The sequence below is a fragment of the Rahnella victoriana genome (assembly GCF_004330295.1).
Taxonomy (GTDB): Bacteria; Pseudomonadota; Gammaproteobacteria; order Enterobacterales; family Enterobacteriaceae; genus Rahnella; species Rahnella victoriana.
In genome coordinates this window covers 1-57,671 of record NZ_SJOJ01000004.1, presented here as the reverse complement: position 1 = coordinate 57,671, position 57,671 = coordinate 1, and the positions used below count along the sequence as shown (strand labels likewise).

The window sequence follows — 57,671 nt, the reverse complement described above, 5'->3', positions numbered from 1 at the left end:
CGTAATGCCAGACCGTGACGCGTCGCAGTGTAACGAATGGTTAATCCGCTGGTGCCGGATGGCGTATGCAGCGCCAGACTCAATTCCTCACCAGACAGCGCCCCGACGGCCAGCGCCAGTTGTGCGCCGGTAGTTTCTGCCAGATTTTGCGCGCGTGCCAGCAGGCATTCGAGGGATTTCTCTGGTGAGGCTTCGTCGCCCTGTGGCAATAACTCGCCGTTGACCAGCGGAACCCCGGCGCTTTGCAGACGCCAGTTCAGCAGGCCGCCGGTGAAACTTTCACTGACCGCCAGACGCAAATCCTGCGCCAGCAGGCGTTCAGCCAGACGATCCGGCAGGCTGCCCAGCCCTTCAAAAATAGTGCTCTCCCCCGCCACTTCCCGCACGCGTTCGAAGGCTTTGTGCATCGCCGCTTCCTGAGAACGCGGGCCGGTGACTTTCAGTTCGATAATCGGTGAGGAAGAGCGGTAACCCATCACCACGCCTTCCGGCAGTTCGAGTTTATCCAGCTCGGTGGCGAGATCACTTTCGCCGCGTCCGAAGGTGGTCAGGCGCAGACATAACGGGGCTTCCAGCGCCGGAAACTGTTTATGCAGACGCGGAACGATTTGCTGCTCCACCATCACTTTGAATTCAGAAGGTACGCCCGGCGTGAAGAAGATCTGACAGCGGTTAAGTTTCACGCTGAAGCCGCAGGCGGTGCCGACCGGATTATCCAGCAGTTCGGCATTGGCCGGGATCTGCGCCTGCTTGCGGTTGGAATCGGCCATCGGACGGCCACGCTCATTGAAGAACGCCTGCATGGTGGCAATCCAGCCCGCGTCTTCCACTAGTTCGACGCCGCAGGCTTTTGCCGCCGCCAGCGCGCTGAGATCATCCGTCGTTGGCCCTAAACCACCGTTGACGATCAGCACATCGGCGATATGGCTGCGTTCTTTAAGCACAGCCACCAGCGCGTCCAGACTGTCGCCCACGGTTTCGCGGCTGGTCATCGGTAAACCTTGCTCAAATAGATAATTCGCCAGCCATGCCGAATTGGTATCCACAATCTGGCCGTGCAGCACTTCATCACCCGTACTCAGCATCTCAACCCTAAGCATCCCGTTCTCCTTCTGTTTTTTTGTCATTCCACTGTAGAAAGCCTGAAGCAGAAACACAATCTCCCTATGGCAGAAAACAAAAAGGCCCGCACGAATGCGAGCCTCCAGATTTTGCTTCAGACAAAATCAGAAATTAATCGCGCCACCGAGGTATGCGCCGTCTGCCACCACGTTGTCGCGGTTGCCGTCTTTGCCATCCATCGCCATGTAGCGGTAACCCACGCTCACGGTAACCAGTGGGATCGCCGTCAGACGAATACCGGCGTTGGCTTCTTCATAGTTAGCAATGCCGCTGGACAGGGAATCCGGGGAATAGTAGTAGTCACCGTACAGGGTGAACATTTTGGCGATAGGCAGTTGCAGACCACCGCCAACAGCAACCGCATAACCTTCGTCGCCGTCTTTCGGATTGGTGTACAGGCCTTTACCGCCCACGGTCGCCATAAACGGACCCAGCGGAATGTTATAGCCTAATCCTAAACCTGCCACATCACCGTCGTCATCGTTATGGGTGTAATCACCGCTCAATGCCAGCCCCGGAGAAGTGGTACCGAAGCCCACGCCCAGATGAGTGTAATGTTCACCAACTTCACCGTTAACACTGATCGCGTTCGCAGAGGCAGCAGCGAACATCAGGCTGGCGGCAGCGCCAGCGACAAGGATCTTTTTCATTATTTTTCCCAAATAATAGCTAAACGACATTAAATCTTCCGCACGAAGTCTAAAGCAATTCACTCTGTCGTAACAACTTTTTGGAACTTTAAGCATTCATCTGAGCAGTGAAAATTGTAAGAAACATCGATTTCATTGATGAAATGAAGTATTCCCATCGAAATGATAACTCCCACCTATTTGCCCCTGATCAACATATGGTTTATTTCTAATGGGTAGAGTTAATTTGGCTTAGGGACACACCCCGCAAACAGGGAAGGCTAAAAAACCCCTCAGAGTCTCTCTTTATACCTACACCCGTTTTCACTGGAAGGAATTTGTTATGACCAAGAAAGGTTTAACCACCGCAGCCGGCGCACCGGTTGTCGATAATAATAATGTGATAACTGCGGGACGCCGTGGACCGCTGCTTTTGCAGGATGTCTGGTTTCTTGAAAAATTAGCGCATTTTGACCGGGAAGTGATCCCTGAACGCCGTATGCACGCCAAAGGTTCCGGCGCTCACGGTACTTTCACCGTCACCCATGATATTACCGCCTACACCCGCGCGAAGATTTTCGCCGAAATCGGCAAGCAAACTGACATGTTTGTTCGTTTCTCTACCGTCGCGGGCGAGCGCGGCGCGGCGGATGCGGAACGTGATATTCGCGGCTTCTCAATGAAGTTTTATACCGAAGAAGGTAACTGGGATTTAGTCGGGAATAATACGCCGGTGTTTTATCTGCGTGATCCGCTGAAATTCCCGGACCTGAACCATGTGGTAAAACGCGACCCGCGCACTAACTTGCGTAATCCGGCCTACAAATGGGATTTCTTCTCCCACCTGCCGGAAGCCCTGCATCAGCTGACCATCGACGTCAGTGACCGCGGTCTGCCAACGTCTTACCGTCATATCCACGGTTTCGGCAGCCATACCTTCAGCTTTATCAATGCAGAAAACGAACGTTTCTGGGTGAAATTCCACTTCCGCTGCCAGCAGGGTATTGAAAACCTGATGGATGACGAAGCAGAAAAACTGATCGGCACCGACCGCGAAAGTTCGCAGCGTGATTTGTACGATGCCATTGAACGCGGCGATTTCCCGCGCTGGAAACTTTTCGTGCAGATCATGCCGGAAGCCGACGCCTCAAAACTGCCGTACAACCCGTTTGACCTGACCAAAGTCTGGCTGCATGCGGATTACCCGCTGATTGAAGTGGGTGAATTCGAACTGAACCGCAATCCGGAAAACTACTTTGCCGAAGTGGAACAGGTCGCCATGAGCCCGGCCAACGTGGTGCCGGGCATCGGCTTCTCTCCGGACCGCATGCTACAGGGGCGTCTGTTCTCCTACGGCGATGCGCACCGCTACCGTCTGGGTGTGAACCATCATCAGATCCCGGTGAACGCGCCGAAATGCCCGTTCCATAACTATCACCGTGACGGCGCAATGCGGGTGGACGGTAACAGCGGCAACGGCGTGACCTACGAGCCAAACAGCGCCGGTCTGTTCCAGGAGCAACCGGATTTCAGCGAACCGCCACTGAGCATTGAAGGTGCCGCCGATCACTGGAATCATCGCGAGGATGAGGATTACTTCACTCAGCCGGGATTGCTGTTCAATTTGCTGTCGGCAGAAGAACATCAGCGTATGTTTGCCCGTATCGCCGGCGAACTGAAACATGCCTCGCAGGAAACACAGACACGCCAGCTGGCGCTGTTTTATAAAGTGGATCCGGCCTACGGTGCCGGTGTCGAGAAAGCACTGAAAGACTGATTTTTTTTCAGAAATGATCAGGGCCGCGATGTGCGGCCCTTTTTGTTTGTTTCAACGGCTTGTTTTACGAAAGCCTCTCTATCCATTTCCGGACGCTGACACGCGAGATTTTAATCCCTCCCTGCGCCAGTTTTCCCGGCAGCGGATGATAGGCTACCGGCAACTGAAAGCGCGGGATCTTATCACTCAGCCAGAGATTGAGTTCCTCGTACAACAATCCGGCCTGTGCCTCGAGCACCGCGACCGGACGCTGACCAAATTGCGGATCATTCACAGGCACGACAAATGCCTGTGAAATCAGCGGATGGCGGACCAGCACTTTCTCGATATCTTCCGGCTGGATCCCTTCCCCGCCGCTGAAAAACAGATTATCCAGACGTCCCGAAACCAGCAACTCATCGTCCGCCCACAAACCACGGTCACGGGTATGTAACCAGCCATCAGCATCAGCGACCGGCGACAGCCGACCGTTTTTCCAGTAACCGCTCGCCAGACTGTCAGCGCGGATCTGGATCTCCTGATCGACAATCCTGACTTCTTTGCCGGTCAGCGCCTTTCCGACACCGGCACTGCCATCAGCCCGTTTTGCTGTTACGGTCGAGGCGGTTTCCGTCAGCCCGTATCCGCACCAGCAACGGATCCCTGCCCGCTCAGCCTGCTCTGTCAGCTCCGGCGGGATTTGCGCCCCGCCAAGTAACACGTCCTGCAACTTTTCAGGCACGGCGCCGCTTTGCAGCAAACGCCAGAGCTGCGTCGGCACCAGCGACGCATGGCTGCATTCTGCCAGCGCCGTCTCCAGCGGTTGCCCTTCCGCCAGCACCAGCGTGGCCCCTGCCGTCAGCCAGCGCCAGAGGATGCCCTGCCCGGACACATGGAACAGCGGCAGCGAGAGCAGCCAGCTGTCGCGACGGGTGAACGGGATCAGATCCAGCACACCGGCGGCGCTGGCAAGGTGCGCGGCCAGGGTATGCGCGGCGGCTTTCGGCAGACCGCTGGAGCCGGACGTCAGGGTCAGCGTGGCGATACGCTGTGGCTGCCATCCGGCACAACTGAGCCAGCAGGCATTTTGCATCGTTAACGCGGGAATATTCAGCGGCAGAGCCGGTTCCGTCAGATCCAGCACAAAAGCGATATCAAGCTGTGAAAGCAGTTCTGCGCACAATGCCTGTGGCAGTTGCGGATTGAGCGGCAACAGGCGTGCGCCGGTTTGCAGCAACGCCAGATAACTGAGTAATGCATCCAGTGTGTTTTTGCTGCGCAACACCACGCCGGTGCCTTCGCCCACGCCCTGCGAAATAAATCCGGCCGCCAGCGAATCCACGCGATGCTGTAAATCACGCCAGCACCAGGTGATATCTCCGGCTTTCAGCGCCACGGCAAAAGGCGACAAATGTGCCCGTTCACGCCACGGCCAGTCGCTGATCATTTGCTCTGCCACACAACCTCCAGTTCAGACACGTCAGTCAGCGGTAATTCCGACCCCGGCCAGCGGCGGATAAGCTGCGCCTGCATAAGATCCAGCGTATCCAGCCCAGGAATGGCATCCGGCGTCAGCCACTGCGCGATACGCGCCAGTTGCGTCAGCCCGAGGCTTGATTCAATGGAGGAGCTGATCACCGCTTCCAGCCCGGCGGCATGCGCCTGCGCGATCAGCTGACGACAACGCATCAGGCTGCCGGTCAGCGTCGGTTTGATGATGATCGCCGCCAGTCCCGGCTCAGCCTGTACGGTAAAACCGGCTTCGCGCACACTTTCATCCCAGGCAATCGCGATGCCAGTCTGACGGGCAAAATCGCGCGACTGTTCGCGGGTCAGACAGGGTTCTTCGATAAAGCTGATGCGCGAACGCAGTTCAGGGGCAACGTGGCGGGCGAAACCTTCGGCTTTGACCGGCGTCCAGCTGCGGTTGGCGTCGAGACGTAAATGCAGTTCCGGCAAGGCTTCCAGCAACATGCTGACATTCAGCCCGTCGCCGACGGATTCGTACAACCCCACTTTCACCTTCGCCACTTTTCGCCCGCGAAAATCGCCCGGCAGCGCGCCGAGGCGGGCATAAAGCTCATTCGGATCGCCATGACACAACGGCGCACAGCGCGTACTCAGCACGTGGGGCAGTTCACCGCGCAGTTCGGCATCCGCACAACTCAGCCCGAACGCCACGGAGGGCAACGCGCTGAAGGCCGAGGCCACGGCAGCCAGCGAGGCGCCCTGCACCCACTGGCTCAAACCGTGCTGCACCGCGTCCTGCGCCTGAGGCACATCTTCCTGACTAAACCCCGGCAGCGGCGCCACTTCGCCCCAGCCGGTTTTGTCGTCCTGCCACAGTGACACTAAAAAACCGTCGCGGGTTTTCAGGCGCTGATTGCGCAGCACCACGCCAGCCTCCATCGGCACGCTGTACCGGTACACCGTGGCGCGGCGCATCAGGGATTACGCTTAAATTTGCTGAAGTCCGGCTGGCGTTTTTCATTAAACGCGTTGCGGCCTTCCTGACCTTCATCGGTCATGTAGAACAACATGGTGGCATTCCCCGCCAGCTCCTGCAGCCCGGCCTGACCGTCGCAGTCGGCGTTCAGTGCGGCTTTCAGACAACGCAGCGCCATCGGGCTGTTTTCCAGCATTTCACGGCACCAGCGCACGGTTTCTTTTTCCAGATCCGCCAGCGGCACCACGGTGTTGACCAGCCCCATGTCGAGTGCGGCTTTGGCATCGTACTGACGGCAGAGGAACCAGATTTCGCGCGCTTTTTTCTGACCGACGATGCGCGCCATATAGGATGCGCCCCAGCCGCCGTCGAAGGAGCCGACTTTCGGGCCGGTCTGGCCGAAGATGGCGTTATCCGCCGCAATGGTCAGATCGCACATCATGTGCAGAACGTGGCCGCCGCCGATGGAATACCCGGCCACCATCGCCACCACCGGTTTCGGGCAGGTGCGGATCTGGCGCTGGAAATCCAGCACATTCAGATGATGTACGCCGCTGGCATCCTGATAGCCGCCGTAATCGCCACGCACTTTCTGGTCGCCACCGGCACAGAAGGCTTTTTCGCCTTCACCGGTCAGCACGATCACACCAATCCCTTCGTCGTTACGGGCGTCGTCAAGCGCGCGGATCATTTCCTTAACCGTCAGCGGACGAAACGCATTGCGAACCTGCGGGCGGTTGATGGTGATTTTCGCGATACCGTCCGTGGATTTGTGGTAACGGATATCTTCAAACTCACCCGTGCAATCACGCCATTCGACAGGTGCATACAGTTGTTTTTCATCAGGATAAATCATGTGCAACGTCCTTTAAGACAGGTGAAGAAATACATGCCAGCGCCTGACGGGTAAATTCCGCCGGATTGTCGCGGTGGGCGTTATGCCCGGCATTGGCGATAGTGCGCAGCGCAAAACCTGACTGCTGCGCGAGATGAATAAATTTGGCATCCTGACTGCCGCACAACCAGACCACCGGCAGGGACAACTGCTGCAAATCCCCGCGCAAATCCGGTTGTACCGCCAGCGACGTGGCCGCCAGCATCGCCGCCACGGTGCGGGGATTATTGTCCGCACGCAGGGCGATCAGTTGCTGACGCTGGCTGTCGGTCAGGCTGGAAAACACCGGCTGGCGATACCAGTTATCCAGCGCCTGTTGCCACGGCAATTGCAAAAAACGGGTCGCCCATTGCTGATCATGATGGCGGCGCTGCGCGCGTTCCGCCTGACAGGTCAGCCCCGGATGCGCGCCTTCGACCAGTACGCCCTGCAAACCGCTGCGGTCGCCCTGACAGGCGTGATACAGACTGATGCGCCCGCCCAGCGAATAGCCGATCAGCCAGTAGGTGGTAATGTTTTTTTCGCGCAAGGTGTCGGTTAACAGCTGGCTGACATCCGCAAATCCGGCAGCGGTTAACGACGCTGAGCGGCCATGCCCCGGCAAATCCACAAACAAACAGGGCCAGTCTGTCAGGGCGGAAAGCAGCGGTTGCCAGTCTTCCGCGCTGCCCAGCAGACCGTGCAGAAACACCAGCCACGGGCGGTGCTTCACCCCGGCGTTGAGTGTCTGGCAGGCCAGCGTCATGATGCGTTCATCTCCTGCACCAGCGCGCGCAGGCATTCCGCCCCTTCCGTCTCGCTGACTTTCAGCTCAATCAGTTTCACGCCGCCATGCTGCCAGCACTGACTGACCGCCTGATGCAGCGCGGGCATGGAGGTCGGGCAGGCATAGTCGAGGCCAAACATCGCCGCCGCATGACTGAAACTGACGTTCTGCGGCATGCAGTAAAACCGCTGGCGTTCCGCTTCCGGCGTCGGCAGCAGGGAGAAAATCTGCCCGCCGTTATTGTTGACGATAATAATGACAGTTGGCGCTGAGCACTGACGCATCAGCGCCAGCGCATTGAGATCATAGAGCGCGGAGATATCGCCCAGCAGCACCAGCGTCGGTTTGCAGGTTGCGCGCTGCACACCGGCGGCGGTCGACAGCAGACCATCGATACCGCTCGCGCCACGATTGGCGAACACCGGGTAACCGGCGGGCAACCGGGCAAAGGCATCCACCAGACGAACAATCAGGCTGTTGCCGAGGAATAACTGACCGTGCTCGGGTAATAACGCCGGAAGCTGCCACGCGGCGGTGGCTTCACCAAATACGCCTTCGAGACGGGTTTCCACCGCATACAGCGCGCGCTGTGCGCAATGGTCAAGGGCTTCCGCCCAGTCAGGCTGCGGTTGTGCCGGATGCGACTGCAACCAGCCGGCAACGTCCGCCTGGATACGGCGACCGCGATGCTGCGCCGGATCCTGACGGCCTGGCAGCGGATCAATCAGCCAGTATTCTTCGGGTTCACACGCCGCCTGCCATTGCAGCAGACGCTTACCGGTCAGCCCTGCGCCGAACTGGATCACCAGCTGCGTGCGCGCCAGCACTGTCTGCGCCTGCGGCGACGCCAGCCATAAATCGGCACAAGGCAGCGGATTGCCGGTGGACGCCTGAACATCACTGATCAGCGGCCAGCCCAGTTGTTCTGCCCAATGAGCGACGAATTCGCTCTCCTGTGCTGAAATCCGCCCCGCGATGATCACGCCGCGCTTTTGACGCCATGAAAACCAGTCCGGCTGCGCGGTCACAGGCAGAACCTGAGAGTAATTCAGCCACGGCAGATGCCCCTGCCACCAGTCGCCCAGCGCCTGCAGCCAGTCCTGATGCTCGCCATTATCTTCGCCATACAGCGGTTCGGCGAACGGACAGTTGATATGCACCGCCCCGTGCGTTTGTTGCGCCAGCGTGTTATCCAGCGCCGAGACCAGCCAGCGCGCGCTGATTTCCGGCGTCGGACGGGGTAAATCCAGCGACTGAACCGGGTGGCTGGCAAACATACCCGTCTGGCGGATCGCCTGATTGGCGCCGCAGTCGATCAGTTCCGGCGGGCGGTCAGCCGTCAGCAACACCAGCTTTTCGCCGGTCAACCCGGCTTCGATCAGTGCCGGATACAGATTTGCCACTGCCGTGCCGGACGTAACGATGATCGCCACGCGTTGTCCGCTGGCTTTTGCCAGCCCGAGCGCCAGATGGCCAAGACCACGTTCATCAAAATGGGTGTGACAAATAAGGTGCGGATGCGCGGCAGCGGCGAGAGTCAGCGGCGTGGAGCGGGAACCGGGCGCGATGCAAACGTGCTGCACCTGATGGCGGGTTAACGCTTCGAGGATAAGCGTCGCCCAGCGGCGGTTAAAGACGGCAACAGACATGTTCAACTCACTCCGGCAAAGGGTTATCCGGCCTGAACGGCAGGCGTGTAGTGCTCTTCCAACAAAGTACGCAAACCGGCGGCTTTGTTTTCGATTTCCTGCCATTCCTGTGCAGCGTCAGAACCGGCGACAATCCCCGCGCCAGCGTAGAGTTCAAGATGATGTCCTTTCACCGCCGCAGAACGCAGCGCAACGGTGAATTCACTTTGTTCGGCACTGAGATACCCGGCGGAACCGGCATACCATTCGCGATCAAAAGGTTCGAATTCGGCGATAAATTCACGCGCCGCCTGTCGCGGCAATCCGGCAACCGCCGCCGTCGGTTGCAGACGTTGCAGGCAACCGGCGTCATCAGGTTCAGCCAGTTCGCCGTGAATATTGCGGCGTAAATGCTGCACCTTGCGCAGACGTAAAATCTCGGCAGGCGTCACATCCAGCGAGTGCGCCCCGCCCTGCAAACGCTGACAGATATCGTCGACCACCAGTAAATTTTCGCGCTGGTTTTTACCGTCGCCGAGCAGCCACGCCCCCAGTTTCTGCGCTTCGTGATCATCGGGATGATTGGCGACGGTGCCCGCCAGCGCTTCGGTATAGAGTTCGCCGTGATCGCGCAGAAACAGACGCTCCGGGCTGGAACCCAGAAAAGCGCGTTGTGGCGTAAACGCCAGCATGAAGTGATAACAGTGATGATTGACATCGCGGCTGGCGGCGAGAAAGGCGCAGGCATTCAGCGGCTGGCTGAGCGTTAAGGTGGTTTTCCGCGCCAGCACCACTTTGTCGAACTGATGCTGTTCGATGCCGGTGAGCGCCCGGTCAATCAGCTGATTCCACTGCGGCTCCGCCGGTAAATGCTGATGCTGCAATACGCGGGAGGCGATCGGCGGCAACGCGCGACTGGCGACCAGAGAATGCAGGAATAAGCGCGTGCGGCGGGCTTCATCACGTAAAGAATGCGGACTGAAAAGCGTACAGCGCAGCCAGTAAGTATTGGCCTGGCGGCAAAGTTCGATGCGGGGAAGGAAAAGTGCGTTAGCGGCGAAATTGGAACCTTCCGCGCCATTAAAGGCATTCAGCCCCCAGATATGTAAATCGGGAACCTCAGGATACTGACGGATAAACGCCTGTGCCTGAGCGGTATCACCAAAGGCGTAGGCATCACCGCAGACAGCCGCCTCTTCTTTTCCGTCACGTTGTTGCCAGTAGAATTTCGGGTAGCAGGGTTGCGCAGCCAGCCATTCCAGCAGGCCGGGGTCAGGCTGTTTTTGCAGGGAATAACTGAACTGCCGGATCCCCGCAGTATCAGGCCATTCGCCTGCCAGCGTGGTATCAAGCTGCTCAATGATTGCTGATATTTGTTTCACCGCTACCTCGGGCCATACCGGATGTTTAGTGACGGGTAGAAATACCCTTCTGGATCAAAAAACGGGTTGGATCAATTACGGATGAATTATGCGGCGATACGAAAAATGAAAATATGCGACAGATCAAGCTGAAGTGAGTGCCGTTAGCTAAGAAGGAGTATAGGAGGGGAGAAAGGAGTAAGCAAACTCAGGAATAACAGGAGCAGCAGGTGCCGCCCCTGTTCAGGCAGGTTAGCGGCGCAGAAGCAGACCGACAACCAGACCGACGGCAGCACCGACACCGACGCCATGCCATGGGTTTTCATGCACATAGTCGTCCGTTCTTTCCGCTACCTGACGGGCTTTTTTGCAGTAAGAACGCGCGGCCGGATCAATACGTGATTTGATGTCTTTCAGTGCATTTTCAGCACGCGCTTTAATCTGGATGTATTTCTCATCCGCTTTATCGCCGGAGGATTTCAGCACTTCTTCCAGCGTTTCAGTCAACATGCGTAAATCGTCATCCAACGAATTCTGCTGTGTCTCAAATTGGTCAGCCATGGTTATCTCCTTATGATGTGTTCTGGGAAAAGCTAAGACTGCCTTTAACCCTAGCGCATATCGGGATCAATTGCCTGACTGATCTCGCTAAACTGCCGAAAACTCGGGGTTTTAAGAACCTTCTGACCCTTTGATGTCGCTAAACACGGCGGCTTTTTTAGCGTCGCGTTGCTGCTTTTCACGCTGTTTCGCCAGCCATAATCCGCTGTTTTTCATCGCGTAACCGAAGACCAGTCCGACCAGCAAGGACACCACCACCTGACGCCAGTCGCCCTGCGCGGCAAAGGTGGCACACGCGCCGATAAAGGTGCCCGGCACAAAAGCCAGCCATTGCTGGCGCGCCTGAATACACATCAGGAAGGCCACCACACCCGTCAGCAGATAGCCCAGAATGCTCCACTCGGGGCGCATGGCACTGCCCGCGATGATCACAACCGCCCAGAATACGCCGCTGAGGCAGGTCAGCGTGCTGATCAGCAATCCGCGTAATCCGCCCTGCGGACAGGCGAAATAGGCCGTGCATCCGAGGAAACCGGCCCAGCTAATCAGGCCAAAGCTGATAGCCACCCAACCCCAGATACCGGAGAGGATGCCGGTGGTGATGGCGATCATCACTAAAACATTCATGGTGTAAACCTGTACGAATCGGAACAAGCGCGCAGTGTACGCATTGGCAGGAATAATGGAATGGGAGAGATCACAAAACCAATGTAATATTTTGCTGAACGTACATATAAACGTGATGTGAATCACATTTATTAAGCAATGTGATGAAAAAAGCCGCTCATACGAGCGGCTTCGTCAGATCTGACTGTCTTTATCAGAGCAGAGGTTGTGCCATCTGCACCAGCGAAATCAGCGGTTGCGGGAAGATACCCAGCAACAGCACCAGAATCGCGGAAATCAGTACCACCACACCACCCGCCGTGAGCGCCCAGTTGTTTGGCGTATCACGAACCAGCGTTTCCGGTGCGCTCAGATACAGGCTCACGGTAACACGCAGATAGTAGTAGAGACCAATCGCAGAACCGACAACCACAGCACCGGTCAGCCACCACAGATGCGCGGTCACACCGGTAGCAATCACGTAGAACTTACCGATAAAGCCAAGCGTCATCGGGATACCGGCCAGTGACAGCATCATCACGGTCATTACCGCAGACAGGATTGGCTTATGCCAGAACAGGCCACGGTAGGAGAACAGTGATTCTGCGTCCGGGCCTTTGTACGGGCTGGACATCAGGCTGACCACACCGAACGCGCCGAGGCTGCTGAACAGATAACCCGCCAGATACACACCCACGGTTTCCATCGACAGCTGATGGGTTTGCACCGCAATCAGTGCCACCAGCAGATAACCGAGGTGGGCGATAGAAGAATAACCAAGCAGACGTTTGATGTTGCTCTGGCTGATCGCCATCAGGTTACCGACCAGAATCGAACAGAAGGCAATAATGCCCAGTACGATGCGGATCGATTCGCTGTCAGCCACCGGCGCATACAGGAACAAACGCATGACCACAGCAAAGATAGCGATTTTGCTGGCGGTCGCCAGGAAAGTCGATACCGGTGCCGGCGCGCCCTGATACACATCTGGCGTCCACAGATGGAACGGAACCAGTGACAGTTTAAAGCCCAGACCGACAATCATCATGCCCAGACCGGCCATCAGCAGCGGCTGGTGCAGGATCACGCCATCGCCCAGATTTTTGCCCAGTGACGCGAAGGACAGATCACCAGACTGTGCGTACAGCAACGCCATACCGAACAGCAGGAAGGAGGACGCAGCGGCAGACAGCAGCATGTATTTGATACTGGCTTCCAGCGAGCGTTTCTGACGGTAGGCGTAACCAATCAGGCCGAACAAAGGCAGCGAAATCAGTTCGATCCCCAGGAACATGGAAGCCAGATGGTTAGAGCATGCCAGCAGAATGCCGCCCATGGCCGCGATGAGTACCAACAGGTAGAACTCTTCGCGGTTGTCCGGATAACCGGCCAGCCACGGATAGGCAAAGGTGCTGGTAGCCAGACTCGCCAGCAACACCAGCCCGATGTAGAACATCGAGTAGCCGTCAACACGCAGCAGCGGCGTGACATCCTGCGGGCCGACCTGCCCGACGTAGTAAAGGGAAAGTAAGGCAACGTTCAGCCCGATGACTGTCAGTGTGGCATTGAGAAAATGGTCGCGTCGCCACGCAATGGACAGCATCACCACCACCACCGTCAATCCGACGATCATCAGCGGTAATAGTGCGATCAGATTTTGAAGTGTAAATGTCATGGCGAGTTACGGCCTTGTCGTTGAAATAGTGGAAACTGAAGACCCGAACCAGTGCTGAATGTTGCTCATCGCTGCACCCGAAGTATCCAGAATTGGCTGCGGGAACACGCCCAGCGCCACCAGTAATACCACCAGCAACAGGATGATCGACAGTTCACGTGAGGTCATGCCTTGCAGCGGCTGGTCTGATTTTGCTTTGCCGTAATACGCGCGCTGCATCATCACCAGGGAGTACACCGAAGCGAACACCAGGCCGAAGGTCGAGATGACAGTGATCACCGGCACAACCGGGAAGCTGCCAAACAAGATCATGAATTCACCCACGAAGTTACCGGTACCTGGCATCCCTAAGGTCGCCACCGCAAAGAACAGGGACAACGCTGGCAGGTATTTAATCCGTCCCCACAATCCGCCCATCTGGCGCATATCGCGGGTATGCAGACGTTCGTACAACTGACCACAAATGATGAACATACCGGCCGCAGACAGACCGTGCGCAATCATCTGGATCACCGCACCCTGGTACGCCAGCTGGCTGCCGGTGTAGATGGCAATCAGGACGAAGCCCATGTGCGACACCGAGGTGTAAGCAATCAGTCGTTTGATGTCGGTCTGGCAGAAGGCCATCCACGCGCCGTAGAAGATACCAATCACCCCCAGCCACATCGCAATCGGAGCGAACTGGTGTGACGCTTCCGGGAACAGCGGCAGACAGAAACGCAACATCCCGTAAGCCGCGGTTTTCAGCAAGATACCGGCTAAGTCGACGGAACCTGCGGTCGGTGCCTGACTGTGTGCATCCGGCAACCAGCCGTGCAGTGGCACAACCGGCATTTTCACCGCAAAGGCGATGAAGAAGCCCAGCATCAGCAGATATTCAACACCGTGCGACATTGGCGTTTTCAGCAGGTCAGCGTAGTTGAATGTCCACACACCGGTGGCGTTGTAATGCACAAACACCAGACCGAGGATGGCAATCAACATCACCAGACCACTGGACTGCGTATAGATGAAGAATTTGGTCGCTGCGCTGATACGCGTTTTACCGTCTGACGCTTTGTGACCCCACAAGGCAATCAGGAAGTACATCGGCACCAGCATCATTTCCCAGAAGAAGAAGAACAGGAACATGTCGATGGCGAGGAACACGCCGATAACGCCGCCGAGGATCCACAGTAAGTTCAGGTGGAAGAAACCCTGATACTTCTGGATTTCACGCCACGAACAGAGGATCGCCAGAACACCCAGCAGACCGGTCAGCACCACCATCAGCAGGGACAAACCGTCCAGCGCCAGATGGAAGCTGATGCCAAAACGAGGGATCCACGGTACCGAAAACTCGGATTGCCACTGTGGAATACCCGCAGGCGTCGTTAATGAATATCCTCCCTGCAACCACAATTGCACGGAAAGAGCCAGCGTCAGCCCCATCGCAATTAACGCGATCCAGCGCGGTACTTTGCTCCCAAAGCGTTCAGTCTGCCAGCACAGCAGCCCGCCGATAAAGGGGATAAATATTAGCCAAGGTAATAGCATGGCGTGTCGTTCCCTTCTTTTATGCCCGAAGGCTATTTCACTTGCCGGTCTGTCACGGGAACAGACCGGCATTGATAATTACACCCGTAATGCAGGCTTAAATCACCAGCAGCAGCGCCAGAACCACCACTGCACCCAGCCCCATTGACGCGACGTACCAACGTACTTGCCCGTTTTCGCTGACGGTCAGACCGCGGTTACCCAGACGGGCAAACAGCGCAGGCAGATTCATCATTGCGTTCAGCGGGTCACGTTGCAGGAGTTTCGCGACCAGCAGATACGGTTTCACGAAAATCATGTCGTACAGCCAGTCGAAGCCCCAGGCGTGGAACCACCAGGTCGTGAAGAAACGGCCCGGTGCGCTTTTCGCAATGCTGTTAACCAGCGAGCGTTTGCCCAGATACAGGGCCGCCGCCAGCAGAATGCCGGCAATTGCAATCACGCCTGATGTGATTTCCAGCGTCAGCACGCTGCCGTGCGCCAGCTCAGTGGTTTCCGGCAGAACGCCTTTCAGTGGCGGAACAATCATTGCGCCAATGAAGGTGGACAGAACCAGTAACACCAGCAGCGGCAGGTGGTGAGTGATGCCTTTACCTGCATGTGCTTTGATTTTCTCTTCGCCGTGGAAGACGATGAAGATCATGCGGAAGGTGTACAGCGAGGTCATAAACGCACCGACCAGACCGGCAACCATCAGATTCAGGTGGCCGTTAGCCAGCGCACCCGCGAGGATTTCATCTTTACTGAAGAAGCCCGCAGTGATGATTGGCAAGGCAGACAGCGCCGCGCCACCGACCAGGAAACAGATGTACACCAGCGGAATGGATTTACGTAACCCACCCATTTTGAAGATGTTCTGCTCGTGGTGGCAGGCCAAAATGACCGAACCGGAAGAAAGGAACAACAGTGCTTTGAAGAACGCGTGCGTCATCAGGTGGAAGATAGCGGCATCCCACGCCTGAACGCCCAGCGCCAGGAACATGTAACCAATCTGGCTCATGGTCGAGTACGCGAGAACACGTTTGATGTCGGTTTGCACCAGCGCAGCAAAGCCCGCCAGCACCAGCGTCACCGCACCGATAATGCCTACCAGATGCAGAATTTCCGGCGCCATCAGGAACAGGCCGTGCGTACGTGCAATCAGGTAAACACCGGCGGTGACCATGGTCGCGGCGTGGATCAGCGCAGAAACCGGTGTCGGACCGGCCATGGCGTCTGCCAGCCAGGTCTGCAACGGAAGCTGGGCCGATTTACCCACTGCCCCACCGAGTAACATCAGCGTCGCCCAGGTGATCGCCGTGTCGCCCACAGCCAGTTTCTGCGGTGCCAGCACCATCAGTTCGCGGAAGTTCAGCGTACCCAGTTCGCGGTACAGGATGAACAGCGCGAAAGCCAGGAACACGTCACCGACACGGGTCACGATGAAGGCTTTCATCGCTGCCGCGCCGTTCGCCGGATTGGTGTAATAGAAACCGATCAGCAGATAGCTGCACAGGCCCACGCCTTCCCAACCGAGGTACATCAGCAACAGGTTGTCTGCCAGTACCAGAATCACCATGCTGGCGATAAACAGGTTGGTGTAAGCAAAGAAGCGTGAGTAGCCTTCTTCACCGCGCATGTACCAGGAAGCAAACATGTGGATAAAGAAACCGACGCCGGTCACCACAGACAGCATGGTCATCGACAAACCGTCGAGGGTCAGCGTCGCGGAGATATTGAAATCGCCGACCTGCATCCAGTTCCATAATGTCTGATTAAAGATTTCAACGCCCGCCGCTTTCTGGCTGAGGAAGTTGATACCGACGTAAATCGTGGTCAGTGCTGCCAGACCAATCGAACCCACACCAATAGTTGCGGACGTATTTTCAGACCAGCGACCGCGTGAAAAGGCCAGTAATACAAAGCCGATCAGCGGGAACAGAATTGTTAAATAGAGTAGGTTCATCCGCGCATCTCACTGACAGTATCAATATTCAGAGTGTGGCGACGGCGATACAGTTGCAGCAGCAACGCCAGACCAATACTGGCCTCCGCCGCAGCCAGGCTGATAGCCAGAATGTACATCACCTGCCCGTCTGCCTGACCCCAGTAGCTTCCCGCCACGATGAACGCCAGTGCTGCCGCGTTGATCATCACCTCGAGACTGATCAGCATAAACAGCAGGTTACGACGAACCAGCAGCCCGGTCAGCCCCAGCACAAAGAGAATGGCGGCCAGAATAAGACCATGTTGTAGAGGGATCATGCTCTCTCCTCCGTTTTTCTTTTTGCCATTTCCGTCGTGGCCGGTGCGTCACCAAAGACTTCACCCGGTTTGTGTTCACGACCGATATGGAACGCCACGACCAGACCGGCCAGCAGCAACATTGACGCCAGTTCAACCGCCAGAACATACGGCCCGAACAGCGCGATCCCCACCGCTTTCGCGTCAATCATGTCGCCTTTGATGCCGTGATCGTGCAATCCGAGGATTGACATGATCATCACCACCAGCAGGATGACAGACAGAACCGACGGTCCGATCCAGGTGGCAGGCTTGAGCCATGCGCGCTCCTGCTCCTCGACGTTGCCGAGGTTAAGCATCATCACCACGAAGACGAACAGCACCATGATGGCACCGGCGTAGACGATGATCTCCAGCGCACCGGCGAAATAGGCACCGAGCGAGAAGAAGACCGCAGCAATCGCCAGTAAAGAGACGATCAGGTACAGCAATGCGTGCACCGGGTTGGTATGCGTGATCACACGCAATGTCGCCAACACGGCCACCAGGGCTGCAATATAAAATGCAAATTCCATGCTTGCGGCTCCTTAAGGCATCAGACCTTTGACGTTGATCGGTTTGGCTTCATTTTCAGCTTCGCCTTTCGACTTGCCGTCAATCGCCATACCGGCCATCCGGTAGAAATTGTATTCCGGATATTTACCCGGCCCAGAAATCAACAGATCTTCTTTCTCATACACCAGATCCTGGCGTTTGAACTCGCCCAGTTCGAAGTCCGGCGTCAGCTGAATGGCTGTTGTCGGGCACGCTTCTTCACACAGGCCGCAGAAAATGCAGCGTGAGAAGTTGATACGGAAGAATTCCGGATACCAGCGACCGTCTTTCATTTCTGCTTTTTGCAGAGAAATACAGCCGACCGGACAGGCTACCGCACACAGGTTACAGGCAACGCAGCGCTCTTCACCGTCCGGATCGCGCGTCAGCACGATACGGCCACGGTAACGCGGAGGTGGATTGACCGGTACTTCCGGGTACATCTGGGTTTCGCGCTTGGCGAAGGCATGCATGCCTATCATCCACAAGCTGCGAACCTGGGTACCGAACCCGACCACTATGTCTTTCAATGTCATGGTTTCATCACCCCTTATTGCGCGTTGTACAAGATGACCGCAGCGGTCGCCAGCAGATTAAGCAAGGTCAGTGGCAGGCAAACTTTCCAGCCAAATGACATCACCTGGTCGTAGCGGGGACGCGGCAAAGCAGCACGGATCAAAATGAACATCACCATGAAGAAAGCGGTTTTCAGCGCAAACCAGATAAACGGCGGCAGGAACGGACCCTGCCAGCCACCGAAGAACAAGGTGACGATCAGCGCAGAGACCGTCACGATACCGATGTATTCCCCCACGAAGAACAGACCGAATTTCATACCGGAATATTCAATGTGGTAACCATCGGCCAGTTCCTGCTCGGCTTCCGGCTGGTCAAACGGGTGACGGTGGCAAACAGCAACGCCGGCAATCGCAAAGGTCACGAAGCCAAAGAACTGCGGAATGATGTTCCACACATGCGCCTGAGAATTGACGATGTCTTGCAGGTTGAAAGAACCCGCCTGCGCCACGACGCCCATCAGCGATAAACCGAGGAACACTTCGTAGCTCAGCGTCTGGGCCGATGCACGCATCGCCCCCAGCAGCGAGTATTTGTTGTTACTGGACCAGCCAGCAAACAACACCGCATAGACGGTCAGACCGGCCATCATCAGGAAGAACAAAATACCGATGTTCAGGTCTGCGGCGAACCAGGTCGGGCTGACCGGAACGATCGCAAAGGAGATCAGCAGGGACGTAAACGCAATCATCGGAGCCAGCGTAAAGATGGCTTTGTCAGTGAATTTAGGGACCCAGTCTTCCTTGAAGAACATCTTGATCATGTCAGCAACCAGCTGCAGGGAACCGCCCCAGCCGACACGGTTTGGTCCGTAACGGTTCTGGAACAGGCCCAGCAAGCGGCGCTCGCCGAAGCTCATGAAGGCCCCGCAGGTCACGACGACCAGCAGGATCACCACGGCTTTCAGAATGGCGATCAACGAATCAATCACGACAGGTGTAAACCAGCTCATTGTGCTGCCTCCCGCAGATTTTCAACCGTTGCGCCAACCAGCACCGGCGGAATACCCGGCAAGCCCAGCGGCAGGCCAACCTGGCCCTGACTCAATGTTTCACTCAGACGAACCGGCAATCTGAGGGTCTGACCGGCACAGGTGAATTCCACCTGAGAACCTGCATTCACCCCTAATTGCGCAGCATCTGCCGGGTTAACCATCACATACGCCTGTGGCATACGTTGCTGGATCACCTTAGAGCGCTGTGTCATTTCTTCGCTGCCGAACAGGTGATAATAAGGCGCAACACGCCAGTTATCGCTCTGCGCAGTAAAGGCAGCCGGAATAGTGGTGAAGTAATCGAGTGTCCCCGCACCTGCTTCAATCAAACGCACACCGGGATCACCATGGCGCAGACTGCCGCCGACTTCACTCTGGAATTTGTTCCAGGCTTGTGGTGAGTTCCAGCCCGGCGCCCAGGCGAATGGCACCTGATTGCGGTTGGCTGTCGGGCTGTTGTTCCCTTCCATTGAGAAGGCAAACATGGTGTCTTTATCTTGCGGCTGACGCGGTTCATGAACGCTGATGTTCGCGCGCATGGCGGTACGACCACTGGAACGTGCCGGAGAACGCGCCAGTTTCTGACCACGGATACGGAAGCTGGCGTTTGGCGCAGCTTCTACCATTCCTTTCAGCTGTGGCAGTGCTTCAACGCAGGCTTCAATGACGTGATCCAGCTGCGTCCAGTCAACATGGCGGCTGTTGATGGTGGAATGCAGCGAGTGCATCCAGCGCCAGCTTTCCAGCATGGTCACAGTAGTGTCGTAGTATGCCGGATCGTAAACCTGGAAGAAGCGCTGGGCGCGGCCTTCCTGATTGACCAGCGTACCGTCGCTTTCTGCGAAGCTTGCCGCAGGCAGGATCAGGCTGGCTTTATCCATAATGCGCGTACGCTGATGGTCAACGACCAGCAGGTTCTGCACATTCGCTAATGCCGCATCAACTTTCGCTTCAGGCGCCTGACGATAAAGGTCATTTTCCATCACGATCGCGCTGTCGGCTTCGCCACGGGTCAGCAATTCCAGTGCTTCGTCCAGCGAGCCGCCACCAATCATCGAAAGACCGATGCTGTTTGCCGCAGAAGCCACGAAGGTAATGCCGACATCACTGCCTGCGCCTTTCAGCGCTTTGGCGATATTCGCGGCTGCTTCGATAATCGCGTCAGAACCGGCACTGGTTCCGGTTATGATCAACGGCTTGCGGGCACCGGTCAGCGCCTGCACGATCACGTCGATTTTCTTGTTCAGACCCTCAGACAGATCGCTGACGGCTGGCGCAGAATTATCCAGCGCATGGGCGATAGCAAAGCCGAAACGCGCCTGCTCATCGACCGGTGCGCGGTAATTGTATGCCGCGATATCGTCGAGTTTGGTGTTATCCACGTTAGTGATAAACAGCGGATGTTTGGCATGCTGGCCGATGTTCTGTACAGCGGCGATTTGCCAGTCAGCAACACGCTGAGCCGCCGCCATCGCGCGCGCTTTGCCTTTTACGGCCTGACGCACAGACAGCGCGATACGTGCACCGGTCTGGGTTAAATCTTCACCCAGCACCAGAACCGCATCGTAATCTTCAATTTCGCGCAGCGCCGGTGTACGTACACCGCTGTTACGCAGAATGTTCAGCATCAGTTGCAGACGTCCCTGCTCTGCCGCGTTAATCCCGGTGTAGAAGTTTTCGGCTCCCACCAGTTCGCGCAGGGCAAAGTTGCTTTCCAGGCTGGCACGCGGAGAACCGATACCGATGGTTTTCTTCGCCTGACGGATAATGTCTGCCGCGCCCTGCATCGCCTGTTCAGCGTTAAGTTCGATCCAGTCGTTACCACGCAGTTGCAGGGGTTTCTTCGGACGATCTTTCAGGTTCACGTAGCCATAGCCGAAACGGCCACGGTCACACAGGAAGTAGTGGTTTACGGTACCGTTATAACGGTTTTCGATACGACGCAGTTCGCCGTAACGCTCGCCCGGGCTGGTGTTACAGCCCACAGAACATTGCTGACAGATGCTTGGCGCAAACTGCATGTCCCATTTACGGTTATAGCGTTCGGAGTGCGTTTTATCGGTGAATACGCCGGTCGGACACACTTCTACCAGGTTGCCGGAGAACTCGCTTTCCAGCGGGCCATCTTCCGGACGACCGAAATAGACGTTGTCGTGTGCGCCATAAACGCCCAGATCGGTGCCGTCCGCGTAATCCTTGTAGTAACGGACACAGCGGTAACAGGCGATACAGCGGTTCATTTCATGAGAGATGAACGGGCCGAGATCCTGGTTGTTATGGGTACGTTTGGTGAAGCGGTAACGGCGCATACTGTGGCCGGTCATCACTGTCATATCCTGCAGGTGACAGTTACCGCCTTCCTCACACACCGGACAGTCGTGCGGATGGTTGGTCATCAGCCATTCCACGACGCTTTCACGGAATTCTTTCGCTTCGCCGTCGTCGATGGAAATGAAGGTGCCATCAGACGCAGGTGTCATACAAGACATCACCAGACGACCGCGCGTGTCTTCCGCGTTTTGGTATTGCTTAACCGCACATTGGCGGCAAGCGCCGACGCTTCCCAGCGCCGGATGCCAGCAAAAATAAGGAATATCGAGGCCGAGAGAGAGGCAAGCCTGTAACAGGTTGTCCGCTCCGTCTACGTCGTATTCTTTGCCGTCTACATGAATCGTAGCCATAGTCAGCATGCTTCCACGTGGCCCACCTGACGGCGGGCGTTAATCAAAAATTCTTGCCGGGTTGGCGTATATCATTCGACAGCGCGTCCCTTGTTCCGGGAATTCGCGCACAGCGGGCTCACGTCCGCTGCCTGTTGCCTTCACTACCAACGCTCTTTCAGCAGATTGTTTGGCTGAATGCCTGCAATCGCACGCGCGTTGTTGTAATGCTGCTTGGCGATACCCGCCTCAAACTCTTCCCGGAAATATTTAATCGCACTCTGCAATGGCTCCACGGCACCCGGCGCGTGTGCGCAGAAGGTTTTGCCAGGGCCAAGCTGGCGGCAAAGCTGTTCGAGCGTTTCGATATCACCCGGCTGGCCTTCACCACGTTCCAGCGCGCGCAGGATCTTCACACTCCACGGCAAACCATCGCGGCACGGTGTACACCAGCCACAAGATTCGCGGGAGAAGAACTCTTCCAGGTTACGCACCAGCGGAACCATACCGATTTCATGGTCGACGGCCATCGCCAGTGCGGTCCCCAGACGGCTGCCGGCTTTACCAATGCTGGCAAAGTCCATCGGCAGATCCAGATGATCGGCGGTCAGGAAGTCAGTCCCTGCCCCGCCCGGCTGCCAGGCTTTAAATTTCAGGCCATCGCGCATGCCACCGGCATAGTCTTCAAGAATTTCACGTGCGGTAGTCCCAAACGGCAGCTCCCAGACGCCCGGATTTTTTACCCGGCCGGAGAAGCCCATCAGTTTGGTGCCGGCATCTTCACTTTTGCCTGCAGACATGCCTTTGTACCAGTCCACACCATGCTCAAGGATCGCGGGCACGTTACACAGGGTTTCGACGTTGTTAACACAGGTCGGTTTACCCCAGGCACCGGCGGAGGCCGGGAACGGTGGCTTGGAACGCGGGTTAGCACGGCGGCCTTCCAGCGAGTTGATCAGGGCGGTTTCTTCACCACAGATGTAACGCCCTGCGCCGGTGTGAACAATCAGTTCAAAATCAAACCCGGTGCCGAGAATATTTTTACCCAGCAGACCCGCTTCCGTGGCTTCCGCAATCGCACGACGCAGGTTCACCGCAGCTTCGATGTACTCACCACGCAGGAAGATGTAGCCACGGTAAGATTTCAGCGCAAACGCGGAGATCAGCATGCCTTCCACCAGCAGGTGCGGCATCTGTTCCATCAGCATGCGGTCTTTATAGGTACCCGGTTCCATTTCATCGGCATTACACAGCAGATAGCGGATATTCATGCTTTCGTCTTTCGGCATCAGGCTCCACTTCAGACCGGTGGAGAAACCTGCGCCGCCGCGCCCTTTCAGGCCCGCGTCTTTCACCAGATTGACGATTTCTTCCTGAGCCATGCTTTTCAGGGCTTTCTCTGCACCGACGTAACCGTTTTTGCTGCGGTATTCGTCGAACCAGACAGGTTGTTTGTCGTCACGCATACGCCAGGTCAGCGGATGCATTTCCGGTGTACGTTCGATGTGTCGAGGGGTGTATGTCATGCGTAGCGCTCCAGTAGCTGGCCGATCGCTTCTGGCGTCAGGTGGCTGTGCGTGTCCTCGTCAATCATCATTGACGGGCCTTTGTCACAGTTACCGAGGCAGCAGGTCGGCAGCAGGGTAAAACGTCCGTCTTCGGTCGTCTGGCCCGGCTTGATGTGCAACTGTTGTTCCAGCGCGGCCTGGATCCCCTGATAACCGGTGATGTGACACACCACGCTGTCACAGTAACGGATCACATGGCGGCCCACCGGCTGACGGAAGATCTGGCTGTAGAATGTCGCCACACCTTCAACGTCGCTGGCAGGAATGCCCAGAACATCGGAGATCGCGTAGATAGCGCCGTCCGGCACCCAGCCACGCGCTTTTTGCACGATTTTCAACGCTTCGATAGAGGCCGCACGGGCATCCTCGTAGTGATGTTTTTCGTGCTCAATCGCTTCACGTTCAGCGTCGCTCAGCACGAACACCGGCGGCGCAACAGGCTCGCTGACGTTGATGTACTGAACTTCTGAGTCTTTATTGATATCTGTCATCGTTAGCGGTCCACATCTGACATTACAAAATCGATACTGCCCAGATACACGATCAGGTCGGATACCAGGCTGCCACGGATTACGGACGGGATCTGCTGCAAATGCGGGAAGCTCGGCGTACGGACACGGGTGCGGTAGCTCATGGTGCTGCCGTCACTGGTCAGGTAGTAGCTGTTGATCCCTTTGGTTGCTTCAACCATCTGGAAAGATTCTTGTGCAGGCATGACCGGCCCCCACGACACTTGCAGGAAGTGCGTGATCAGGGTCTCGATGTGTTGCAGCGTGCGCTCTTTCGGTGGCGGCGTGGTCAGCGGGTGATCCGCCTTGAACGGGCCTTCCGGCATGTTTTTGTAGCACTGTTCCAGAATGCGCAGGCTCTGACGAAGTTCTTCCACTTTCAGCATGACGCGGGAATAGCAGTCACTGACGCCATCACCGGTCGGCACTTCAAAGTCAAAGTTTTCATAACCTGAATACGGACGCCATTTACGCACATCGAACGGGATACCCGTCGCGCGCAGGCCAGCACCGGTGGTGCCCCAGGCCAGTGCGTCGTCGGCGTTATACGCGGCCACGCCTTTGGAACGGCCAATCAGAATGGTGTTTTTCAGCGCCGCTTTGACGTAGGAATCCAGACGGGCTGGCATCCAGTCAAGGAACTCGCGCAGCAGACGATCCCAGCCCTTCGGCAGGTCATGCGCTACGCCACCGATACGGAACCAGGCCGGGTGCATACGGAAACCGGTGATCGCTTCCACCAGATCGTAAATTTTCTGACGATCGGTAAAGGCGAAGAATACCGGCGTCATCGCACCCACGTCCTGAATAAACGTAGAGATGTACAGCAGATGGCTGTTGATACGGAACAGTTCAGACAGCATCACACGGATGGTGTTAACGCGATCCGGCGTCACGATACCGGCGAGTTTTTCAACAGCCAGCACGTAAGGCATTTCGTTAACACAACCGCCGAGATATTCGATACGGTCGGTATACGGAATGTAGCTGTGCCATGACTGGCGCTCGCCCATTTTCTCCGCACCACGGTGGTGGTAACCGACGTCAGGCACGCAGTCGACAATCTCTTCGCCATCCAGCTGCAGGATAATACGGAATGCACCATGCGCTGACGGGTGGTTAGGACCGAGGTTGAGGAACATAAAGTCCTCGTTATCGGTACCGCGCTTCATGCCCCAGTCTTCCGGCTTGAAGGTCAGCGATTCCATCTCGAGTTCTTCTTTTTGCTTAGTCAGCTCATAAGGATCGAACTCGGTGGCGCGCGCCGGATAGTCTTTACGCAGCGGATGCCCTTCCCAGGTCTGCGGCATCATGATGCGCGTCAGGTGCGGATGGCCGTCGAAGGTAATACCGAACATTTCCCATGTTTCGCGTTCGTACCAGTTAGCGTTCGGGAACACTTTGGTGATCGTCGGAACATGAAGATCGTTTTCTGACAACGCCACTTTGATCATGATGTCGCGGTTACGCTCGACGGAGATCAGGTGGTAGAAAACGGAAAAATCCGCAGCCGGTAAACCGTCGCGGTGTGTACGTAAACGCTCATCAAAGCCATGCAAATCGAAAAGCATGACGTAAGGTTTTGGCTGTTTTCGTAAAAAGGTAATCGCTTCCAGTAACTGTTCACGCTTGAACCACACCACGGGAATTCCGGTGCGGGTTGCCTGGACAGTAAAGGCCTCTGGCCCAAAACGGTTACGCAATTCGCCGATAACCGGATCATCGAGATGATCACGGGTATGCCATGCTGGCAGGGCGGAATCTTGCGTCGTCAAATCTGTCATATTTTTTTCACCACACTAAATGGTCATTTATGCCGTAAGGGGGAACACTCACCCCTCAGGGTTGACTCTCAGACCGCAGTGTTAAATCTCGTCCGGCGAACGCAGATTTGTCACGGCAATACGCTCAGCACGTTTACGCTCTTTTTCAGACTGCATATTCGCGCGGTAAACACCCTGATCGCCAACAACCCATGACAATGGGCGACGTTCTTTACCAATGGATTCCTGCAACAGCAGCAGAGCCTGCATATAGGCTTCCGGACGCGGCGGACATCCCGGGATGTACACATCGACAGGCAGGAATTTATCCACGCCCTGCACCACAGAATAAATATCGTACATGCCGCCGGAATTCGCACAGGCACCCATCGAAATCACCCATTTAGGTTCCAGCATCTGATCGTATAAACGCTGAATAACCGGCGCCATTTTGGTGAAGCAGGTTCCCGCCACCACCATGAAGTCAGCCTGACGTGGGGAAGCACGCAGAACTTCTGCGCCAAAACGCGCAACGTCATGCACCGCAGTGAATGACGTCACCATTTCGACATAACAGCAGGAAAGACCGAAGTTGTACGGCCAAAGGGAGTTTTTACGACCCCAGTTCACCATGCCATGCAGTGACTCCTGGAGATTTCCCATAAAGACGCTGCGCTTAACCTGTTCCTGAAGGGGATCACCGACGACCTCCTGGGATTGCAGGGGGTAACGGTCGTTCTCACCGTCCGGGTCTATGCGGGTGAGCGTATAGTCCATCTTATTGCCTCGCTATGACTGCTTACTGAGGGTGACTGTTGGTATTAATTGCCGGGCTTGGTTTAACAGGTCCTTTCGAACGTGTTGGTGTCCAGTCGAGCGCGCCAATACGCACCAGATAGAACAAACCAGCCAGCAGTACCAAAATGAAAATGGTGGCTTCTACAAATCCGGTCCAGCCGCTTTCGCGAATAGACGTTGACCATGCATAGAGATACAAGGCTTCAACGTCAAAAATGACGAAGAACATGGCGACCAGATAGAACTTAGCGGAAAGACGCAGCCGGGCGGTGCCGACGGAGGCGATGCCGGATTCAAAAGGCGTGTTTTTGTAGCGCGCTCTGGCTCTCCCGCCGAGGAACGCGGCGCCCAGTAACATCAGGCAGCAAAGGCCCATTGCGACGATAAGAAAAACGGCGAACGCCCAGTGTTGAGCGATGACTTCAGTGGCTGTTGACATACTCATTGCTTACTCATCAAAAGTGGCACTTTGGCATCTGCTCTGTAAGGTCGGCAGCTTGCGCACCACATCGATTCAAGGGAAGGATTAAAAACCACACAGTTCACGGCTCAACAAGGGATTAAGCCAGTGATTTGTTGTGGGCTTTTTACCCTTTTCTATAACCTTTTGTCAACTTTGACAAAAGTATCTCCACATTAGTTTACATGCTTAGCATTTAATTAACATATCATGCGACGGTACTTAAGCTAAATCGTGTCAGTTAAATACTGTGATAAAGCATGAGCCTGTGATGGGAGTTATGGCATCTTTCGAGCTTTCCTATTGTCGCAGGAATAGACAGCGCTTCCACTCTCTTAATGGGGGTATTTTTTTGATCCACGTCAGAGTTCTGTCAATTTTGATAGAAAAAAGACACACATTTAACAAGTTTTATTGATTTTCAAAAAACGACAAGCGAATTGCGGAAAAAATTGATGGTTTTTTTTAACCTGAAAAAAGGCTGATATTTACGTGATTTAGTGAAGTGATAATTGACGAAGATGACAGTGATGGCGGGGAACGAGAAGCGTTAACATCAGAAAAAAATGGTTTTAGGAAGAATAGTAAACAGAACCTTTAAAAACAGCACTTATTCACCCCTAAAGAGGTAGGAACCTTTACCCCCGCCCCGTGATACGCAGGCGGAAGGTAAAGCCGGGGGATTGCCTTAACTTTGTGTATCCGTCAGGAACTCTTGATCGTCATCCACGGCAGGACGCGGACCGTAAGCACTGAGAGAATACGGATCATTCCCTTGCTCCACAGCATTGAAAATCGCCATGGCCAGTTCGTTTTCGCTACGGGCATTTTTGTACAGCACATATTGTGTATCCGGCAGGCGCGGTAAACCGTCCTGTTCGCCCAGCACACGCAACTCCGGACTCATCATTTCGATAGGTCGCGCAGTCACCCCCAGCCCGGCACGGACTGCCGCACGGATCGCCGATAACGTCGAGGCGACGTAGGCAATACGCCACGGGATCCCCGCCTGATTCAGATGCTCTATCGCCATTAAACGATATGGGCTTGGCTCATCAAGTACGACGAGCGGCACACTGTCGCCGGAGGGATACGCAAAATCAGCCGAGCAATACCACAATGTTGGCGAAGTGCGCAGAACGATGTGCGGATGATCGGTGTTAGTCATCGTGGTGATGGCCAGATCCACTTCCTCACTTTCCAGCATCGACAACATGAAAGGACTGCGTTTTACGCGGACATCGATAGACAACTTGGGATAGACCGAGGTCACACGGCTGAGCAGGAAAGGCAAGATGGTGTCAGCCGTATCGTCTGACGCACCAATCGTGATCCCACCCTGGACATTGCTGTACATCAAAGAGGTGCAGGCTTCATCATTAAAACGAAGGATCTTGCGTGCATACCCCAATAACTGAATACCATGTTCAGTTAATAATTTATTGCGTCCATGTCTGGCAAACAGTTCTTTTCCAACGAGTTGTTCTAGACGTTGCATTTGTTGACTGACCGCCGACTGAGTACGGCACACCGCAGCCGCAGCCGCAGCGAACGTATTTAAATCAGCAACAGCTACAAATGTCCTCAACAGGTCAAGATCGAGATTGAGGATTGGACGATTTGCAATTGTCATAGTTTTTCTTCACTTTATAGAATCTAATAACAAGCTACCCTGATGGTGCGTCAAAGTACCCGCAAAAAGCAGAATACCAGATATGGCGGATACTCACTCATTTGATAACCGAAATTGAGAAATATTTGTGCACAAAAGTTTTCGTCATTGTGAGCGTCCGGGCATTAAAAACGCGCACAATAATTCCACATGAAGACTAAATGATTAGTACACCTTATTTAATATAGTCTCCCTCATCAAACCGTTCCACCCGCGGCCCCTTCCCGCTCAGAGCGCCAGCATGCCCCTGCATTCCCTGACGCACGCCTATAAAAACATAAGCTAAATTAATTAATAATGCGGGCAAGTAAAAATATAATCCAGTAAATTCATTGAGTCACAAGAATAACCAATTCCACGGAGATCTTTTAGTTAAAGGGACATTAAGATTTTTCTCGTTTCTTCAAATTTTGTTTATAACAGTTACGTGAAATATAGGCTGGAAAAGCATTTACTTAATCTTAAACGAATACCTTTCAGATAACGCCTGCTGTATGATCATTTATCCAGCACTCATACTCACTCATTAGATAAATAAAACTAATTCTTGTTACCCATTTTTATCGGAAAAACATCTTAGCCGATTTTTTTTTCAGAATTTGTCGAGCTTTGGTAAGTTTTCATGATGTTCCGGGTAAAAGCGCCTGACAAAGCGTCAGCCGGGGATCCCGGTAGGACAGCAAAAACAGTGAATTTTTTGATTGCAAAGCGCGCAATCACAAAATAAAAAAACACGAAAACGGCATTAACCGGAATTAAACACCACCAGTGAATAACGTGACTGAGGTAAAACCCCACCACATCTTCCTTTACTGCTGTTTTTCACCAAAACGGTGCAAGGCACTTCTCATGCCCTCTGTGGGGGAGTAAATTGAGCCCTTCGCACTGTTCTACGGTCACTCGGCACCAGGGAAGAACAGGCTTTACTGCAAAAGGCTCCCATTTACATGTCCCCGATTGAGAAATCCCACAAACTGGACAACGTCTGTTACGACATTCGCGGCCCGGTGCTCAAAGAAGCAAAACGTCTGGAAGAAGAAGGAAACAAAGTCCTCAAGCTGAACATCGGCAACCCCGCCCCGTTCGGTTTTGATGCGCCTGATGAAATTCTGGTCGATGTCATCCGCAACCTTCCTACTGCCCAGGGCTACTGTGATTCAAAAGGCCTGTTTTCTGCACGTAAAGCGATCATGCAGCACTATCAGGCGCGCGAGATGCGCGACATCACGGTAGAAGATATTTATATCGGCAACGGTGTCTCCGAACTGATCGTTCAGTCTATGCAGGCGCTGCTCAACACCGGCGACGAAATGTTAGTCCCGGCGCCTGACTATCCGTTGTGGACTGCGGCAGTGTCTCTGTCGGGCGGCAATGCGGTGCATTATCTGTGTGATGAAGGGGCAGACTGGTTCCCCGACATCGCCGATATTCGTGACAAAATCACGCCACGCACCCGCGGCATTGTGATCATCAACCCGAACAACCCGACCGGCGCGGTCTACAGCAAAGAACTGCTGATGCAGATCGTGGACATCGCCCGCGAACACAATCTGATCATTTTTGCCGACGAAATTTACGACAAAATCCTGTACGACGAAGCCCAGCATATTTCCATCGCCTCGCTGGCACCGGATTTGCTGACCGTGACCTTTAACGGTCTGTCCAAAACCTACCGCGTGGCGGGTTTCCGTCAGGGCTGGATGGTGCTGAACGGGCCGAAGAAACACGCGAAAGGCTATATCGAAGGTCTGGAGATGTTGGCGTCCATGCGCCTGTGCGCCAACGTGCCGATGCAGCACGCGATTCAGACTGCGCTGGGCGGCTATCAGAGCATCAGCGAGTTTATTCAGCCGGGCGGACGTCTGGTGGAACAGCGTGACCGCGCATGGGAACTGATTAACGAGATCCCCGGCGTGTCCTGTGTGAAACCGAAAGGTGCGCTGTATATGTTCCCGCGTATCGACGCGAAACGCTTCAACATCCATGACGATCAGAAAATGGTACTCGATCTGCTGTTACAGCAGAAAGTACTGCTGGTTCAGGGTTCAGCCTTTAACTGGCCGTATCCGGATCATGTGCGTATCGTGACGCTGCCACGCGTTGATGAGCTGGAAATGGCCGTCAACAAACTGGGCCGCTTCCTGGAAACCTACCGCCAGTAATCTTCAGGGCGCAGCATAAACGGCTGCGCCCTTTTCTCTTTCACCTATTTACATCACTGCCCCGCACTGCTCACAATGGACGCTCATTCACCGTTGTTATTGAGAGTGCTATGAATCAGAGTCATTTTTTCGCCCACCTTTCCCGTCTCAAGCTGATCAGCCGCTGGCCGCTGATGCGCAATGTCCGCACCGAGAATGTCTCGGAACACAGCCTGCAGGTCGCTTTTGTCGCGCATGCTTTAGCCGTGATCAAAAACCGCAAATTTAACGGTAACCTGAGTGCTGAACGTGTTGCCCTGCTCGCCATGTATCACGATGCCAGCGAAGTGCTGACCGGCGATATGCCGACGCCGATCAAGTATTACAATCCGCAAATTGCGCATGAATATAAGAAGATCGAAAAAATTGCTCAGCAGAAGCTGATTGAAATGCTGCCGAAAGAATTGCAGGAAGATTTCCGCCCGCTGATCGATGAGCACTATTACAGCGAAGATGAAAAACTGACGGTCAAACAGGCCGATGCGCTCTGCGCTTACCTGAAGTGTCTCGAGGAGTTATCGGCTGGCAACAATGAATTTACGCTGGCAAAAGCCCGTCTTGAGAAAACGCTGGCAGACAGAAAAAGCCCGGAAATGGATTATTTTATGGAAGTGTTCATTCCCAGCTTCAGCCTGTCTCTGGATGAAATCAGTCTTGATTCCCCGCTCTGATTTGCCAATCAGAACGGGAACAGGACCGGCACCAGAAATACGCTGACCACCATCACCAGCAGCGTAAATGGGACACCGATGCGCAGAAAGTCGCCAAATTTGTAATTGCCCGGCACCATGACCAGCGTGTTGACCGGTGAAGACACCGGCGTCATAAATGCAGCAGACGCAGCAATCGCGATAATCATGGTGAACGGGTAAGGTGAAACGCCCATCTGGTGTGCTGCCGCGATGGCGATCGGTGCCATCAGCACGGCGGTGGCGGTATTGGAAATAAACAGCCCGATGCCTGCGCAGAGAATAAATAAACTCAGCAGCATCATGTACGGACCATAACCGCCACTGACCTCCATTAATCCCTTCACAATCAGCGCCACACCGCCGGTTTTTTGCAACGCCAGCGCAAAAGGCATCATGCCGACAATCAGCAACAAACTCGGCCAGTGAATGGCTTTGTAAGCGCCTTCCATCGTGATACAGCGGAATTTGCCCATCAGCATACAAGCGATAATGGCGGCAATGGCATTGGGCACGTCATCGGTGAGCATCAGCGCAACCATCAGCGCCAGACAAAACAGCGCATGGGGCGCCTGACTTAATGCCGGTGCCACTTCGTCTACTTCGGCAGGAAGGTTAAGCACGATGAAATCATGCATTTGTTGCTGAAGCTGGCGGATCAGTTTCCAGTCGCCGATCACCAGCAGCATGTCGCCAAGCTGCAACTCTTCGTCCACCAGTTTGCCGTCCAGCGCCTCGCCCTGACGGCGGATCCCCACCACATTCAGGCCGTAGGTCGAACGGAAAGCAACATCACGCAGCGTTTTGCCCAGTAATTCGGAATCGGGAATTAACGATACTTCGGCCATGCCGACATCCCGCGACTGTTCGGAGAAATACTCGCCGCGCAGCACCATAGGTTCAAGCATTTCATCGGTACAAAACTGTCTGATGGAGACCTCAGGGTCAGACATATCGAGCAGCAGCACATCGCGGGCAAACAGTTCGGTATTCCCGGTGGCGCTGACCATTACACGACGAAATTTACGCCAGCGCTCAATGCCGACGACATTCGCGCCATAACGGGAACGCAGATGTACATCATCCAGTGTGCGACCGACCAGCGGCGAGCCAGGACGGATAGTGACGCGACGCGCCCTGCCGGTCAGGTGATAATCGCGGATCAGATCCCGGAAAGTCCGGCGCTTCCAGCGTTGCTGACCCGGTGACGTATCCTCGGAAGAGAGCCAGCGGCGGGCAAGTAACATGTAGCCGATGCCCATGATCAGCACCACCAGCCCCACCGGCGTCACGCCGAAGAAGCCAAAACCGTCGAACCCTTCACGCAACAGTTCGCTGTTCACCACCATATTGGGCGGCGTCGCGACCAGTGTCATCATGCCGCTGATAAGCCCGGCGAAACTCAGTGGCATCATCAGACGTGCGGGAGAGGTTTTCATCCGTGCAGAAACGCTGATCACCACCGGAATAAAGATCGCGACCACGCCGGTGGAACTCATAAAAGCACCGAGACCGGCAACCGTCAGCATCAGTAAAACCAGCATTCGCGTTTCGCTGTTGCCCGCCACTTTCATCAGCCAGTCGCCTACCTGATACGCCACGCCGGTTCTCACCAGACCATGGCCGACGACAAACAATGCCGCGATCAGAATGACGTTAGGATCGCTGAATCCGGCCAGCGCTTCATTGATGGTCAGCGTGCCACTGAGCACGAAAGCAATGATCACCAGCAATGCGACAATATCCATCCGCAGCGTATTGCGTGCGAACAACACCATTGCCACCACCAGCAGCATCACCACCCAAAGTAATTCACCGGTCAAAACACACTCCGTTTGCGTTGAGAAGGGACGTTAACTCACCGGATACCCTAAATAATTCAATCAGAATGGCATAAAAAAACCCCGCATAAGCGAGGTTTATATCAATTAATACAAGGAAACTGTATTTTTTCTGTACTTAGCGCAGGCTGACTTTCACACCTTCATCGGTATGACTGATCAACAGTACTTCCAGCGTCGTCAGGTCAAAATCAACGTTTTCAATGCCGGGTGTATCGTCCGGTGCGTTAACCGCGATGACTTTACAGCCTGCGGCCAGTCCGGCCATCACGCCGGCAGCGGCATCTTCCACCACCACGCACTCTTCCGGTGCCAGACCTAAACGTTCGGCACCCAGCAAATAAGCATCAGGTTGCGGTTTGCCGTGTTTAACCTGTTCTGCGGTGATAAACACTTCAGGCTCCGGCAACAGTGCAGCTTTGTGCCGGGCGCTGGCCACCGGCATCGAACCGGAGGTCACAATCGCCCAGGGAATGTTCTGCCGGTTGAGTTCACTGAGCAGCAGATGGGCACCGGGTAGCGCGGTCACGCCTTCGGTATCTGTGGCTTCAATTTGCTCCAGCTTGAGAAACTCCTGTTGGATCGTTTCTTCGCTTTCGCCCGCCATAAAATGGCGTAAAGAGGTGATCGCCTGCTTGCCGTGAATAAACGCCAGCACTTCCTGCGGGCTGACACCCCGGCTTAGCGCCCAGTTAATCCATGCGCGCTCAACTGCGGGTAATGAATCCACTAACGTTCCATCAAGGTCGAACAAAAAACCCTTACAAAGCACAGGCGACTCCTTTAAGTGTTTACATCAGGCATTGATAATTTGCGCGATCTCTACCGCGCTCAGATGGTACTGACGCGGGCACGATTGCCACACCGCCAGCATCCGCTGGTATTTATCCCACATTTTGGTCTGTGAGTTAAAGCCATGCGTTCCCGCATCAAAGTCAGTGTAACGTCCTTCGGTGTTCACCATAAAGCGGACATAGCTTAAATAACGGGATTCCGTGGCGGCATCAAAGCCAAGGAAATCAATACGGCGGCGATCGAGATCCTGGGTGTCTTTCAGGTTGGTCCATGACACCTGCATGGCATGGTGCATTTCCATAATGTTAATGACGGTGCGACAGGTTTCTTCCGGCAACTCGCCGAAATCCCGGTCCAGCTCGCGCATTTGCAAACCAAAACCTCGTTCGATCACGGTTTGTAACCGGCGATAACGTTCCGCGTTATCAGGATCGAGCATGGTCATCATTTTGTATTGATTGGACAAAATCAGGCGTTGAGCGTTAGTCATTTCCATCGTGAAAATCCTCATGTCTGCATAATGAGCAAAGCATGGCATAGCGCAAAGTTCCGCGAAATCGCAAGCACACCATTCTTTGATTTGGGTCGGGATCTCATCTGAAATAATCACCGGAGGAGACTTTCCTCCGGCGAAATGCGACTTATGAAAGACTATAGATGATGAAGGACGTGGCAAGCGGGGAAATCAGGCTTACAGATCGTCTAAAAAGGTTTTATCCAGTTGTTTGAACGCACGCCTGAGGACATCGGCTAATGACTGATAGGTCGGCGTGCCGTCAATCGGTGCCAATGCCTGACCTGCCTCGGCCAGTTTATTGCGCACATTGTGGAACCAGCCGAGTAATCCCGGCGGCAGCGGCGTCAGGGAACGGCGGCCCAGCCACCATAAACCCTGCATCGGCAGGCTGCAGGCAAAGATCGCGGTCGCGACCGCCAGCCCGAGCTGGCCGCCCAGTGCGATTTGCCAGGTCAGCGTAAAGACGGCAACCGGGGGCATGATGCGCACGGCAAAGCGTGTCGCGGTGGAAATCCGGTTCTCCGGGAACATCGGAGCCAGGCGCTTATCTGACGGCCATGTCTTCATGTAATGCTGTCCGCGCTGGAATATCTGGAACCAGCCTACGGAGCCTGTTGGCTTACTCGTCATCTTTGCACCTCAACTTCGCGTATAAAATTTAAAAAATAGTTGTAAAACACAAACTGGAGTTTACCACGATAAAATATATTTTGTTTTTGCTGGCACCTGTCGGTATTCTATCGCAGCCTCGCAACCCTCTCAGGCAACGATATCAATATAAAGTTGGGGTAAATGCGGTGAATTGCAATGTTTCACCCGTACATTAAGCATAGTGCCTCGGTCTGAGTGGATTTGTAATTAGTTATTGTATTTTTTGTTAGTGTTTTTACTGATTAGTAACATTCTGAAGGCGCGTGACCGTCAGGGTTTGTGCACGACACAGACTTTTTTGCGGTATCCGTGGGCTTATAAAAACCAGAGCCCGGCGATTCTTCAGCTTTTTCATCGTCATGCCTTTTTTGGCTCTCTGGCATGATGTTAATCATAATTGTCACCGCCATTATGCGCTACGCTTGATGTCAGACTGACGATTTATTAACCACGTGTATTGTTTTTTTTAAACAGCACCAACAATAAATAGGTACTTCCATGTCGAGTAAGCTTGTACTGGTTCTTAACTGTGGTAGTTCTTCCCTTAAATTTGCCATCATTGATGCTGCAAATGGTGAAGAGCACATTTCAGGTTTAGCCGAATGTTTCCATCTGCCAGAAGCACGCATTAAATGGAAAATGGACGGTGGCAAAGAAGAAGCCGCTTTAGGTGCGGGCGCCGCACACAGTGAAGCGTTGAAATTCATCGTTAATAACATTCTGAGCAAAAAACCTGAGCTGTCCGCAGAGCTGGTGGCGATCGGCCACCGTATCGTTCATGGCGGCGAAAAGCTGACCAAATCCATGCTGATTAACGATGCGGTTATCGAAGGTATCAAAGAATCTATCCCGTTTGCACCGCTACATAACCCGGCTCACCTGATCGGTATTGATGAAGCGCTGAAATCTTTCCCTAAACTGGCTGATAAAAACGTTGCCGTTTTCGACACCGCTTTCCATCAGACAATGCCAGAAGAATCTTATCTCTACGCCCTGCCGTACAGCCTGTACAAAGATCACCATGTCCGTCGCTATGGCGCACACGGCACCAGTCACTTCTATGTGACGCAGGAAGCGGCAAAAATGCTGAACAAACCTGTGGAAGAAGTGAATCTGATCACTTGCCACCTGGGCAACGGCGGTTCTGTCAGCGCCATCCGTAACGGCAAATGTGTTGACACCTCTATGGGTCTGACCCCGCTGGAAGGTCTGGTCATGGGCACCCGCAGCGGTGACATCGACCCGGCAATCATCTTCCACCTGCACGATTCTCTGGGCATGAGCGTTGATCAAATCAACAAAATGCTGACCAAAGAATCCGGCCTGCTGGGTCTGACTGAAGTCACCAGCGACTGCCGTTATGTTGAAGATAACTACACCACCAAAGCCGATGCGAAACGTGCCATGGACGTCTTCTGCCACCGTCTGGCGAAATACATCGGTGCGTATACTTCACTGATGGAAGGCCGTCTGGACGCCGTCGTATTCACCGGCGGTATCGGTGAAAACGCCGCAATGGTTCGCGAACTGTCTCTGGCTAAACTGGGCCTGCTGGGCTTTGAAGTTGACCACGAACGCAACCTGGCTGCCCGTTTCGGCAAATCTGGTGCCATCAACAAAGAAGGCACCCGCACCGCTCTGGTCATTCCGACCAACGAAGAGCTGGTGATTGCACAAGACGCCGCGCGTCTGACCGCATAATACGATTCAAGACTGCCCGCTTCATGCGGGCAATTTTTCACTTATAGGCAAACATCGCCCGTTTGGACGCACCGCGCAGGTAATCATCGCGCTTATGCCGATCGTTATCTCCTCTGCACAAACCTGTGACCGTCCCTGCCTGGCAACCGTTAAAGAGGTTTAGCCGTGTCCCGTACAATTATGTTGATCCCAACAGGCACCAGCGTCGGTCTGACCAGCGTCAGCCTGGGTGTGATCCGTGCCATGGAACAAAAAGGCGTCAGCCTGAGCATCTTCAAGCCTATCGCCCAGCCGCGTACTGGCGGAGATGCACCTGATCAAACCACCACGATTATCCGTGCTAATTCCAGCGTGACCGCAGCCGAACCGCTGAAAATGAGCCACGTGGAAACCTTGCTGAGTTCTAACCAGCAAGACGTGCTGATGGAAGAAATCATCGCGCGTTATCACGAAAACACCAAAGACGCTGAAGTAGTTCTGGTTGAAGGTTTAGTGCCCACCCGCAAGCATCAGTTTGCAAATGCCCTGAACTACGAAATTGCCAAAACCCTGAACGCGGAAATCGTCTTCGTGCTGGCACTGGGCAATGATTCTCCGGCACAGCTGAAAGAACGTATCGAACTGGCCCGTTCCAGCTTCGGTGGCAGCAAAAACAAAAACATCACCGGCGTAATCATCAACAAACTGAACGCACCGGTTGACGATCAGGGGCGTACCCGTCCTGACCTGTCTGAAATCTTTGATGATTCCACCAAAGCCAGCGTCGCGAATATCGATCCGACCACCTTGTTCGCCAACAGCCCGTTGCCGGTTCTGGGTTGCATTCCATGGAGCTTCGAGCTGATTGCCACCCGTGCAATCGACATGGCCAAGCACCTGAACGCCCGTATTATCAACGAAGGCGATGTCAAAACCCGCCGCGTGAAATCCGTGACTTTCTGTGCACGCAGCATTCCCCATATGCTGGAACACTTCCGTCCGGGTTCCCTGCTGGTCACTTCTGCAGACCGTCCTGACGTGCTGGTGTCAGCATGCCTTGCAGCGATGAACGGCGTGGAAATCGGTGCTATCCTGCTGACCGGTGGCTACGAAATTGACGAGCGCATCAACAGCCTGTGCGAACGTGCATTCCAGACTGGCCTGCCTGTCTTCATGGTTGACACCAACACCTGGCAGACTTCCCTGAGCCTGCAAAGCTTCAACCTGGAAGTCCCGGCAGACGACCATCAGCGCGTAGAGAAACTGCAGCAATATGTCGCTTCTCACATCAACGCCGACTGGATCAACTCCCTGAGCGCCCATTCAGAGCGTTCACGCCGCCTGTCTCCACCGGCATTCCGCTATCAGCTGACTGAACTGGCCCGTAAAGCCGGTAAGCGTATCGTTCTGCCGGAAGGCGACGAGCCACGTACCGTGAAAGCGGCAGCCCTCTGTGCTGAACGTGGTATCGCGGAATGCGTGCTGTTGGGTAATCCTGACGAGATCAAACGTGTTGCTGCGGCACAGGGCGTGATACTGGGTAAAGGCATCGAAATCGTTGATCCGGTGGCTGTACGCGAAGAATACGTGGCACGTCTGGTTGAATTGCGTAAAAGCAAAGGCATGACCGAAGTGGTTGCGCGCGAACAGCTGGAAGACAACGTGGTGCTGGGCACCCTGATGCTGGAACAAGGCAACGTTGACGGTCTGGTTTCCGGTGCTGTTCACACCACCGCCAACACCATCCGTCCACCGTTGCAGTTGATCAAAACCGCGCCGGGCAGCTCTCTGGTTTCTTCGGTGTTCTTCATGCTGTTGCCTGACCAGGTTCTGGTTTACGGCGACTGCGCGATCAACCCGGATCCAACCGCTGAACAGCTGTCTGAAATCGCCATCCAGTCTGCGGATTCCGCCGCGGCATTCGGTATCGAACCACGCGTTGCGATGATCTCCTACTCCACCGGTAACTCCGGCGCAGGCAGCGACGTTGAGAAAGTGCGTGAAGCGACCCGTCTGGCCCAGGAAAAACGTCCTGACCTGATCATCGATGGTCCGCTGCAATATGACGCCGCGATTATGGCTGACGTTGCACAATCCAAAGCGCCAAACTCGCCGGTGGCGGGTAAAGCGACCGTGTTCATCTTCCCAGACCTGAACACCGGTAACACCACGTACAAAGCGGTACAACGTTCTGCGGATCTGGTCTCTATCGGGCCGATGCTGCAGGGTATGCGTAAACCGGTTAACGACCTGTCACGTGGCGCGCTGGTAGACGATATCGTCTATACCGTGGCACTGACTGCGATTCAGTCTGCTCAGGCAGAAGCGGCGGTTCCGGCTAAATAAGCCAACCCCCCTGAACGCAAAACGCCGGGCTTTATGTCCGGCGTTTTTTTTGGTCTTTTGTTCTTCAGGATCTCAGAGCAAGGTTTTCGCCGCTTCCAGAATATGCTCCGCGGTCAGGCCATATTCCTGCTGTAAAAACTCCTGCGTCCCCACCTGTCCGTAACGTTCTTTCACGCCGACACGGCGCATCGGCACCGGCTGGTTTTCCACCAGGACTTCAGCGACCGCCGATCCCAGACCATTGTGAATACTGTGGTTTTCACAGGTAACAATTTTGCCCGTTTTCGCGGCGTAGTGAATGATGATATCTTTATCAATCGGCTTGAGGGTGAACATGTCGATAACTGCCGCACTGACCCCTTCGCGTTCCAGCATTTCCGCTGCTTTCAGCGCTTCAGCGACCATAATCCCGTTAGCAATCAGCGTGACATCAGTGCCGTCACGCAGCACATTGGCCTTGCCGATGGTAAACGTCGAACCTTCTTTGTAAACCTGCGTGGCCTGTTTACGGATGGTACGCACCCAGTAGAAGCCTTTTAAATCCATCAGTTGCAGCAGGATATTGCGGAACATCACCGCGTCGGTCACTTCCATCACCACTGAACTCGCCAGCCCGCGCACAATGCCCATATCTTCGAACGACATGTGCGTGCCGCCGTTATGACAGGCGCTGACACCGGCATCAGAGGCGATAATCTTGACGTTATTCTTCTGGTAATCCAGCGACATAAACAACTGGTCGAAACAACGGCGGCTGGCAAAGGCGGTGAAGGTATGCACAAACGGCACGCGGCCAGTCAGCGAAAGCCCGGCGGCCACGCCGATAACGTTAGCTTCCATAATGCCGCAGTTAATCACGTGATCAGGATGATCTTTATGCACGCCGTCCATTGCCATCGAACTCATCAGGTCGGCTTCCAGCGCGATAATTGGCGTATTCTCAACAATCTTTTCACGCACGGTATTGGCGTAAACTTTACGCATTTCTACCGCGTCTTTTTGCAACTCCAGAGTGACTTCAAACATGGGCGGCCTCCAGCTCAGCGATAGCATTTTCGATTTCCAGTTTCACATCCGGCGTTAACCGCAGGTGGTGTGAGTTCGCCAGTTGTTCGAGATACTTCACCCCCTGCCCTTTGATGCTGTCGAGGATCACTACCAGCGGACGTTGTTCGCCGTGGCGCACCGGCGTCACCGCCTCGCTGATTGCCACGATGTCATCGCCTTTAATGGTCTGCACATCAAACCCGAACGCACTGAATTTTCCGGCCAGATCAAACGGCCTGATGACTTCATCCAGCGTGCCGTCGAGTTGCTGTTTGTTGTAATCAATAAACAGCGTCAGGTTATGCAGATTGTGATGGGCAATAAACTGAAAGGCTTCCCAGCACTGGCCTTCGTTCAGCTCACCGTCTCCCAGAATGCAGAAGACGCGGTTGCTGCGACCGGCCAGTTTATGCGAAAGCGCCATGCCTGCGGCGATGGAAACGCCCTGCCCCAGCGAACCGGTGGTCGCATCCACGCCGGTGGTTCTCAGCCTGTCAGGATGGCTCGGCAGACGGGTGCCGTTCTGGTTGAGGGTGTGCAATTCGCTGACCGGGAAATAACCTTTCAGCGCCAGCGTGGCATACAAAGCCGGTCCGGCATGGCCTTTGGAGAGCACGAAATAATCGCGATCCTGCCAGTCCGGTTTTTCCGGGTCGATGCGCATCACATCGCCATACAATACTGCCAGCGTTTCCACCACTGACATGCTGCCGCCATAGTGGCCGAATCCCAGACCGGTCAGCATTTTCAGCGTCTCGATGCGGATATGGCGGGCCAGATCACGAACCTCCTGGACATCTTTCATCTTGATGGGTCCTTATTTTAGTGAGCACTTATCCTGGCCTGTTATTGCTAACAGGCAGGACAGTGTTTCCCGGATGGAGTTAATAAACGTAGTAATACAGGGAATTACTTCTCAGTGACTTCTTTCTCAGCCACCGGTTTTTTGCCCAGATAGTTCCAGGCAACCAGTACCGCGAAGATGCCAACAATCAGCGCCATGATGCCTTCCTTCGACATGAAGCGGGCCAGATTACCCAGCAGGATGCCGATAACGCCGAAGTCCGCGTCGGAGAAGGTGGCATTGGCAAAGCCCAGCGCGCCCAGCACCGGCAACAACAGAACCGGCAGGAAGGTAATCAGCACGCCGTTGGCAAAGGCACCGACCATCGCCCCGCGACGTCCGCCGGTGGCATTACCGAACACGCCCGCCGTCGCACCGGTGAAGAAGTGTGGCACCACGCCCGGCAGGATCAGCACCAGATGCATTTGCCCTAACAGGAACAGCCCCACCAGACCGCCAAGGAAGCTGAACAGGAAGCCAATCAGCACGGCATTCGGCGCGTACGGATAGACCACCGGACAGTCCAGCGCAGGCCGCGCATTAGGTACCAGCTTCTCGGAGAAGCCGACGAATGCCGGAACGATTTCCGCCAGGATCAGACGCACACCCTGCAGAATGATGAACACACCGGCCGCGAAGGTAATCGCCATGATGATGGCGTACACCAGATAGTTCTGGCCCGCGCTGTAGGTGGCTTCAACAAAGACCTGACCGGCGAATACCGCCATAATCAGGTAAATGATGATCATGGTGAGAGAGATAGAAATAGAACTGTCGCGCAGGAAGCTGAGGTTTTTCGGCAGATTCATTTCTTCCGTAGAACGTGAACCTTTACCGACCTTGCTGCCGATCCAGCCGGATAAAACATACCCGATGGTGCCGAAATGGCCGAAGGCCACGTCGTCGCTGCCGGTGATTTTACGCATGTAACGCTGCGCCAGCGCCGGGAAGAACGCCATGATCAAACCCAGTGTCAGGGAACCGGTAAACACCAGCGAGATGCCTTCGAAACCGGCGACCGTCAGGATGACGCTGATCATACAGGCCATGTAGAACGTGTGATGCCCGGTCAGGAACACATATTTCAGACGGGTGAAACGTGCCACGATCAGGTTTGCCACCATACCGAAGGCCATAATTAAGGCGGTCGGCGCACCGAATTTCTCCAGCGCGATGGAAACAATCGCTTCGTTATTAGGAATAATACCCTGGATATTAAAGGCGTGTTCAAACATCCCGCCTAATGGATTTAATGAGCCGACCAGTACGGTCGCACCACCGCCCAATACCAGGAAGCCCAGTATTGTTTTCACCGTACCTTTCACCACATCAGAAAAGTTTTTCTTTTGTGCCACCAGACCGATTAATGCGATAAGCCCGACCAGAACGGAAGGCACCTTTAATATATCAACCACAAACTTGAGCGTTTCCTGGATAAACATATCCACCTCGTTTGTCTATTTGTTTTATTTGTAGGGTTATTCAGCGCCGGTCAGGACACTGGATGTTTTTCAAAATGGGTAATCAGTTTTGTTTCAAGTTCATTAATATCAATGATATTGGTGATCACCACCAGCTGGTTTTCAGGAATGCTGGCACTGGCGGCGATATCCTTTGCCATCACGAACAGATCGGCTTCGCCCGGAATGGCCGATGACAAATCGGAGTGCTGAACATCCGCCTGAATATTGAGTTTCTTCAGGACTTTCTTGATGTTCATTTCCACCATAAAGCTGCTGCCTAAACCGGAACCACAAATCGCCATGATTTTCATATTATTCACCTGTTATTTATCTGTTTTTTAAAATGTAGAATACCGTATCAGCTGCCTGTGAAAATGCATCTGAGAGGTCTGAATTCCTTTTTATTTAACGCGTCACTTTATTTCGGTATTAACTCAAATTAATAGCGGGATATCACATCCTGTATTTCGCTTATCGTTCCGGCCTGATGTATTTTCTGCATATCCTCATCGCAGGAAAATAATTCAGCCAGTTCGGAAATCAGCTCAATATGGCTGTGCTTATCCGGTGCCGATAACATCACCACCGTGTACACCGGGTCGTTATCTTCTGAATTAAACACGACGCCGTGCGGCAATGTCAGCAGTGATAACCCTAATCCGTGTGCGCCCTCTTCCGGTCTGGCATGAGGCATGGCGATGCCGGGTGCCAGCACAAAATACGGCCCCAGTTTTTCCCGTTGGGCAAAAATTGCCGTCAGGTACTCCGGGGTAATTGTCCCTTCTTTCAGCAGCGGTTGTGCACTGACTTCCACTGCCTGCCGCCAGTCCGTGATATCCGTTCTGATCTGAATTCGTTCAGAGGTCAGCCAATCATTCAGCATAGTGATACTCCGTTTTATTTTTGAAGATGGCCGGTCAAATTTCCCCCAGACCGCACCAACGATCCAGACTCTACTTCAGCGATAGCGTTAACATCTGTGATACAAATCACAAAGGTAGCGCTACCAAACTTCTATCATTGAGATCTGTGATAGCGCTATCAAAAATAATCGCGCGGCGGTATCACCCGTCCGTGGATCGCATAAATAACGGTATACTTTGTCAGGAAATTGCCGATAATTTACCGAATTCTGCCGTGGTTCCCGTTTTGCCGGTCCTGCTGCGGCCCGCTTTTTTCGCTATACCTGTGGGTATACATTGTGCGCAAGATGCGCAGTTAAGGTCAGGATCGTGAATGTCCATTAACAAGAAGAGACGCAGTACCGGAAGAGTGACGCTGGCCGATGTCGCACAGCTTGCAGGCGTGGGCAGCATGACCGTTTCCCGTGCGCTGCGAACGCCTGAACAGGTTTCCGATAAGCTGCGGGAGAAGATCGAAGAAGCGGTCAGTCAGCTGGGCTATCTGCCTAATCAGGCGGCCAGTTCACTGGCATCTGCCTCGTCAAATACCATTGCCATGATTGTGCCAAGCCTGTCCGAAGCGGGCTGTGCCGAAATGTTTGCCGGATTGCAGAAAGTGCTGCAACCGGCGGGTTATCAGATCATGCTGGCGGAATCTCAGCACCGTATTGAGCGTGAAGAAAAACTGCTGGAAACGCTGCTCTCCTACAATCTGGCGGCAGCGATTTTGCTGTCGGTCGAACATTCCGCCAACGTCCGGCAATGGCTGGATAACCTGACGATTCCGGTACTGGAAATCGGGGCGCTGACCGATTCGCCGATCGACATGAATATCGGTATTGATTACGTGGAAGCGATGTTTCAGCTGACGCAGACCGTGGTGGCAAAGGGTTACCAGAATATCGGCATGCTGTGCGCCAATCAGGAACAGTGGATTTTCCAGCAGCATCTTCAGGGATGGCGTAAGGCGATGCTGAAAGCGCACATGTCACCGCACCGGGTGATCAATGCCGCCGAACCGGCCTGCTTTTCCACCGGCGCACAACAGTTGCCGGAATTCCTTCTGGCCTGGCCGGAAATCGACGCGCTGGTGTGTGTCTCCGATGATCTGGCCTGTGGCGCGTTGTATGAATGCCAGCGCAGACGCATCAAGGTGCCGGACGATCTGGCGGTCGTCGGATTCGGCAATGCGGATGTCAGTAAAGTGTGCCAGCCGCCGCTGACTACGATTGCCATCCCGCATAAAGAGATTGGCGTCAGGGCCGCGCAGGCATTGCTGGCGAGAATTCATGATGAGGAATGGGAAGAAGTGACGATTGCCTCGTCATTGTGCAAGCGGGACAGTTGCTAAAAGAGTACGGGCGATGCGGGATCGCCCGTAAGGCAGGATCAGATATCGTCTTTCGGTGACGCGTCTTCCTGATTGCCTTTCTCTTCAGCGACAGGGGCGGTAACTTCACGGGTCAGCGGTTTACCGTGCTCTTTTTCGTTGTTGCGCGTCATCCATAAAGACAACGCTTTCAGGGAATCCGGCGTGAATTCATCACAACGCGCGGTAATTTCTTCCGGTTTCATCCAGCGGACAGAGTCGATCTCTTCTTCCTGCAGGGCAAACGGACCGTGGGATACGCAACTGAACAGCGCGCCCCATACGCGGCATTTATTCTCTTCCTCGAAATAGAACTGACCGTGCTCGGCAAACGGCACACCGGCAATGCCCAGTTCTTCTTCCGCTTCTCGGCGGGCAGAGTCCAGAATATTTTCGCCGCTTTGCACCACACCACCGGCGGTGGCATCCAGCCAGCCCGGATAGAAGTCTTTGGTTTCAGTCCTGCGCTGAACCAAAATATTCCCCATTCCGTCATGAACCACAATGTAGCTGGCACGGTGACGCAGGACCTGAGCGCGCATTTGTTGTCGGCTGGCCTGGGCAATGACCTCGTTGTCTTCGTTGACGATATCAACCCACTCATCCGTACTGATGTTTTGCTCTTGTTCTGACATCCGCTGGAACCTTCTCTTTTAAGCGCTGGTCTGTGCGCAATAAGTCTGTGCGCTGTGATTTTGCAACACGTCGGTAATGTCCCGAGATTCTATCTGGGTCTGCAGGGTGGCTTCAATAGCTATGGATGCGCTCTCGCAACGTAAAAGCTATGTCACCCCGCAAAGTTCGCCATCAGACAACTCTGACATAGGCCGCTCTTCATCTGCATTATGATACCCTATTACTTCAGATAAGAAGCTTGTGATTACCAATTCCACATTGGCGCATCCCGCCCCGCACGTCGCGGAAAGTGATTAAAACAACGCAGGAGGCAATATGATCGATCTTTATTACGCACCAACACCTAACGGCCATAAAATTTCTCTTTTTCTTGAAGAGAGTGGCCTGCAATACCGGCTTCACCGCATTGATATCAGCGCCGGGGAGCAGTTCAAACCTGAATTCCTTGCCATCTCACCCAACAATAAAATCCCGGCCATTGTTGACAGTCAGCCCGTTGATGGCGGCGCGCCGGTCAGTGTTTTTGAGTCTGGCGCAATTTTGCAATATCTGGCAGAAAAAACCGGCAAATTCCTCAGTAAAGAGTTGCGTGAGCGTACCCTCACGCTGGAATGGCTGACGTGGCAGGTGGCCGGATTTGGTCCGATGCTGGGGCAAAACCATCACTTTACCCATTACGCCCCGCAGCCGGTGCCTTACGCCATTGAGCGTTTCCTGCAGGAAACCCAGCGTCTGTATGGCGTGCTGAACCGGCAGTTAGAGAAAAACGCCTATATTGCCGGTGACCAGTACAGTATTGCCGATATGGCCACGTATCCGTGGGTGGTAGCGCATGAACGCCAGCGTATTGATCTGGCGGAATACCCTGCCGTGCGCAACTGGTTCGAACGGGTGAAAAGCCGTCCCGCCACGCAGAAAGCTTATGCCTTAGCGCAGGCGCAGTAAGCCCTTCCGTCTCCGGTTCCTGCCGGAGGCGTTCACCCTCCCCTTAGAACGAAAATGCTTAATTGTGCTCCATATCGCGAGTTAATGGCGGCGACTCAACTATGATGAAAGACAGTTCATCCGCGTATTCAGACAGTTAAGGATCACGTTATGAAGATCTTGATTACCGGCGCGACCGGCCTGATTGGCCGCAAACTGACCGAACAACTTCTCAGTCACTCTCATCAGATTACCGCGCTGAGCCGCGCCCCGGAACGCGCGGCAAAATTACTCGGCCCCGCGGTTCAGATTTGGGAAACGCTGACAGGCAAAACCACGCTGGACGGTTTTGATGCCGTGATTAATCTGGCGGGTGAGCCGATTGCCGATAAACGCTGGACGAAAGATCAGAAAGCGTTGCTGTGTGAAAGCCGCTGGCAGCTGACGGAGAAACTGGCGACGCTGATAAATGCCAGCCAAACGCCGCCTTCAGTGTTTATTTCCGGTTCGGCAGTAGGCTATTACGGCGATCAGGGGCAGGCGCTGGTGCCTGAAGACGAGCCGCCTGACAAGCAATTTACCTGGCAGCTTTGCGCCCGCTGGGAAGCGCTGGCGATGACAGCCCAAAGCCCGCAGACCCGGGTTTGTCTGCTGAGAACCGGTATCGTGCTGGCTAAAAAAGGCGGCGCGCTGGCAAAAATGGTTCTGCCCTACCGCGCCGGTCTCGGCGGCCCGCTGGGGGATGGTCAGCAATACATGCCGTGGATCCATATTGACGACATGATTGACGGGATTTTATTCCTGCTCGCTCACGAGACACTTTCCGGCCCGTTCAATATGGTGTCGCCTTATCCGGCTCGTAACGAACAATTCAGCGCCCTGCTGGGGGAAGTGCTGCACCGCCCCGCCTTTATCCGTGCGCCCGCGCCGGTGGTGCGGTTACTGATGGGGGAATCCGCCGTACTGGTGCTCGGCGGACAACGCGCCGTCCCGCGCAGGCTGGAAGCGGCAGGGTTTATTTTTAAGCATCAGGAATTGAAAGAAGCGCTGGAGGATGTGTTGGGATGAAGGGTCTTAAAGGGCTAACACCATTACTAATGCACACCTCAACTTCTTGATTTTCCTTTGATACCCCACCCCAGCCCTCCCCTTCGCAGGGGAGGGAGCAGATCCGCGCTTTTACTCCTGCCCCTGCGAAGATGGAGCAGATCCGCGCTTTTACTCCTGCCCCTGCGAAGGTGGAGCAGATCGGCGCTTTTACTCCTCCCCCTGCGAAGGGGGAGGCTGGGAGGGGGTTTTAAGGACTAACACCGTTACTCATGTACGCTTCAAATTTTTGATTTTTCTTTACTATCCCAGCCCTTCCTTTCGCTGGGAAGGGAGTTAACTGAACTAGCCGCTTTTACTCCTTCACATCCACCTGATAAAAAACATGTTTCCCAAACGGATCCACTTCATATCCCGTCACTTCCTTACGAACCGGTTCGAAGATCGTCGAATGAGCGATCATCACCGCCGGTGCCTGATCGTGCATCATCTGCTGGGCCTGCTCGTAGAGTGCGACACGTTTGGCATGATCGGTGGTTTCTTTCGCTTCGGTAATCAGCTGGTCAAACGGCGCGTAACACCATTTGGCGGAGTTCGACCCGCCCTTCGCGGCGTTACAGGTAAACAGCGGACCGAAGAAGTTATCCGGGTCACCATTCGCGGTCGTCCAGCCCATTAATGCTGCCATGTGCTCGCCGTTACGGATACGGGTCTGGTATTCGCCCCATTCGTAGCTGACGATATGCGCTTTCACGCCGATTTTCGCCCAGTCTGACTGGATCATTTCCGCCATACGACGGGCGTTCGGGTTGTAAGGACGCTGAACCGGCATCGCCCACAAGTCGATATCAAAACCGTTCGGCATACCGGCTTCTGCCAGCAACGCTTTGGCTTTCTCCGGTGAATAATCGTAATCCACCAGCTTGTCGTTGTAGCTCCAGACGCCGGTCGGCAGCAGCGTTTTGGCGACGGTGCCCGTGCCGTGGAATACCGCTTCGATGATTTGCGGTTTGTTGATGGCCATGGTCAGCGCCTGACGCACTTTCACATTATTCAGCGGCGCTTTCTGCGTGTTGAACGAAAGGAAACCGGTGTTCAGGCCCGCCTTGCTCATCAGGTTGATGTCTTTATTGGCGCGCATACGCTCAAGGTCAGCCGGGTTCGGGAACGGCATCACCTGACACTCGTTTTTCTCGAGTTTTGCGAGACGCATTGAGGCATCCGGCGTGATGGTGTACACCAGACGGTCAATTTTAGATTTGCCCTGCCAGTATTCCGGGAACGCTTTATACAGCAGACGGGTGTCTTTCTGGTATTGCATCAGTTCAAACGGACCGGTGCCGACCGGGACCTGATCGAGTTTCTCGGGGGTACCGGCTTTGAGCATCTGATCCGCATATTCCGCCGACAGGATTGACGCAAAATACCACGCCAGATCGGCGACAAACGGCGCTTCAGGGCGGGTCAGATTGAAGCGAACAGTGTAGTCATCCACCTTATCAATGCTGCCGATCAGATCGCCCATTTTCAGGCTGTCAAAGTTCAGATACGTGCCGCCGGAAATTTTATGATAAGGATTATTTTCGTCTTTCTGACGCATGAACGAAAAGATCACGTCATCGGCGTTAAAATCACGGGTCGGTTTGAACAACTTATTACTCTGGAATTTCACGCCTTTTCGCAGGTGGAAGGTATAGGTTTTACCGTCCGCGCTGACGTCCCAGCTTTCCGCCAGGCTTGGCACCAGTTCGGTGGTGCCGATTTTGAAATCCACCAGACGGTTATAAATCGGCGCGGCGCTCGCATCTACCGAGGTGCCCGAGGTATACAACTGCGGGTTGAATTGCTCAGGCGAGCCTTCGGAGCAGTAAACCAGCGTTTTCGCAGAAACGCCGCCGGTGATCGCCAATGCCAGTAAACCTGTGCTTATTTTTAAAATGTTGTGTTTCATTCTTTTCCCTATTTTCCCTGTCCGGAGAGTGTTTAGATCTTCTTCATCGTGGAACATAAAGCAAAAACAGATTAACATCTGGATAACACGTAGTAATACTTTGTTATATATGAAAATCTTATAACAAGGAACCCTATTTGCGCACATTCAGAGGTCAAGATGTCGACAACAATCGCAACACAGCTTACCGAACGTTTCTACCGCTATCTCTCCGTGACATCACAAAGTGATGCCAGCGCGACCACCCTGCCCAGCACGCCGGGCCAGCATGATATGGCACGCTTGCTGGCGGAAGAACTGCATCAGCTGGGTCTGGAAAACATTCAGATCGACGAACATGCGACCGTAACGGCAGTAAAATCCGGCACCAAAAAAGGCGGCCCGCGCATCGGTTTCATCACGCATATTGATACGGTGGATGTCGGCCTGCGCCCGGATATTCATCCGCAAACGTTGCGTTTCACCGGTGAGGATGTGTGCCTCAACAGGGAACAGGATATCTGGCTGCGCCCTGCTGAACGCCCGGAAATTCTGCCGTACAAAGGCGAAGACATTATTTTCAGCGACGGCACCAGCGTGCTGGGTGCCGATAACAAAGCGGCCGTCACCGTGGTGATGACGCTGCTGGAAAACCTGACGGCAGAGCAGGAATATGGCGATATCGTGGTGGCGTTTGTGCCTGACGAAGAAATCGGCCTGCGTGGTGCCAAGGCGCTGGATCTGGCGCGCTTTGATGTGGATTTCGCCTATACCATCGACTGCTGCGAACTGGGCGAAGTGGTGTATGAAAACTTCAACGCGGCAGCGGCAGAGATTACCTTTACCGGCGTGACGGCGCACCCGATGTCAGCCAAAGGCGTACTGGTGAATCCGTTGCTGATGGCGCAGGATTTCATCAGCCATTTTGATCGCGCAGAAACCCCTGAAAATACCGAAGGCCGTGAAGGTTATGTCTGGTTTAACGGCATGAGCGCGTCCCAGCAAGGGGCCGAACTGAAAGCCTCAATCCGTGATTTCGACAGCGCCAGTTTTGCAGCACGTAAGCAAAAAATTCATGATGTCGCGAAAGAGATCGCCGCGCAGTATCCGACGGCGAAAGTCTCAGTTGAGATCAGTGACACCTACAGCAATATCAGCAGCGCCATCGGTGAAGATCGCCGGGCGATTGATCTGATCTTTGCAGGTTTGAAAGAGATCGGCGTGGAGCCGAAAGTGATCCCGATGCGCGGCGGCACCGACGGAGCCGCATTGTCAGCCAAAGGTTTGCTGACGCCGAACTACTTCACCGGCGCGCACAATTTCCATTCGAAATTCGAATTCCTGCCGGTGAATTCGTTTGTGAAATCCTATGAACTGACCCTTCAGTTGTGCCTGCTGGCCGCGAAAGGTTGATTTGCTTTAAACCTTCCCCTCGTGAGAGGGGAAGGAGCACGGATATCACTTCAATGCACCTGACAGGAACTGCTGCAGGCGCGCACTTTTCGGGCTGCCGAAGACTTCAGACGGATCGCCCTGCTCTTCAATCACCCCCTGATGCAGGAAAATGACGTGGCTGGAGACGTGACGGGCAAACTCCATCTCGTGCGTCACCACCACCATGGTTTTTCCTTCTTCCGCCAGCTTTTGCATGATGCGCAACACTTCGCCCACCAGTTCAGGATCGAGCGCGGAAGTTGGCTCGTCAAACAGCAGCACTTCCGGTTCCATCGCCAGCGCACGGGCAATAGATACGCGCTGTTGCTGGCCGCCGGATAAGTTCACCGGATATTTGCCTTGCGCACGGGCGTCGATACCCACTTTATCGAGGTACTTTACCGCGCGTTCCCGCGCTTCTGCCTTGCTCAGCCCCAGCACCTGTACCGGCGCTTCCATGACGTTTTCCAGCACCGTCATGTGGCTCCACAGGTTGAAATGCTGAAATACCATCGTCAGTTTGGTGCGCAGCAGTTGCAGCTGTTTTTTATCAAACACTTTCAGCTGACCGTCGGTATCGCGCACCATACGGATATCCTGATTATTCACGCTGATCGAGCCTTCGCTTGGCTTTTCAAGGAAGTTAATGCAGCGCAGGAAGGTACTTTTCCCGGAACCGGATGAACCGATAATACTGATCACATCTCCCGCATTGGCAGACAATGAAACGCCTTTCAGCACTTCGTGGTCGCCATAGCGTTTGTGGAGATCGAGAACCGCTAATTTGTTTTCTGGCATAAAGTTATTCCGCAAAAATAATTCTTATTAATGAGCTTGAGGCTTTACGTGAGCCAGCCAGCGTTTTTCCGCCTTGCGGAACAGCCCGATCAGGACAAAAGAAACACAAAGATAAATCACTGCTGCAATCCCGAAAGCATAAAACGGCTGATACGTCGCCGAGTTGATGTCGCGGGCGATTTTCAGCACGTCCGGCACCGTGGCGGTAAACGCCAGCGCGGTGGAGTGCAACATCAGAATGACTTCATTACTGTACGCAGGCAGCGCCGTACGCAATGCCGACGGCAAAATAATGCAGGTATACAATTTAAATCGTGAGAACCCGTACGCATTGGCCGCTTCAATTTCGCCGTGCGGAACAGAACGGATGGCACCGGCAAATATTTCGGTGGTGTAGGCGCAGGTATTGAGCGTCAGCGCCAAAATCGTACAGTTCAGCCCGCTGCGGAAAAAGGCATTGAGGAAGTCGGTGCCACGCACGATTTCCAGGCTGTACATCCCCGAATAAAACACCAGCAACTGGACATACAGCGGCGTTCCGCGGAAAACGTAGGTATACAGCCAGATCGGATAACGCAGGAATTTGTTGGCAGACACGCGCCCCACCGCCATCGGCACCGCCAGTAATCCGCCTATCACGACGGAGCTGATCAGTAACCACAAGGTGATCGCCAGACCGGTGAAACGGTAACCGTCGCTGTAGAGCAAGGACATACCGTACTGTTGTAAAATTTCGATCATAGATCAGCCCTCTTCACACCCAGCGAATAACGGCGATCAAGCCACACCAGCACGCCGTTCGACAGCGTGGTGAAAATCAGATAAACCACACCCGCCACAATCGCGAAATAGAATGGCTGATACGTGCCTTTCCCGGCCAGTTGCGTGGCTTTCACCACGTCATTCAGGCCCAGCAAGGACACCAGCGCGGTGGCTTTGAGGATAACCTGCCAGTTGTTGGCAATGCCCGGCAGCGCAAAACGCATCATGGCCGGAAATAAAATACGACGGAAAATTTGTGAACCGCTGAAACCGTAGGCCGTTGCGGCTTCGATCTGTCCGCGCGGCACCGCCATAAATGCGCCACGAAACGTCTCGGTGAAATAGGCACCATAGATAAAGCCCAGCGTGATAATACCGGCGCTCATCGGGTCGATATCAATTTGTGTCATGCCCAGTGATTCTGTGACGCTGTTAAGTGCAATCTGCAACCCGTAGAAAATCAATAACATCAATACCAGATCAGGTACGCCGCGGATAAGCGTGGTGTAGCAACCAAATAAACCAGACACGATCCGGTTCTTTGACAGTTTCCCGCCCGCGCCGATTAACCCTATCACCAGCGCCAGAATGACTGACGAAATCGCCAGCTCCAGTGTCACTAACGTGCCCTGGATGATTACCTGGGAATACCCATACAGCATGGTTTTTTCCTGTCTTTAGTGGATCCCTGCGCAGGCAAAACGGCAGCCTGCGTCAGAACCGCAGGGAGCGGCGTACCGCCCCCTTTGGCACATCTCACGGGGCAAATCAGCCGCCGTAAACATCAAAATCGAAGTATTTTTTCGCCAGTTTGTCGTAGGTGCCGTCTTTACGCATGCTGTCAAACGCCTTGTTCAGCGCGTCTTTCAGGTCAGTATCGGTCTTACGCAGACCCATGCCGGTGCCCACGCCGAAGAATTTGTCGTCTTTAACGGACGGACCGGCGAACGCGTAATCTTTACCGGCAGATTGTTTCAGGAAGCCTTCGCTGCCCGCCACTTCATCCTGGAATGCCGCGTCAAGACGACCGGAAGCCAGATCCGCATAAATCAGATCCTGGTTCTGGTAAGCCACCACGTTGATGCCTTTTGGCTGCCACATCGCGTTAGCATAAGCTTCCTGCGTGGAACCCTGCAGAACACCGACGTTTTTGCCTTTCAGCGCGTCCAGCGTTGGCAGCACTTTTGACCCTTTTGGTGCGATCAGACGGGCGTTTGCGGCATACAGTTTTTCAGTGAAATCAATTTCCTGCTGACGTTTCTCAGTGATGGATAACGAGGAAATTATCGCATCAATTTTCTTGGCTTTCAGGGAAGGGATCAGGGCATCGAAATCGCTTTCGACGTAGGTGCATTTAATTTCTGCACGTTTACACATCTCGTTAGCCAGGTCGATATCAAAACCTACCAGCTTGCCGCTGGAGTCCTTTGATTCAAATGGGGCGTAAGTCGGATCAGTACCGATATTAATTGCTTTAGGCGCGGCAGCAAATGCACTACCTGCACTGGCTAAGACCAGAACCAGCGGAAGAACCTTGAACAACTTTTTCATACATTAGCCTCAGTGATTATTCATCTGTTGTGGTTGTGTGTGCGTGAATGAACGTCTTTTTATAGTTTGCTGAACGATGCAAATGGCTTTTTGCCAGGTTTTCTCATGCACTTTTCGTGCCGCTTCTCTGCACAGCGATTTTGCGCCGTGAGAGTGTGAAAACCGGTCAAAAAAGCATCGGGATAATGAAAGTTTTCAAAGGTCTGAAGGAAGAATAGCTGAAGGCGTGGTGAACACTGCACCTCAATGAATCAAATTGTGATCATTGTTGGTGCAATGTAACTGAAGTGCGCGAAATGAGTGCGTATTGAGACTGGAAAGATCAGTGACTGCCCTGCCATCGAACAAATAAGTCTTCCGGCAGCTCGATATCAAACTGATCGATCACCCGGTTTACCGTCTGATCGATAATATCTTCGACCGAGGCCGGGCGATGATAAAACGCCGGAACCGGCGGCATAATCACAGCGCCCAGTTCGGCGGCCTGGGTCATCAGCCGTAAATGGCCGAGGTGCAGCGGGGTTTCACGCACGCACAACACCAGACGGCGACGTTCTTTCAGCACCACGTCAGCAGCGCGGGTCAGTAAACCGTCGGTATAACTGTTCACAATGCCGGAAAGTGTTTTGATCGAACACGGCAGGATCACCATACCGGCGGTTTTAAAGGAACCGGAAGAAATACTGGCGGCAATATCGCGGGAATCATGCACCACATCTGCCAGCGCCTGCACATCGCGCAGGGAAAGATCGGTTTCCAGTGTCAGCGTCTGGCGGGCGGCATTGCTCATCACCAGATGGGTTTCGATATCAGGTACACTCTGCAAAACCTGCAAAAGTCTGACACCATAAATTGCGCCGCTGGCGCCGGAAATACCGACGATAAGTCGTTTCATAAACACTGCCTTAAAATGAACCCGGATCCGTTTCAGCCAATACTGACATAAATTCAGGCATAAAAAAACGCGCCCGCCCGGTGGTGACCGGAGGGGCGCGCCTTAACGGATGTCAGTAACGGGCGAATCAGCCTTCGTTGTGCATCTCGAGATTTTCAGCTTCCTGCTGACCACGTAACGCCTGAGCGTCATCGTTGCGCAGGGCTTCAAGGTATTCCAGATAGTTCTGGTCAACGTCTTTGGTGACGTAAACACCGTCGAAGACTGAACATTCGAATTTCTCGATATCCATATTATCTTCTTTCACTGCGGCGATCAGGTCGCTCAGATCCTGGAAGATTAAGGCATCAGCACCGATTATCTGATTGATTTCGCTGACTTCACGGCCATGCGCAATCAGTTCGTTGGCGCTTGGCATATCGATTCCGTACACATTCGGGAAACGGATTTCCGGTGCCGCTGACGCCAGATAAACACGTCGTGCCCCGGCTTCACGCGCCATCTCAACAATCTGCTGAGAGGTGGTGCCGCGCACGATGGAGTCATCCACCAGCAACACGTTTTTATCACGGAATTCAGCACGGTTGGCGTTCAGTTTACGGCGTACAGATTTACGACGTTCCTGCTGCCCCGGCATGATAAACGTACGGCCAACATAACGGTTTTTCACAAAACCCTGACGGTACGGTTTATCCAGAATACGGGCGATTTCCAGCGCGATATCGCAGGAGGTTTCCGGGATCGGAATGACCACGTCGATATCCATATCTTCCCATTCACGGGCAATTTTCGCGCCCAGCTTTTCACCCATACGGACACGGGCGCTGTAGACGGAAATTTTGTCGATGAAGGAATCCGGACGCGCGAAATAGACGTATTCGAACAGGCACGGATTGTACTGCGGGTTCTCCGCACACATGCGGGTGAACAGCTGACCTTTTTCGGTGATGTACACCGCTTCACCCGGCGCAACGTCACGCAGGAACTCAAAGCCCAGCGTATCAAGCGCCACGCTCTCAGAAGCCACCATGTACTCGTTACGGCCATCTTCCAGCGTACGTTTACCGATGACCAGCGGACGGATACCGTGCGGGTCACGGAACGCCAGCATGCCGTGACCGATAATCATCGCCACACACGCATAGGCACCGCGAATTTTCAGGTTCACCGCCGCCACTGCCGCGAAAATGTTGTCTGCTTCCAGCGGGTAGTGCTGGAAACGGTCCAGTTCACTCGCCAGGATATTCAGCAGGATCTCAGAATCGGAGGTCGTGTTCACATGACGGCGCTGGCCTTCGAACAGGTTACTTCTCAATTCGTGAGCATTGGTCAGGTTACCGTTATGAGCAAGGGTGATGCCGAACGGAGAGTTGACGTAGAAAGGTTGAGCTTCTGAAGCGCTGGAACTGCCAGCCGTTGGGTAGCGCACATGGCCAATACCCATGTTGCCCTGTAAGCGTTGCATATGGCGGGCTTCGAAAACATCCTTCACCAGGCCATTCGCTTTACGTAAACGGAAGTTATTATTCGCGTCGATGGTGGTGATGCCTGCAGCATCCTGACCGCGGTGTTGTAACACCGTTAACGCGTCATAAATCGACTGGTTTACCGGCATGAAACCGGCGATACCGACAATACCGCACATGTTGTCTTTTCCTCTTCAGCGCTGCCAAAACTAAATATGTTTGGGCAAGAAACTCGACGTGCTCTGCAGGTAGTCAAAGAACCACCTGATGATATAACTGAACTGTGGGATCAACTGGGATTGCTTCCAGTCTTCGCTTTGTGAAAAACCGGTAAAAGTATCGAGGAAGAACAGCATCGCGGAGACGATTAACACCCCGCGCAGTGCGCCAAAGCACACACCTAACACCCTGTCAGTGCCGGACAACCCGGTTCTTTCAACCAGTGAACCAATCACATAGTTGACAATTGCACCTACGATCAACGTCGCGATGAACAAGATGGCAATTGCGATCCCGTTTCGAACTAACTCATCTTCGAAACGTGTGAAGTAGATGGCGAGGTAAGGGTAATAATGGCTGGCAACGAAAAAGGCACAAGCCCAGGTTACCAGCGATAAAGCCTCACGGACAAAACCACGGATTAAACTGACTAAAGTAGAAAATCCGATAACCGCAATGATGACGTAATCAATCCAGACCATTAACTATTCCAGTGTCTAATCCAGTCACGTCTGCCCCGGCATCCAGTTCGCGGCGAATTCTAACAGAAAAAGAAAACGTTTGCGTAGGGGAAATCTGCCGGTCAGACAAATTAATAATAGCGATTAAAAAAACCTCAATCGCAGCATAAACCTATAAAAATCCAGCCAGAGGATCTTATAGAAAAAGGGCACAAATCGCTTGTGCCCTCCGTGGTATTTTTTATGTATTTATCAACTCCCTCCCCTGCGAAGGGGGAGGTTGGGATGGGGTATTAAGGGCAACTCCGGATCTGGCGTTGCCTGCTAAACCCCCTCCCAGCCTCCCCCTTCGCAGGGGGAGGAGCGAAGAACTCGATCGGCTCCCTCCCCGCCACTCCCTTCGCA

The 57,671-nt window shown here is 54.1% G+C and carries 51 protein-coding genes (1 of these 51 running past the window's edge); 9 read left to right on the top strand and 42 right to left on the bottom strand.

The window, feature by feature from the left end; genetic code table 11:
* A protein-coding gene (locus tag EYY67_RS04760; RefSeq protein ID WP_131692960.1) for a nicotinamide mononucleotide deamidase-related protein YfaY crosses the window boundary here: on the bottom strand, window positions 1-1,100 show its 5' portion. It extends 106 nt beyond the left edge of the window; the window shows 1,100 of its 1,206 coding nt (coding positions 1-1,100); the start codon lies at window positions 1,098-1,100; its stop codon lies beyond the left edge, outside the window.
* 126 nt (window positions 1,101-1,226) lie between these two features.
* On the bottom strand, window positions 1,227-1,772 hold the full coding sequence (locus EYY67_RS04755) for a YfaZ family outer membrane protein (protein WP_095922823.1): 546 nt from the start codon (window positions 1,770-1,772) through the stop codon (window positions 1,227-1,229).
* 322 nt (window positions 1,773-2,094) lie between these two features.
* Between EYY67_RS04755 and EYY67_RS04750 the strand changes: the two genes are divergently transcribed.
* Window positions 2,095-3,528, top strand: a complete 1,434-nt coding sequence (locus EYY67_RS04750; RefSeq protein WP_119822567.1) for a catalase — start codon at window positions 2,095-2,097, stop codon at window positions 3,526-3,528.
* A 64-nt stretch (window positions 3,529-3,592) separates the two neighbouring features.
* Here EYY67_RS04750 and menE read toward each other — a convergent pair whose 3' ends face one another.
* The 22 genes from menE to lrhA form a co-directional block, all read right to left on the bottom strand.
* A complete protein-coding gene (gene menE, locus EYY67_RS04745) occupies window positions 3,593-4,966 on the bottom strand; it encodes an o-succinylbenzoate--CoA ligase (protein ID WP_131692959.1) in 1,374 nt (457 codons plus the stop codon).
* Window positions 4,951-5,952, bottom strand: a complete 1,002-nt coding sequence (gene menC / locus EYY67_RS04740) for an o-succinylbenzoate synthase (protein ID WP_131692958.1) — start codon at window positions 5,950-5,952, stop codon at window positions 4,951-4,953. Before menC ends, menE begins: the two co-directional genes overlap by 16 nt.
* Window positions 5,952-6,809 carry a 1,4-dihydroxy-2-naphthoyl-CoA synthase gene (menB, locus tag EYY67_RS04735; protein WP_095922827.1) on the bottom strand — a complete coding sequence of 286 codons (858 nt, stop codon included), beginning with the start codon at window positions 6,807-6,809 and terminating at the stop codon, window positions 5,952-5,954. Before menB ends, menC begins: the two co-directional genes overlap by 1 nt.
* On the bottom strand, window positions 6,796-7,596 hold the full coding sequence (gene menH / locus EYY67_RS04730) for a 2-succinyl-6-hydroxy-2,4-cyclohexadiene-1-carboxylate synthase (RefSeq protein ID WP_408637236.1): 801 nt from the start codon (window positions 7,594-7,596) through the stop codon (window positions 6,796-6,798). The genes menB and menH overlap by 14 nt, the downstream gene beginning before the upstream one ends.
* A complete protein-coding gene (menD, locus tag EYY67_RS04725) occupies window positions 7,590-9,263 on the bottom strand; it encodes a 2-succinyl-5-enolpyruvyl-6-hydroxy-3-cyclohexene-1-carboxylic-acid synthase (protein ID WP_131692957.1) in 1,674 nt (557 codons plus the stop codon). The genes menH and menD overlap by 7 nt, the downstream gene beginning before the upstream one ends.
* Before the next feature lie 23 nt (window positions 9,264-9,286).
* Window positions 9,287-10,624 (bottom strand): isochorismate synthase MenF, encoded by a 1,338-nt coding sequence (menF, locus tag EYY67_RS04720; protein WP_131692956.1) that lies wholly within the window; start codon window positions 10,622-10,624, stop codon window positions 9,287-9,289.
* 231 nt (window positions 10,625-10,855) lie between these two features.
* Window positions 10,856-11,164 carry a stress response protein ElaB gene (gene elaB, locus EYY67_RS04715; protein WP_095922831.1) on the bottom strand — a complete coding sequence of 103 codons (309 nt, stop codon included), beginning with the start codon at window positions 11,162-11,164 and terminating at the stop codon, window positions 10,856-10,858.
* Between the two features lie 111 nt (window positions 11,165-11,275).
* A complete protein-coding gene (locus EYY67_RS04710; protein ID WP_095922832.1) occupies window positions 11,276-11,791 on the bottom strand; it encodes a DUF1097 domain-containing protein in 516 nt (171 codons plus the stop codon).
* A 193-nt stretch (window positions 11,792-11,984) separates the two neighbouring features.
* Window positions 11,985-13,445 carry an NADH-quinone oxidoreductase subunit NuoN gene (nuoN, locus tag EYY67_RS04705; RefSeq protein WP_095922833.1) on the bottom strand — a complete coding sequence of 487 codons (1,461 nt, stop codon included), beginning with the start codon at window positions 13,443-13,445 and terminating at the stop codon, window positions 11,985-11,987.
* Between the two features lie 6 nt (window positions 13,446-13,451).
* Complete coding sequence (gene nuoM, locus EYY67_RS04700) at window positions 13,452-14,981, bottom strand: NADH-quinone oxidoreductase subunit M (RefSeq protein WP_095922834.1); 1,530 nt, start codon at window positions 14,979-14,981, stop codon at window positions 13,452-13,454.
* Between the two features lie 97 nt (window positions 14,982-15,078).
* Window positions 15,079-16,926 carry an NADH-quinone oxidoreductase subunit L gene (nuoL, locus tag EYY67_RS04695; RefSeq protein WP_131692955.1) on the bottom strand — a complete coding sequence of 616 codons (1,848 nt, stop codon included), beginning with the start codon at window positions 16,924-16,926 and terminating at the stop codon, window positions 15,079-15,081.
* Window positions 16,923-17,225, bottom strand: a complete 303-nt coding sequence (gene nuoK, locus EYY67_RS04690) for an NADH-quinone oxidoreductase subunit NuoK (RefSeq protein WP_004936014.1) — start codon at window positions 17,223-17,225, stop codon at window positions 16,923-16,925. Before nuoK ends, nuoL begins: the two co-directional genes overlap by 4 nt.
* Window positions 17,222-17,779 (bottom strand): NADH-quinone oxidoreductase subunit J, encoded by a 558-nt coding sequence (gene nuoJ / locus EYY67_RS04685; RefSeq protein ID WP_119822572.1) that lies wholly within the window; start codon window positions 17,777-17,779, stop codon window positions 17,222-17,224. Before nuoJ ends, nuoK begins: the two co-directional genes overlap by 4 nt.
* A gap of 12 nt (window positions 17,780-17,791) precedes the next feature.
* On the bottom strand, window positions 17,792-18,334 hold the full coding sequence (gene nuoI / locus EYY67_RS04680; RefSeq protein ID WP_013574596.1) for an NADH-quinone oxidoreductase subunit NuoI: 543 nt from the start codon (window positions 18,332-18,334) through the stop codon (window positions 17,792-17,794).
* Between the two features lie 14 nt (window positions 18,335-18,348).
* Window positions 18,349-19,326, bottom strand: coding sequence for an NADH-quinone oxidoreductase subunit NuoH (gene nuoH, locus EYY67_RS04675; protein WP_013574595.1), 978 nt, complete (start codon window positions 19,324-19,326; stop codon window positions 18,349-18,351).
* Window positions 19,323-22,049, bottom strand: coding sequence for an NADH-quinone oxidoreductase subunit NuoG (gene nuoG / locus EYY67_RS04670; protein ID WP_131692954.1), 2,727 nt, complete (start codon window positions 22,047-22,049; stop codon window positions 19,323-19,325). The genes nuoH and nuoG overlap by 4 nt, the downstream gene beginning before the upstream one ends.
* A gap of 143 nt (window positions 22,050-22,192) precedes the next feature.
* Window positions 22,193-23,554, bottom strand: a complete 1,362-nt coding sequence (gene nuoF, locus EYY67_RS04665) for an NADH-quinone oxidoreductase subunit NuoF (RefSeq protein WP_119822573.1) — start codon at window positions 23,552-23,554, stop codon at window positions 22,193-22,195.
* A complete protein-coding gene (nuoE, locus tag EYY67_RS04660) occupies window positions 23,551-24,087 on the bottom strand; it encodes an NADH-quinone oxidoreductase subunit NuoE (protein WP_229921071.1) in 537 nt (178 codons plus the stop codon). The genes nuoF and nuoE overlap by 4 nt, the downstream gene beginning before the upstream one ends.
* 2 nt (window positions 24,088-24,089) lie before the next feature.
* Window positions 24,090-25,889: an NADH-quinone oxidoreductase subunit C/D gene (gene nuoC / locus EYY67_RS04655; protein WP_095922838.1), complete on the bottom strand. Its 1,800-nt coding sequence runs from the start codon at window positions 25,887-25,889 to the stop codon at window positions 24,090-24,092.
* 81 nt (window positions 25,890-25,970) lie between these two features.
* Entirely contained in the window at window positions 25,971-26,645 is a 675-nt protein-coding gene (locus EYY67_RS04650; RefSeq protein WP_013574590.1) for a NuoB/complex I 20 kDa subunit family protein, read from the bottom strand.
* A gap of 22 nt (window positions 26,646-26,667) precedes the next feature.
* Window positions 26,668-27,111, bottom strand: coding sequence for an NADH-quinone oxidoreductase subunit A (locus EYY67_RS04645; protein WP_015696460.1), 444 nt, complete (start codon window positions 27,109-27,111; stop codon window positions 26,668-26,670).
* A gap of 703 nt (window positions 27,112-27,814) precedes the next feature.
* Window positions 27,815-28,759 carry a transcriptional regulator LrhA gene (gene lrhA / locus EYY67_RS04640; RefSeq protein ID WP_095922839.1) on the bottom strand — a complete coding sequence of 315 codons (945 nt, stop codon included), beginning with the start codon at window positions 28,757-28,759 and terminating at the stop codon, window positions 27,815-27,817.
* Between the two features lie 986 nt (window positions 28,760-29,745).
* Between lrhA and EYY67_RS04635 the strand changes: the two genes are divergently transcribed.
* Both EYY67_RS04635 and yfbR read left to right on the top strand, forming a co-directional pair.
* Window positions 29,746-30,960, top strand: coding sequence for a pyridoxal phosphate-dependent aminotransferase (locus EYY67_RS04635; RefSeq protein ID WP_095922841.1), 1,215 nt, complete (start codon window positions 29,746-29,748; stop codon window positions 30,958-30,960).
* A 110-nt stretch (window positions 30,961-31,070) separates the two neighbouring features.
* The gene (yfbR, locus tag EYY67_RS04630) at window positions 31,071-31,670 is read left to right on the top strand and encodes a 5'-deoxynucleotidase (protein WP_095922842.1); all 600 of its coding nucleotides are present in this window, start codon (window positions 31,071-31,073) and stop codon (window positions 31,668-31,670) included.
* An 8-nt stretch (window positions 31,671-31,678) separates the two neighbouring features.
* Here the strand turns inward: yfbR and EYY67_RS04625 are convergent, their stop codons facing one another.
* The 4 genes from EYY67_RS04625 to yfbV form a co-directional block, all read right to left on the bottom strand.
* Window positions 31,679-33,511: an SLC13 family permease gene (locus tag EYY67_RS04625; RefSeq protein WP_131692953.1), complete on the bottom strand. Its 1,833-nt coding sequence runs from the start codon at window positions 33,509-33,511 to the stop codon at window positions 31,679-31,681.
* Window positions 33,512-33,647: 136 nt separating this feature from the next.
* On the bottom strand, window positions 33,648-34,301 hold the full coding sequence (locus EYY67_RS04620) for a sugar phosphatase (protein ID WP_095922844.1): 654 nt from the start codon (window positions 34,299-34,301) through the stop codon (window positions 33,648-33,650).
* A gap of 24 nt (window positions 34,302-34,325) precedes the next feature.
* A complete protein-coding gene (locus EYY67_RS04615; protein ID WP_013574583.1) occupies window positions 34,326-34,820 on the bottom strand; it encodes a YfbU family protein in 495 nt (164 codons plus the stop codon).
* Window positions 34,821-35,015: 195 nt separating this feature from the next.
* A complete protein-coding gene (gene yfbV / locus EYY67_RS04610) occupies window positions 35,016-35,471 on the bottom strand; it encodes a terminus macrodomain insulation protein YfbV (RefSeq protein WP_131692952.1) in 456 nt (151 codons plus the stop codon).
* Window positions 35,472-35,990: 519 nt separating this feature from the next.
* Between yfbV and ackA the strand changes: the two genes are divergently transcribed.
* Together ackA and pta are read left to right on the top strand one after the other, a co-directional pair.
* Complete coding sequence (gene ackA / locus EYY67_RS04600) at window positions 35,991-37,193, top strand: acetate kinase (RefSeq protein WP_112289913.1); 1,203 nt, start codon at window positions 35,991-35,993, stop codon at window positions 37,191-37,193.
* Window positions 37,194-37,373: 180 nt separating this feature from the next.
* Window positions 37,374-39,518, top strand: a complete 2,145-nt coding sequence (gene pta, locus EYY67_RS04595) for a phosphate acetyltransferase (RefSeq protein WP_195817542.1) — start codon at window positions 37,374-37,376, stop codon at window positions 39,516-39,518.
* A 72-nt stretch (window positions 39,519-39,590) separates the two neighbouring features.
* Here the strand turns inward: pta and EYY67_RS04590 are convergent, their stop codons facing one another.
* From EYY67_RS04590 to EYY67_RS04570, 5 genes are all read right to left on the bottom strand, one after another.
* Complete coding sequence (locus EYY67_RS04590) at window positions 39,591-40,544, bottom strand: transketolase family protein (RefSeq protein WP_131692950.1); 954 nt, start codon at window positions 40,542-40,544, stop codon at window positions 39,591-39,593.
* Complete coding sequence (locus tag EYY67_RS04585; RefSeq protein WP_131692949.1) at window positions 40,537-41,370, bottom strand: transketolase; 834 nt, start codon at window positions 41,368-41,370, stop codon at window positions 40,537-40,539. Before EYY67_RS04585 ends, EYY67_RS04590 begins: the two co-directional genes overlap by 8 nt.
* Window positions 41,371-41,474: 104 nt before the next feature.
* Window positions 41,475-42,851 carry a PTS ascorbate transporter subunit IIC gene (locus EYY67_RS04580; protein ID WP_119822577.1) on the bottom strand — a complete coding sequence of 459 codons (1,377 nt, stop codon included), beginning with the start codon at window positions 42,849-42,851 and terminating at the stop codon, window positions 41,475-41,477.
* Window positions 42,852-42,901: 50 nt separating this feature from the next.
* Window positions 42,902-43,183 (bottom strand): PTS sugar transporter subunit IIB, encoded by a 282-nt coding sequence (locus EYY67_RS04575; protein WP_131692948.1) that lies wholly within the window; start codon window positions 43,181-43,183, stop codon window positions 42,902-42,904.
* 128 nt (window positions 43,184-43,311) lie between these two features.
* The gene (locus tag EYY67_RS04570) at window positions 43,312-43,755 is read right to left on the bottom strand and encodes a PTS sugar transporter subunit IIA (protein WP_095922852.1); all 444 of its coding nucleotides are present in this window, start codon (window positions 43,753-43,755) and stop codon (window positions 43,312-43,314) included.
* Between the two features lie 353 nt (window positions 43,756-44,108).
* Here EYY67_RS04570 and EYY67_RS04565 point away from each other — a divergent pair, with 353 nt between their 5' ends.
* A complete protein-coding gene (locus EYY67_RS04565; protein ID WP_095922853.1) occupies window positions 44,109-45,125 on the top strand; it encodes a LacI family DNA-binding transcriptional regulator in 1,017 nt (338 codons plus the stop codon).
* Between the two features lie 38 nt (window positions 45,126-45,163).
* Here EYY67_RS04565 and yfcD read toward each other — a convergent pair whose 3' ends face one another.
* Complete coding sequence (yfcD, locus tag EYY67_RS04560; RefSeq protein ID WP_119822578.1) at window positions 45,164-45,778, bottom strand: NUDIX hydrolase YfcD; 615 nt, start codon at window positions 45,776-45,778, stop codon at window positions 45,164-45,166.
* Between the two features lie 316 nt (window positions 45,779-46,094).
* On the opposite strand from yfcD, the gene yfcG reads away from it, so the two are divergent.
* Window positions 46,095-46,724: a GSH-dependent disulfide bond oxidoreductase gene (yfcG, locus tag EYY67_RS04555; RefSeq protein WP_095922855.1), complete on the top strand. Its 630-nt coding sequence runs from the start codon at window positions 46,095-46,097 to the stop codon at window positions 46,722-46,724.
* A gap of 150 nt (window positions 46,725-46,874) precedes the next feature.
* Window positions 46,875-47,771, top strand: a complete 897-nt coding sequence (locus tag EYY67_RS04550) for a TIGR01777 family oxidoreductase (protein ID WP_119822579.1) — start codon at window positions 46,875-46,877, stop codon at window positions 47,769-47,771.
* 334 nt (window positions 47,772-48,105) lie between these two features.
* Here EYY67_RS04550 and EYY67_RS04545 read toward each other — a convergent pair whose 3' ends face one another.
* Window positions 48,106-49,701 (bottom strand): ABC transporter substrate-binding protein, encoded by a 1,596-nt coding sequence (locus tag EYY67_RS04545; RefSeq protein ID WP_095922857.1) that lies wholly within the window; start codon window positions 49,699-49,701, stop codon window positions 48,106-48,108.
* Window positions 49,702-49,860: 159 nt separating this feature from the next.
* Between EYY67_RS04545 and pepT the strand changes: the two genes are divergently transcribed.
* On the top strand, window positions 49,861-51,093 hold the full coding sequence (gene pepT, locus EYY67_RS04540) for a peptidase T (protein ID WP_131692947.1): 1,233 nt from the start codon (window positions 49,861-49,863) through the stop codon (window positions 51,091-51,093).
* A 45-nt stretch (window positions 51,094-51,138) separates the two neighbouring features.
* Here pepT and hisP read toward each other — a convergent pair whose 3' ends face one another.
* From hisP to cvpA, 7 genes are all read right to left on the bottom strand, one after another.
* Window positions 51,139-51,912 carry a histidine ABC transporter ATP-binding protein HisP gene (gene hisP / locus EYY67_RS04535; protein ID WP_095922859.1) on the bottom strand — a complete coding sequence of 258 codons (774 nt, stop codon included), beginning with the start codon at window positions 51,910-51,912 and terminating at the stop codon, window positions 51,139-51,141.
* Between the two features lie 27 nt (window positions 51,913-51,939).
* Window positions 51,940-52,653 carry an ABC transporter permease gene (locus EYY67_RS04530; RefSeq protein WP_095922860.1) on the bottom strand — a complete coding sequence of 238 codons (714 nt, stop codon included), beginning with the start codon at window positions 52,651-52,653 and terminating at the stop codon, window positions 51,940-51,942.
* Window positions 52,650-53,336 (bottom strand): histidine ABC transporter permease HisQ, encoded by a 687-nt coding sequence (locus EYY67_RS04525; RefSeq protein ID WP_095922861.1) that lies wholly within the window; start codon window positions 53,334-53,336, stop codon window positions 52,650-52,652. The genes EYY67_RS04530 and EYY67_RS04525 overlap by 4 nt, the downstream gene beginning before the upstream one ends.
* Before the next feature lie 106 nt (window positions 53,337-53,442).
* A complete protein-coding gene (gene argT, locus EYY67_RS04520; protein ID WP_095922862.1) occupies window positions 53,443-54,225 on the bottom strand; it encodes a lysine/arginine/ornithine ABC transporter substrate-binding protein ArgT in 783 nt (260 codons plus the stop codon).
* A 322-nt stretch (window positions 54,226-54,547) separates the two neighbouring features.
* Window positions 54,548-55,120 carry a UbiX family flavin prenyltransferase gene (locus EYY67_RS04515; RefSeq protein ID WP_131692946.1) on the bottom strand — a complete coding sequence of 191 codons (573 nt, stop codon included), beginning with the start codon at window positions 55,118-55,120 and terminating at the stop codon, window positions 54,548-54,550.
* A gap of 127 nt (window positions 55,121-55,247) precedes the next feature.
* Window positions 55,248-56,765 carry an amidophosphoribosyltransferase gene (purF, locus tag EYY67_RS04510; RefSeq protein WP_131692945.1) on the bottom strand — a complete coding sequence of 506 codons (1,518 nt, stop codon included), beginning with the start codon at window positions 56,763-56,765 and terminating at the stop codon, window positions 55,248-55,250.
* A 30-nt stretch (window positions 56,766-56,795) separates the two neighbouring features.
* The gene (gene cvpA / locus EYY67_RS04505; RefSeq protein WP_131692944.1) at window positions 56,796-57,287 is read right to left on the bottom strand and encodes a colicin V production protein; all 492 of its coding nucleotides are present in this window, start codon (window positions 57,285-57,287) and stop codon (window positions 56,796-56,798) included.
* Window positions 57,288-57,671: the final 384 nt, after the last annotated feature.

Bases quoted from the DNA above. Each gene is read 5' to 3' on its own strand.
- EYY67_RS04755 (WP_095922823.1), bottom strand. From the start codon at position 1,772: ATGAAAAAGATCCTTGTCGCTGGCGCTGCCGCCAGCCTGATGTTCGCT.
- EYY67_RS04750 (WP_119822567.1), top strand. From the start codon at position 2,095: ATGACCAAGAAAGGTTTAACCACCGCAGCCGGCGCACCGGTTGTCGAT.
- menC (WP_131692958.1), bottom strand. From the start codon at position 5,952: ATGCGCCGCGCCACGGTGTACCGGTACAGCGTGCCGATGGAGGCTGGC.
- menB (WP_095922827.1), bottom strand. From the start codon at position 6,809: ATGATTTATCCTGATGAAAAACAACTGTATGCACCTGTCGAATGGCGT.
- menD (WP_131692957.1), bottom strand. From the start codon at position 9,263: ATGTCTGTTGCCGTCTTTAACCGCCGCTGGGCGACGCTTATCCTCGAA.
- elaB (WP_095922831.1), bottom strand. From the start codon at position 11,164: ATGGCTGACCAATTTGAGACACAGCAGAATTCGTTGGATGACGATTTA.
- EYY67_RS04710 (WP_095922832.1), bottom strand. From the start codon at position 11,791: ATGAATGTTTTAGTGATGATCGCCATCACCACCGGCATCCTCTCCGGT.
- nuoN (WP_095922833.1), bottom strand. From the start codon at position 13,445: ATGACATTTACACTTCAAAATCTGATCGCACTATTACCGCTGATGATC.
- nuoM (WP_095922834.1), bottom strand. From the start codon at position 14,981: ATGCTATTACCTTGGCTAATATTTATCCCCTTTATCGGCGGGCTGCTG.
- nuoL (WP_131692955.1), bottom strand. From the start codon at position 16,926: ATGAACCTACTCTATTTAACAATTCTGTTCCCGCTGATCGGCTTTGTA.
- nuoK (WP_004936014.1), bottom strand. From the start codon at position 17,225: ATGATCCCTCTACAACATGGTCTTATTCTGGCCGCCATTCTCTTTGTG.
- nuoJ (WP_119822572.1), bottom strand. From the start codon at position 17,779: ATGGAATTTGCATTTTATATTGCAGCCCTGGTGGCCGTGTTGGCGACA.
- nuoI (WP_013574596.1), bottom strand. From the start codon at position 18,334: ATGACATTGAAAGACATAGTGGTCGGGTTCGGTACCCAGGTTCGCAGC.
- nuoH (WP_013574595.1), bottom strand. From the start codon at position 19,326: ATGAGCTGGTTTACACCTGTCGTGATTGATTCGTTGATCGCCATTCTG.
- nuoG (WP_131692954.1), bottom strand. From the start codon at position 22,049: ATGGCTACGATTCATGTAGACGGCAAAGAATACGACGTAGACGGAGCG.
- nuoF (WP_119822573.1), bottom strand. From the start codon at position 23,554: ATGACATACACCCCTCGACACATCGAACGTACACCGGAAATGCATCCG.
- nuoE (WP_229921071.1), bottom strand. From the start codon at position 24,087: ATGACAGATATCAATAAAGACTCAGAAGTTCAGTACATCAACGTCAGC.
- nuoC (WP_095922838.1), bottom strand. From the start codon at position 25,889: ATGACAGATTTGACGACGCAAGATTCCGCCCTGCCAGCATGGCATACC.
- EYY67_RS04650 (WP_013574590.1), bottom strand. From the start codon at position 26,645: ATGGACTATACGCTCACCCGCATAGACCCGGACGGTGAGAACGACCGT.
- EYY67_RS04645 (WP_015696460.1), bottom strand. From the start codon at position 27,111: ATGAGTATGTCAACAGCCACTGAAGTCATCGCTCAACACTGGGCGTTC.
- lrhA (WP_095922839.1), bottom strand. From the start codon at position 28,759: ATGACAATTGCAAATCGTCCAATCCTCAATCTCGATCTTGACCTGTTG.
- EYY67_RS04635 (WP_095922841.1), top strand. From the start codon at position 29,746: ATGTCCCCGATTGAGAAATCCCACAAACTGGACAACGTCTGTTACGAC.
- yfbR (WP_095922842.1), top strand. From the start codon at position 31,071: ATGAATCAGAGTCATTTTTTCGCCCACCTTTCCCGTCTCAAGCTGATC.
- EYY67_RS04615 (WP_013574583.1), bottom strand. From the start codon at position 34,820: ATGGAAATGACTAACGCTCAACGCCTGATTTTGTCCAATCAATACAAA.
- yfbV (WP_131692952.1), bottom strand. From the start codon at position 35,471: ATGACGAGTAAGCCAACAGGCTCCGTAGGCTGGTTCCAGATATTCCAG.
- ackA (WP_112289913.1), top strand. From the start codon at position 35,991: ATGTCGAGTAAGCTTGTACTGGTTCTTAACTGTGGTAGTTCTTCCCTT.
- pta (WP_195817542.1), top strand. From the start codon at position 37,374: ATGTTGATCCCAACAGGCACCAGCGTCGGTCTGACCAGCGTCAGCCTG.
- EYY67_RS04590 (WP_131692950.1), bottom strand. From the start codon at position 40,544: ATGTTTGAAGTCACTCTGGAGTTGCAAAAAGACGCGGTAGAAATGCGT.
- EYY67_RS04585 (WP_131692949.1), bottom strand. From the start codon at position 41,370: ATGAAAGATGTCCAGGAGGTTCGTGATCTGGCCCGCCATATCCGCATC.
- EYY67_RS04580 (WP_119822577.1), bottom strand. From the start codon at position 42,851: ATGTTTATCCAGGAAACGCTCAAGTTTGTGGTTGATATATTAAAGGTG.
- EYY67_RS04575 (WP_131692948.1), bottom strand. From the start codon at position 43,183: ATGAAAATCATGGCGATTTGTGGTTCCGGTTTAGGCAGCAGCTTTATG.
- EYY67_RS04570 (WP_095922852.1), bottom strand. From the start codon at position 43,755: ATGCTGAATGATTGGCTGACCTCTGAACGAATTCAGATCAGAACGGAT.
- EYY67_RS04565 (WP_095922853.1), top strand. From the start codon at position 44,109: ATGTCCATTAACAAGAAGAGACGCAGTACCGGAAGAGTGACGCTGGCC.
- yfcD (WP_119822578.1), bottom strand. From the start codon at position 45,778: ATGTCAGAACAAGAGCAAAACATCAGTACGGATGAGTGGGTTGATATC.
- yfcG (WP_095922855.1), top strand. From the start codon at position 46,095: ATGATCGATCTTTATTACGCACCAACACCTAACGGCCATAAAATTTCT.
- EYY67_RS04550 (WP_119822579.1), top strand. From the start codon at position 46,875: ATGAAGATCTTGATTACCGGCGCGACCGGCCTGATTGGCCGCAAACTG.
- EYY67_RS04545 (WP_095922857.1), bottom strand. From the start codon at position 49,701: ATGAAACACAACATTTTAAAAATAAGCACAGGTTTACTGGCATTGGCG.
- pepT (WP_131692947.1), top strand. From the start codon at position 49,861: ATGTCGACAACAATCGCAACACAGCTTACCGAACGTTTCTACCGCTAT.
- hisP (WP_095922859.1), bottom strand. From the start codon at position 51,912: ATGCCAGAAAACAAATTAGCGGTTCTCGATCTCCACAAACGCTATGGC.
- EYY67_RS04530 (WP_095922860.1), bottom strand. From the start codon at position 52,653: ATGATCGAAATTTTACAACAGTACGGTATGTCCTTGCTCTACAGCGAC.
- EYY67_RS04525 (WP_095922861.1), bottom strand. From the start codon at position 53,336: ATGCTGTATGGGTATTCCCAGGTAATCATCCAGGGCACGTTAGTGACA.
- argT (WP_095922862.1), bottom strand. From the start codon at position 54,225: ATGAAAAAGTTGTTCAAGGTTCTTCCGCTGGTTCTGGTCTTAGCCAGT.
- EYY67_RS04515 (WP_131692946.1), bottom strand. From the start codon at position 55,120: ATGAAACGACTTATCGTCGGTATTTCCGGCGCCAGCGGCGCAATTTAT.
- purF (WP_131692945.1), bottom strand. From the start codon at position 56,765: ATGTGCGGTATTGTCGGTATCGCCGGTTTCATGCCGGTAAACCAGTCG.
- cvpA (WP_131692944.1), bottom strand. From the start codon at position 57,287: ATGGTCTGGATTGATTACGTCATCATTGCGGTTATCGGATTTTCTACT.